A 57,671-nucleotide genomic window follows, 5' to 3' on the forward strand; every position below is an offset into this window, starting at 1 on the left:
GGCCAGTTTATATTTTTCTAATTGATTGTCAATATTTAAACTATCAGTCAGAAAGCTATAGTTTGTCTTTTTTGTCAGCGCCTTATGGCTTGTCTGGCAATTTGCATTTGTTACTATAAGAAGTAGTACTAAGTAGATAATATTTTTCATGGTATCGAATTTTGGTTAAAAATTTATTTCGATACAAAGATGCGGAAGGAGTCAGTCCTGTGCGACCGAATGAAAAGATTCGAACGCATTTGTCTGAAAAAACAAGTACGAATCGTTTCAATCAGAAGTACGAGTAATTACAAAAAACTGAATTAGAACTGTTTACGATAGGAAGTTGGTGTGTTTCCTGTATGTTTTTTAAAAGCGGTGTTAAAAGAAGATTTTGAATTAAACCCAACTTCATATAAGATTTCAAGAATTGTTACTTTACTTTTTGTATCGTCTTTTAAAATATCCATCGCATTTTCTATTCGGTACGTATTAACGAAATCGTAAAAATGCTGTTCTAATTTATGATTGATTAAAAGAGATAAATCACGAACAGGGATTTTAATCCCTTTAGAAACATCCTGAATCGTTAGCGAAGGATTAAGAAATGGTTTTTCTTCACTCATATATTGCTGCAGTTTCAATAACTCTCCATTATAAACCTCTTCATTTACAGCTGTGGATGCATTAACTTTTTCCTCAGAAACAATATCTTTTACCAGTTTTAATTTTGAATCAATATTTCTGAATAAATCAGGATTATTTAATGCCTTAAATAAATACCAGCAAATAATAAAGGGCTGTAATACCTGAATTCCAACTTTTATCCACTCAGAGATATCCGGGTATTCTGAAAACTTAAAAATATTTTTTACTATAGCAACCACATACAAGATGGAGAGAAGAGTCGTAAACTGAAATAACCAATTATAGGAATTAATATGGGTACCGGCATTATTTTCAACATACAGTTTTTTTGCTTTTTTTAATAACATAAAAATGGCCGCAAAATAAACAATGATCTGTAAATGTATTAAAACATGAATAAACTGCAATTCGATCATATTTCTACGATTTACAATAAAATCCATTTTTGCAGCAGCATCCACGGCATAGAAACGCGGTACTAAAGCAGCATTTACAATTAAAAACGGAACTGCATGAAGGAGATATTGGGGCTTAAATCTGAAATCAGAATAAGAAACGGATAATACATACAGGTAAAAAACCGGGATTTGAAAAAATGCAAATGTAGTTCTGAATATTCCCAGATTTGAAGGCCCATCGGATATTAATGCAAAGAAAGGTTCACTTGCATCTATTGCATTTATGAACAGAAAAACAGCAAAAAGAATGTTACTTGTTTTGTCTTTTGTTTTAACTGTAAGCAGAAAAAATATAAGCAATAATGAAATGACCGAAGTAATTATGGTTGCAACAATTAATAAATTAATTTTATCCATTTCTGTTTTTTGGTGGTATTTTTAGGGTTAATAGTTATTAAAGGCGAATATAAGAAATATTATTACTACAATATTAGCGACTTTTTTTGAAATTGAAATAGGAAGAATAAATATAAAAACCTGCTAAAACACAAAAAAAGATTTAAAACAATGTGCCTAAAAGGATGCCAATTAAAATTGGAATGTACAAAAAGTGCCATACAGCGCCGGTAAGTACGATTATGCATAATTATTTGATTTTTTTTCTAAAAAGACTTGCAAATACAAAATCTAGCTGTATATTTGCACTCGCAATCACAAAATGATAGCAGCCTAATAAAATAGGGCGATTAGCTCAGCTGGTTCAGAGCACCTCGTTTACACCGAGGGGGTCGGGGGTTCGAACCCCTCATCGCCCACCAAGAAACTCCTTAAGAAATTAAGGAGTTTTTTTTATGCTATAACTTTCCGATCTTTCGATTTAGATTTAAGATTCAAAGTATTCCGATTTTTCATCAGAATTGATTGGAGGTTCGAACCTTCTAACGGAAAATCGGAACAAACTATCATCGCCCACAAAATTCCAAAAACTCCAAAGCCATATGATTTTGGAGTTTTTTGCTTTATATTCATTTCATCATCTTATTTAGTGAAATCAAGAATAGATCCGCCATTTGTCATAATTTAGAGATTTCAGCTTACTTCAAAGACAGTTTAATGTGCAGGAAAATTGTATTTATTTTAACTTGAACCCTAGATATTATTAACAGTTCCTAAAGCAAATTATTCTATGTTTGATCTTAACAATCAAACTCTATTTTATGAAAAAAAAGTACTTAATTATTCCCATGTTATTTTCGGTTTTTGTTGTAAATGCACAAAATGACAACTCTGAGAATGAGAAAAAAAATGAATTAAAATTAAATGTAATACTCCCTCTAATTGGCAGTTCAGTTGAAGGAACTTATGAAAGAAACTTAAACAGTAAGTCATCCCTGGGTGTTACGGGTTTATATGCATTTAATGATAGCAAAAACGAGGATATGAATTACTCTGTATCGCCCTATTACAGAAGATACTTTGGAAAGAAATTTGCTTCTGGCTTTTTTGCCGAAGGATTTGGAATGTTAAGTTCAATTGATGGAAAAAAAATATACACATCAGAAGATCATTCAATTTACACAGAGAATCCCGATGTTATTGATTTTTCACTTGGAATTGGTTTAGGAAGTAAGTGGGTTACCAAAAGTGGAATTATATTTGAAGTTAACGCTGGTTGGGGAAAACTATTATTTAATGCTGATAAGACTGATCATACCCAAGTTGCAAGATTTGGCTTTCATGTAGGCTATAGATTCTAAAACAATAATTGAATACTTTTTTTTGGAACGTCTAGTATAATGATTACAATTCCTGACACTCCACAAAAAAACTCCTTAAGAAATTAAGGAGTTTTTTTTTATTTTTTATTGCCCTGAATACATGCTATAAATGAATTATTCTATATTCTATACTGCACACATTAGAGCAATTCTTTTAATACTTTTTTACCATTTTCATTATCCGGATTTAATTCAACCGATTTTTGATACATCTTAATTGCATCCTCTTTTTTACCACTTTGGAGTAATGCCTCCCCATAGCTATCATATATATTTGAGCTATTTGGAAAAATTAATGCTGCTGCAGCAAATGTTTGCAAAGAATTGTCTGTTTTTTGAAGTCTAAGAAATTGATACCCCAATCTATTAAAATCTCTTTCTGTGGCTTCGTAGCTGTCTGGCTTTTTTAAATATTCTTCAATTAACTGATTTGCTTTTTCTTTGTTCCCACTTTCAAGCAAACTGCCATAAACTCTCGAAAGGCTTTGCAAAGGCATTTTATAAGGCTTATTATCAATTAATTTCAAAACTTCATTGGCTGTAACAAAAACCGGACTTGCTGTATTAGACAGCAAAACAACAGTCTGGTTTCTAGTAATATTATGCATCAAAATTGACGTAAGTCCGGTATTGAGCCCATCGTGAAAAACTATTTTTTCATTACTATCATTAGTGTATATCTGCCAGCCCAAACCATAGGCAATCTCTTTATCTTCAAAGCGATAAGAAGCAATTTTTCCATCATTAAGTTTTGACGGTGTCAGCGCTTCTTCTAATTCTTTCTTGTTTAAAATCTGATAACTAAATAATGCTTTTTGGTACTTCTGTAAATCTACAGCCGTGCTTACAATACCACCGGGTCCATAGAAATTGCTTTTCTCATCTATTAAAAGAGTTTCTTTTAAGGTTTGAACATTTACTACGTTCGTCGAATAAAAGTTTGGATAAGTGTACAATTCTACTTGATTCTGTTCTTTTAACTTTCTATTCTTAGGGAGAAATGAATCTTTCATTTTAGCAGGGCCGAAAATATTTTGCGCTAAATAATCTCTAAAATCAATTCCTGTTATTCTTTCTACTATTAATGCAGCAAGACAGAAATTAACATTATTATATTCCCATTTGTCTCCCGGAGCAAATGAAAGCGGAACTTTATTTTCAATTAATGCCGGTATAATATCTTCATTAGAGAAAATTTTCTCCGGCTTTTCTTTTATTGCATTATCAAATAAACGGTAGTATTGCGTCAATCCGGAAGTATTGCTTATCAGATGTTTAATACTAACATTTGGATAAGGAAAATTCAGAAGATATTTCTGCACCGGATCATCAATATTCAATTTTCCTTTTTGTTTAAGCTGCAATATGGCTACCGCAGTAAACGTTTTTGAGATGGATGCAATTGGAAATTGAGACTTTTCATTGATTTTTTCTTTCTTCTCGATATTAGAATATCCATAAGAATTAGAAAAGGTGTTTTCTCCTGATTTAGCAATTAATACACTGCCATTAAAAAGATTATTTTTAGCAAGTGCTGAAAAGAAATCATTTATTTCTTGTCCGGAAACTTTACAGCTCAAGATAAATGCTACTAAAATAAGAACAATTTGTTTATTCATTTTTGATTGATTGATTGATTGATTGATTGATTGATTGATTGATTTGCAACTAAGATATGAAATATTATTACTACAACTAATTTTTAGATTTATATCTGCCAGAAGTTAAGCAGTAAGGATGCTGTGGGTTTTGAATCCGGATTTAATTCCAGTAGTACATTTTATAGTTCATTTAAAAAAATCACAGGTACTACACCTTCAAACTACCAAAAAGAGTGATTTCCAGTCCGAAATTATAAATCCGTACTCCTGGATTATTAACTCAGACCGATTTAAAATTTACTCCATATAATTTTGAAAAACATTTTTAAAACCATTAAAATCAACGTTTATGAGAAAAATCTTTTTCACAATTCTATTTGCATTAGTATCAAATTTATCTTTTTCACAATCCGAACAATCTCTTATTGAAAATTGTATTCAAAACTATATTGTGGGTACTTCTTACAATAAGCCTGACAGCATTAGCAAGGCTTTTTATTCTGAAGCCAATCTTTTTCTAAGCCACAAAGAAAAACCTTTATGGATAGTTCCGGCTTCAGAATATGTCACCTGGTTTCAAAAAGGCAATCAAGGAGAATTTAATGGTCGAATAGGAAAAATCATTTCTATAGAATATTTTAATGATATCGCTATTGCAAAGGCAGAAATTCTCATTCCTCAAAGAAAACAAGAGTTTATGGATATGTTTCTTCTCAAGAAAATTCAGGGCGAATGGAAAATAATTAGCAAATCGGCAAGTAGTAAAACAAGCAATAAATCCGGTAAAAAAATATTATTCATCGTTTCCAATGCTCATTATTACGGAAATTCAACAATTCCAACAGGAAATAGTTTTGCCGAAATCGTAAACGCTTATGATACCTTTGCAAATTCAGGTTATACTGTTGATTTTGTAAGTCCAAAGGGCGGCGATATTCCTTTAGCCTATATTAATACTTCTGATAGTTTGCAAAAAAAATATTTATATAATCCAGATTTTATGTACGCCATAGAACATACTGCAAGCCCTAAAGAAATTGATTATAAAGCATACAGCGCTGTTCATTATATTGGAGGCGGAAGCGCCATGTATGACGTTCCTGAAAACCTAGGCATTCAGCGCATTACTATGCAAGTATATGAAGATAATAACGGTATTATTTCTTCGGTATGCCATGGAACAGCAGGTATTGTTAACTTGAAAACCAAAAACGGGAAATTCCTGGTTGAAGGAAAAAAAGTAAGTGGTTATCCGGACTCTTTCGAAAAAAAAGATGGTGAATACTTTAAACACTTTCCGTTTTTAATTCAGAAAACAATTGAAGAAAGAGGAGGGGAGTTTAAATTTTCCAAGAGAAATGAATCTTACGTTGAACAAGATGGCCGAATTGTTACAGGGCAAAATTTTCAATCATCAAATCGTGTTGCCTTAAAAATTATCGAATTAATTGAGAAAAGTAATTAGAATGATTTGTCTGGTTAACAAATATCTTTGAAATCTTGAAGAAAATGGTTCGTAAGGACCAGAAAAAAACTCCTTAATTTCATAAGGAGTTTTTGTATTTTTAATATTTATGAATTTTAGAAGTTTAAATATTACTTGAAAAATTCGTCATAACCTTCTTTCCTGGATTTTTGATACTTTTCAATGTATGCATCTAAAAAGCCACTTTGTTTTAAAAACTGTATTGGATCTTTTATATTCAATATTTCATCAATTGCTTTTTGTTTGTCTTTTTGTTTATTAAAATAAGATTCGGTTATTTTATAACCAATCCAATATCCTAAATCATTTGGTCTGTCATCTTTTTTAGAGGTTCCATACAACCAATCTTGATAATCTGCATTTTTTAATCTGGTTACAAATTCCTGACATAATTTATCCTGGTTTTGTTCTCCGTATTTATATTCAAATTTATTTATGGATTCACCTGAAATAAGTTCGCCAATAAAATCTGCACCTCCTTCAAGTAAACTCCATTTTAGCAGCATATCTTTTCCTGTTATATTTTGCTGATAGTGAATAAGCTCGTGTGCAATTAAGCCAGAAACACCATCCAGGTTTTTAAGCATTTCAGTTCCAATAATAATTCCATCAGGAGAAGAAGTTCCTCCGGAATTAAATCTCCCATAGACAAAATAAATTGGCGGAAATTTTGCTTTCGGATACCAATATTTTAATGCACTATAAATGGCTCTTACTCTCTTTTCTTTGGATGAAATTCCGTCTAAAACATTTCTAGAAGGTTCGTAATCGGCTTTTCTTCTCTTTACAACTGCAAAAAGAGAATCTGCGTTGATTATCCTGTTTTCGGTAAATCCTTTAACTCCCGGAGAACCTTTTTGCATATATTCAATAAAGGGATTCTGTTTTAATTTCTCCATTTTGTCAAATGCTTCCCAAAAATTTTTTGAATCTTTTGTTTCAAAAACGGCATCTAAAGGATTATCAGAGAAATTGCTTTGTCCAAAAAGGAAATTAGAAAAAACAACAAAAAGTGTGGTAAGAATAAGATTTAGTTTCATATACAATGTGTTTACTTCTGTAACGTTAAATTTTTCAAATTAATACTTCCACACTGAATTTCCTTATCTCTAACTTTATAAAAAAGATTTTGCCCTTTTAAACTGAGTTCTGTTCTTAATACATCGTATTGATCTCCTCCAATTAAACGTAGCGCTACGATATAGAAAGCACTGGATTCTTTTGGATTAATAGTCCTTTTTAAAGAAGATGGTTTACCAATATTCTTATCAAAAAAAGGATCTAAATTTGTCAGTCCATAATTAAATAAGGATATTTTTTCTGTTGTCATCGTGTCAGATGGGATCAAAGTTTTATAATATTTACCGGGTAAAGACGGAATCTCATAGGAATCTGGAGGAAAATCAATTTTCAATTCAAGAGGATTAGTTGTTTCATTGGTTATTCGTGTCCAAAATACAGCATAAACATATTCATGACCATTGGGATCCGTATATCTTTTCCCTCCTTTTGGTAAACTGTTTTCTATTATTAAGCTTGTGCCTTTAGAATCCTTATACTCATATTTGGTATAAATGAATTTACTAGCAGCCAATTGTTTTTTGTTTTCGGTATTTTTTACGGAATCTAAAGTTTTTATATCAACTGTAACTTGCGTTGATTTCTTATCTTGCTTACAAGAAAATAATCCCATTGCAACCAAAATCAATACTAGTATTCTTTTTTTCATATTTTTAAGCTTGTGTTAAACACCATTATAGTACTGTTTATGAATGTAAAAGACATTTTTTCTTATTGGACTAAAGTAATGAAATTAACAAAATAAAACTGAATCTATAAATGAAACAGTCAGCCAGTATTTTTCGAAACATTTTTTCATTATTAAAAATTCATTTGAGAATGTATATAGAATTGTTTCTATATTAGCACTCATTAATGTCTGATGCTTACTTGAGTTATTTGCTTTTTAAAAGAAAGAGCAAAAACTTACGTTATAAAAAAGTTCAAACAATTTTTAATACCCAAATCTAAAAATGAAAAAAAAACTAGTTCCTCTTTTATTTCTATTTACTGTTATAAATATTTTTAGTCAAACAGCAACTACTTCAAAACCAACCGAAAACAATACTCTGCCACTTCATGATGTAGTTAGTAACAAAGTTATAAGTCCGCTTAAAAAAGTTCCTTTAGATGAAGCTTCGCTCTTAATTTATGATTACGACGGAAACCTTTTTTCATATGATTTAGAATCTGAAACAATTGTCTGGACTGTAAAAGCTTCAGACGCTCAAACTGAAATGTGTGCAAATGCTGTTACACTACATGATGGCGTTGTTTACGTTCCGTTTGTAAATGGTGAAATTTTTGCTATTGATAATCAAAGCGGTGATATTTTTTGGAAATCAAGAATAGGCAATATTAAAGATCAAATTGTACTAAAAGATCAAACTCCAATTGTTACTAATGGAAAACTGTATATAAATGCTCAAAATGGCAGTCTTTATGCTCTTAATACAAAAGATGGGAGTTTAGCCTGGAGTAACAAGCTGGATTCTCCAAACAACGATATTCCGGTACTCTTTTTTAATAATAAGGTCTTTGCTTCAGGCGGAATGAATTTCTACATTTTTGATGCTAATACAGGAAAAATTATCAGCCAAAAAAGCTTTGAAGGTACAATGCACTCAAAAACAGTAACAGATGGCGAAAATATATTTACAGCAAATGATAAAGATTTACTTTTTGCTTTAACTCCTGATAAGTTAGATATTATATGGCAGTTTAAATTAGAGGAAAATCAATATAATATCAAGGAACGCATATTATGTAAAGACAAAAAAGTATACTTTGCCGCACAAGGCGAAACGGTTTCTTCTATATACGCGGTTGATTCAAAAACAGGAACTCAAATATGGAAAAGAGACTTTAAAGATGATAATGTAGAATACATTACAGAGCTAGATGACAATATTTGGGGATACACACGTAAGGGAAAACTTTTTCAACTTGATATATCAAACGGTGAAATTGCATTTGAACAAAAATTAACTACTCAGCCCATTTCAAATATTGAATTTCCTGTTGACGACAGCTTATTTTACTACTGTGATGCAGGTTTAGTTAAATTTGATTTGAACACTAAAGACGAGGATATGTATTATATGCGAACTTCTATTAAAGAAAATATCTATAGTGCATTTCTAAAAATAATCAGATAACACAATATAGTAGTTACCCAACAAAAAGCTCCTTAAGAAATTAAGGAGCTTTTTTTATGAAAATTAAATTCGGGATTCTGTTTTTGTTGCATGAAAAAGCTATAAATCCCGAGTAAATCAAATTATTTCTCTCCATAAATTACCCAGGTACTTGAATCAATTACAACATTTCCATCTGGAAATTTCTGATTGACTTTGGCATACGTTTCAGTTTTTATTTTTTCTTTCATTTCATCACTTGCAGAATCAAGTGCTGCAACAATTGGAGCAGCAACTTCAGTTAGCATTCCCCAATAAGCATCGACTGTTTTGCAGTTTAGTTTTCCTGTTACTTCGACCTGAGAAACATTTCTCAATCCCGCTTGCAAAAAAATATTTGAGATAAATCCATCTTCAGCACAACGAAATATTCCTGGTGAACCGGCAGGCGGGGGCTGGAGTTCCAGATTTTTATTAATTGTTCCCATTGTAGCTGTGATCCAAAAATTCTTTTCTGGTATATTCCACACAGCGGTTGCAATTTTCCCTCCCGGTTTCAGAACCCGAACCATCTCGTTGGCTGCTAATTGCATATCAGGAAAAAACATAAATCCAAAACGGCAACTTATAGCGTCAAATGTATTATCCTGAAATGGCAATTCACATACATCGCAGGCAACAGTTTCTACATTTTTAAGCCCTTTTAACACCGTATTTTCCTGTGCTATTTTCAACATATCCTCAGCAAGATCTGTAATTACAACCTTACCATCTGGCAATTTTTCTGCAATTGTTAATCCTGGTTCTCCTGTACCAGAGGCAATGTCAAGAATAAAATCATTATTTTTTGGATTTAGTAATCGAATTATTTCATCTCCCATAGGTTTAAAAAAATCCATTACAAGATCATCCCATTTCTTCCAGCCTCCAGAAAATTTGTTCCAGGACTGTTTTTGCTGATTGCGAATTTCTTCTAGGTGTTGTTCCATTTTCTTAAATTTTGATGTTCTATAATTGTTTGAATTTTTCCCAAGTGAGTTTGGGATTTAATCAACGTAACTGCTCCGGAAGTGATTAGGCAAATAGAAATCTAAACGAAATTTATAAATATGACAGAAGTTAATGCTTTGTAATAACAAAGATAACAAATACTCAAGCACAATGTACTGATTATTAATTACTTGATACATTTATTTTTATATAAATTAGTTTGCAGAAAATCATTAACATACCATTTGATTTTGGCTCATTTAAAATATCTGAACTATTTTATTCTTCAACAAAAAGAAAAGCACCTGTATGCACAGATGCTTGCTAATTTTAATCTAATTCTGGTGTTCCTATTTTACAGAATGCTATATTATATACTCGCTTTTATTCGTTCTGTGATCTCGTCAATGGTTCCAAGACCATCAAAAGTCAGCACATTTAGCTTTGACTTCATATATTCTATGGCTGGCCTTGTAGATTCTTCAAAAACTTCGATACGTTTTATATGAATCTGAGGGTCTTTATCGTCTTTGCGGTTTGAAGTTTCGGCTCTTACTTTTGCCCGGATTAATAATTCAGATTTTGGAACATCGATATTTAGAACTTTACCAATTTTCATGTTTTTTGACTGAACAAGTTCAAGTAAATCATCAACCTGTGGTTTTGTTCGAGGGTAACCGTCCAGAATAATTCCGGTTTTTGATTTATTCTCGTCCAGTATTTTGCTAAAAAGGTCTTTCATTATAGCATCAGGAACTAAATTTCCTTTTTCTTCATATTGAGACATTATTTTGCCTATTTCTGTTTCTTTTTGTTTTTCTTCCCTGCATTTATCTCCTGTAGAAATATGCTCAAAACCCAAAATTTCTTTTAATACATTGCATTGCGTTCCTTTTCCTGAATATGGAGGTCCGGTAATTATTAATATTTCCATTTATATAAGTTGTTTTTTAAAACAATTTGTACAGATCTGTAAAGAACTGTTCTATTAATTTTGTGAGTCTACAAACCAATTGTAATTAAATGTATTCTATTCTGAACACTCATTTATTCTTGATTCAAAAATATTTAGTAATCGGTCAATTTTACTTTCCAAATCAATGTAAAAATCTCCATCAGTATCAAAATAGATTTTATTTAGATTTGAAAAATACCAATCCTGATAATCTTCATAAAACATATAAACATTCCACCAGTCTGATTGTTTTGCTTTAGGAAATTCTTCTTTGACCATTTCTAATAATTTAGAATCTTTTACCTGTTTATTACTGGAATTAGCAAAACCTATTATAAGTGCTGAATAATTATTTCGTTCAAAATTCAATCGAAAATTAAGATTCCTTTTCGCAAGATTCTCCGTCTGAAAAGATATTAAAAGCCCTTTGTCTTTTGAAAAATTAATAGTTTCTATATTTATAAAACCTTTTCTTTCAAACAGTTCTTTAATTTTTTTAACTATTTCAAATATTATTACCTTTTTCAAATCCTTATGGAGATCAAATAGTGTTTTATAAGCCAAGAGACTATTTTTATCTTTTAAAATTCTTGTTATAATATCCTGATTCATTTTTTTGTTTAAATTTTGATGCGTCAACTTTTTAAGAAGATATATATACTGAGAGATTGTTTCTCTTAATATGGGAACATTAACTGCTTCTTTCTTGCAATCTTCCAACCATTCTATAACATCAAATTCATAAGATAATCTATCGTAAATTCCAACAGCACTTTTCTGAGAACTTTCGTCTCCAAAAAGAGTTAAATAAAATAATTTCCCGTGAGGAAATGCATTTTTATATCGCAAAAGTTGATTCTTCTGCTCAATGGCATATATCTTATTCTCGATCATAATGACATTATTATCATCATCTTTAATAAGAATGTCAATCCTGCCACCTTTTTCTTTTTCAACTTTCCCAATATAATATTCAATCGTAACTTTACTCTTTTCCGGAATGAAAGAATGATCTTGAACAAAACGGTTAATAAACAAACGTAAAAATTTATCTTTTTGTCTGTGTCGTCCTTTTCGATCTAGCAGTTCACCAATAAATCTTGAGTGTGTAGCAACTTCATCAGATTCTACCTTAAGAATCGAAAAAATATTAAAGTTTTCTCCTGTTGCATCAGCTACTCTTTTAAATGATTCAGATATTGTTTGTATCTCATTTAAAAGTTGGCTAACTCCTAATAAATCTTCCATTTAGTGTTATATAAATCCCCAAAACAATCTTTTAAATCGTCTAAAATTAAACTTAAAAGATCAATTTGATAATAAGCTTTTATCCTTAAGCGAATATAAGAAACAGGATTTTAAAAAGTTTAAATTAAAATTTAATATTATATTCTTCGGCAATATCAGTCCAGTCATTTTTCCAGTTTTTTTCAAAACAAATATCTGCTTTCTCCCAGTCTTCCTCATCCCAATCTTCTCTTTCATCTATTAATTTTAATTCTTCAGATTCGATTTTTTCTATAAGAAATAGCAAAAAATGGTCAAAATTATCTGCTATAACAGAAATTGGCTCAGGATCACCAGCTGGCAAATAAAGTATTTGTCCAGCTAAACCTTGTGTCTCTGGATCAAAATCTATGCATAAAAAATTTCCTGAACCATCATGTCCAAAAGGAATCCTTTTATCTGAATATAACGTTTTTTTAATCTTATCTTTTTGCGTAATTCCTTCCGGAGTACAATAGGGACTATTTTTAAAAAATTCCCACTCTTGCTTAACTTCTTCAATATTCAGATATCCGAAACCAGCCATAAAACAAAGAATGCGTTTTTCACCATTATATGTTTGCAACAAGTCAGTATAAGATTCAGGTAGTTTTTGACCAATAAAGTTTTCTAAATCTTTTATCTCATTACTAGTTGCTCCCACATTCATGAACTCGTCCAGAATATCCAGTTTACTTTTAAATAGCCCGATTAATCTTTTTACTAATTGTGTTTCCATTGTAAATCGTTCTCTTATTTTTTATTCCATTTATTGCTTAAATATTTCCTTACCGGAATATCATACATCACCATAACCAAATAGGCAAATCCAACTAATAATATAACAGCAGGAACAACAATAAAGGTTAGTTGAGTTGCATCTGGTTTATTGTTTGTGAAATAATTTCCAAACATCCACAATACCGCATAATGCGTCATATACAAAGGATAGGAGATATTTCCTGAAAAGACACAAGCCCTTTTGAGAGCAGGTTTTAAAACAGCGCCCGCTCCTAAAGCAATCAGAAACGGAAAGTAAAATAAAATTACCAACGGCTCTGTCAGCCAGTTCCATTCTGAAAATGGCATAATAAAAGCCAATAACAACAATGCTGACAAGCTAATAAAGCCCAGGTTATTTTTTATGATCCAGTTTGAACGATAAATAAGTAATCCGGCCAGAAAAGAATACGAAATTCGGGCGCAGCCATCCCAAAAAGTTGGCCCGCTCCAGCCTCCTAATAAATTTCCGGAATTGTATCCTACATAACAAATAGCAACAGCAGAAAGTATCGTTAAAATCAACAAATAATTTCGTTTAATGCGGAGTAAGATAAATGCATAGGCAATATTAGCAACATATTCCCAAAACAAAGACCAGGCCGGCGCATTGAAACTAAAGAGATTAAAACCACGATCGGCAATTACAGGCAGCGGAATCATGAATAATGAACAGATAAATACCAGAATGATTTTGCCTGCACTGTACAACTCTAAATGACCACCAAACGGATCAAATAAAAAGGCCAGTAATCCTAATATCGATCCTGCAACAACCAGAGGATGAAGTCTGATGATTCGGGCAAGAAAAAATTTACGAAGTCCTATTTTTGCAATACGATCATCATAAGCATATCCAATTACAAAACCCGAAAGACAAAAGAAAAAATCAACAGCCAGAAATCCGTGTCCGATAAAATTCTGACTCGGATCTGTAAAAATCCATTCCATAAAATGAAAAACTACTACCGCGAGAGCAGCAATTCCTCTTAATCCGTCAAGAATTTCAAAATGTTGTTTGGTTTGTTGAATTGTCACAGAGTTTTGGCTTGTAGTCATTAAAGTAATAGTTATAAAATTAGGTTTTATAAGGCATAACCGCCTGATTTGGTGTTGTCGCAAATTATACAAATTAGCAGTAAAATCAAAATATCAGGTTCATTAGATCGTAACTTTACTTAAAGGGCTTAAAATTAATTCAGTAACTTAGCTGTAAATCAATTCAAATAAAACTAAAGCTATGAAAACTAAAATGATATGGGGAAACTTGGTTACGCATGATTTGCAACAAACAATTCAATTTTACACCAATTTGGGATTCAAACAGAATGGTCAGGAAACAGCTGAACTGGTCAGTTTTATTTTTGCCGAAAATAATTTCATTATCAACTTTTTTGTGGCCAAAAGGTTTGAAAACGCCTTAAGAGGTAAATTATCAAATAGTAGAACAGAAAACGAAATTATATTTTCTCTATCTGCCGAAAGCAGGGAAGATGTAGATAGTTGGTATGAAAAAGTGAAACAAATTGGCGGAACTATTTTTTCTGAACCGGAAAATTATGAAGTTGGTTACACCTTTGGTTTTGCCGATCCTGATGGTCATAAATTTAACTTTTTGTACTGGCCCGGAATGTAATTTAAACCATTTGCAAAAAAACGTAATCCACCAAATTTCCTTAGAGTTTGGTGGATTACTCGTTTTATTCCAGCTTAAACCTTTGTTTTCTGCAATCCAGTATAAGTTTCTGATTCAGAAAGAGTTTGTTACCAATCATTCCCTGCATTCCGGAACGTTTCATTAGAAAGTTCTGCAATTTTGAAGTTCCTTCAATATACGTTACTTCAGAAAGTTGTAATTGCTTATTTCCAAATTGTATTTTATGATTTGCCGACGAAGAAACTACTTTTAGTGCATTTCCCCAGGAGTTCCCTTTTTCTGTCTTTATACGTCCTTTTTTGTTTTTATACTTTTGCCATTCCTCTTTGTTTACGATCAATTCATAACCGCTTGTTCCGGAATCGTAGAGCAATTTTAAGTTTTGGTTTTCAATTTTAGCAGGAAAAAGAATCTTACGTTTTTTAAATTCAAATGCTGTAAACCCATTTGTTTGTAAACTTTCGATAAATGAACATCGGCTATTTTTAAAATCAAGAACAATTGTTCTCTTTTCTAATAAATCTGTTCCAATAGTTCCAATAATATTTTCTACAGCTGGGTTCTCCAAATCAGCTGTAGTACCATAATCCAGTAATTCAAAATTTTCAGAAGAAATTTTCAGATCATTTATTGCCAAATGCAATGAAATCATATTATCATTTGCATTAAAATGAATTTGTTTTTGAAATTTTTGCTGAATAGATTCAAGTGATTTTTTGTAAAGAACCGTTACTGGTGAACCAAAATCTAACTGCATGTAAAACTTTTGATCAATCCCTTTGATTTGAACAGGCAACAGGAGCGCTGCATTTGGGTTTTCCTGATCTGAAACCCATTTTAAAGCAATGTTATTTGCTCTTCCGGAAACCTTCAGGTAATTCTCAGGTGGTGTAAATTTTCTGTCAAAATAAAAATATCCGCCAATTAATGACAGAATAAAAACGACTATTATAGCCAACAAGATTTTCTTAATAATTTTCATTGCATTTTTTGATGCAAGATTCGGTATTAAGAGCGAATTTATTGGTAAAACCGATATGACATTTATACGTCAATTACGTGTCAGTTATTATAACAAATTGAATTTTAAATTAATATACAGCGTTGAATTCTGATTTAAGCTTAACCCATTTTTAAAAACCACAAAGATGTTTATACTTTTAAATAGTACTAAAAACACTAAGAAAAGAGGAATCTGAAATGCTTTTTGGATAAAAGGACTAACAATTAACAGGATCGAAAGAATAACAGAGTATATAATCTGAAAACTCAAAATGTTTTTTCCAAGTTCTTTTGCTTCCGGTTCTTTACTTTTATAAGTTAAGATAGAGGGAAAAATAATATTGCCAAAAGGGATAATAAGAGAAGACAGCACCGAAATATTAATCAGTTTAACGCGATTAATTATGGCACTTTTAGAATTAGTTTGTACAAGACTTTCAGGTTCGACTTCAAATGTTTTTGCAAGCGTTTTAAGCGTAAAACCTTTAGGTATGTTTCCTGCTTCGATTCTTTGGATCGTTCTTAAAGAAAGACCTGATTTTTCTGCAAGTTCAGTTTGAGTAAGATGTTTTTCCTCTCTCAATAGTTGAACTTTTGTTTTCATGGTATTACTGTTTTTATTATTAAATGTGCTTTTCAGGAATTTTCTAAACGGGTTCCCAAAGTTCTATTTTATTGCCATCTGCATCTAATATATGTACAAATTTACCATAATCATAAGTCACAATCTCATCTAGTACTGTTACACCATTTTCTTTTAATTTGCTTATCAGACCTTCAATATTCTGAACTCTGTAATTAACCATAAATTCTTTTTTTGAAGGCGAAAAATAGGCGTCATCTTTTTTAAAAGGACTCCATTGCAAAATTTCTTTCGATTCAGGATCATTAATATTTCTGGATTCAAAAGTAGAACCCCAGTCATTAACTTCAAATCCTAAATTTTTAGCGTACCATTCTCTGGTTTCTTTTGGATTATCCGAAAAAAAGAAAATACCGCCAACCCCTGTTACTTTTGGTGTTTTGTCTGATGATTTATTTTGATCTTCCATACTAATTATATTTTTACTTAGTCTCTTAAACTTTTATGTAGCTAATATAAAACTATTTCAAAGTATTTTTTGGATAGAATGATTAAAAAATGAATGCTTTATAAAATTTAAAGCTTTCTTAAATTGATTTGACCGAACGGCTTAGTTGTTGTAAATTAGCTATATACAAATATTAAAATCGATAAAATATGAAACCAAACAAGATATTTACAGGTCTGATATTCATTTTGACATTGTCGGTTACAGCACAAAAGAAAATTGAAATATCAGAATTACCTAAAGAATCGCAGCAATTTCTTAAGCAATATTTTAGTCATACCAGCGTTGATATAGCCAAGAAAGATGCTGAGCACGGTGAAAAAGGTTACGAAGTTATACTAAAAGACGGAACTGAAGTTGAATTCTGGAAGGATGGTTCATACAGAGAAGTTGATGGTGAAGACAAGCCAATTCCAACAGGATTTATTTCAAAAGAAGTTAAAGAGTATGTATCAAAGCATTATCCAAACGAAAAAATCACTCACATCGATTATGGTCATAAAGATCTGGATGTTGATTTAACAAATAATATAGATCTGGAATTTACCAAAGACGGAAAAATTCTAAAGGATAAAAAGAATAAAATCCAGTAAAATTTATCTTCTCAAAATACTTTAAACCTTCAATTTCCTGAGATTTTGAAGGTTCACTTTTTTAAATTCAGGGGTAAACTTTTTACAAAGTGTATAAAGTTTACACATGCAGCTTTTAGCCCAATATCGCTAAACTACTCATAGTCACTTCTAAATCATATTGGCACGGGGCTTGTAAAATGGGATATCGTCCTTTTCTGTTTCGAAATTACTTTTAATCGATTTTACAACGATTAATTAAAATTTCAGACAGAAAAGTCGATCAAAAATAAAAGCCATTTTAAGATAAAAGCGATAGCCCAAATGAAAAGTGAAACAATTATTTCAGAACAATTTTATTCTGCAAACAACAATTTAAGTTCAAAAGAAAATCTAAACAATCCCGTTTTTACGGTTAGCAATACAGCTTCAAGAAAAATTAGTAAAAAAACTTCAAATCCGATTGGTTCTTTAGTACTTGCAGGTACTTTTTTACTAATGCTTGCGGGAGCTTTTTCAGTCTATATTTTTCAATCCGATTTTGATCAATTTCAACTAGACAGAATAAATTCGGCATGGGGATTACCTTTTCTAATTCTTGCAACCGTATTATTCTTTTTCCAGACCGGTTCATTTTTGTACAATTTGTATCTGTATTTCCGCTACAAACCAATTGAGTCTGTATCTGATGAATTATTGCCAACATGTACTGTAATTGTACCGGCATATAATGAAGGAAAATTAGTTTGGGATACTTTACTAAGCCTTGCTGACAGCGATTTTCCGGAACAAAAAATGCAATTATTAGCCATTGATGATGGAAGTAAAGATGATACCTGGTACTGGATGCAACAAGCTAAAATAAAGTTAGGCGATCGTTTAACGATTTTTCAGCAACCGGAAAATAAAGGAAAACGCCATGCTCTATATCGTGGATTTGAACTTGGAACAGGAGAAATTTTTGTAACAGTTGATAGCGATTCGATTGTAAAGAGAGATACGCTTCGAAATTTAGTAAGTCCATTTGTTGTCGATGAAAAATGTGGTGCAGTAGCAGGAAATGTTCATGTTTTAAACAACAAAAAGGCATTGTTGCCAAAAATGCTAAACGTAAGTTTTGTAATGAGTTTTGAGTTCATGCGTTCTGCCGAAAGTATGTTAGGATCTGTACTCTGTACACCCGGAGCGGCAGCGGCTTACAGAAGAGATGCTGTTTTTGCTTGTCTTCCGGAATGGATCAACCAGACTTTTATGGGACAACCTTCTGATATTGGAGAAGACAGAGCGATGACGAATATGATTTTAAAACAAGGACTTCATGTTTTGTTTCAGAGAAATGCTTACGTTTTAACCAATGTACCAGAAGAATACAAAGGTTTATATAAAATGTTTATAAGATGGGGCAGAAGCAATGTCCGTGAGAATATCATGATGGCACAGTATGTTTTTAAAGATTTTAGAAACGAATCAAAATTTGGAGCCAGACTTTTATTCCTGAATCAATCTTTAAAAATCGTTATGGCATATCCATTTTTATTGTTCATGCTGTATTTTATTGCCATTCATCCAATATTATTTTTAAGCTCAACGCTTTTAAGCATTTTTATTGTTTCGAGTTTCTCGGTATTGTTTTATGCCAAAAGATACAGCTTGTCTGAAGCTTTCTGGGCATATTCATATAGTATATTTTATACTTTTAGTTTATTCTGGATTACACCTTACGCCATTGCAACAGCAAACAAAAAAGGCTGGCTAACCAGAGGATTATAATACGATATAATTGCAGTCAAATAGACATAAAAAAAACTCCTAATAATACATTTTAGGAGTTTTTCAATTTTCTTTATTTGGTTATGCAACTGTTTAAGAAACTAAAACTATTGTTTAGATTTTCTTAAAAGTTAATTTAACTTCTTTGGTATCCAAAATTAACTGATCCTTGGTAATTGTACTTTCGCATGGCCATGGGGTTCCGGTTTCATCTTTAATTACTAAACTTTTTCCTTTTTTGGTTAAAGCATAAGTACCATCAGTAATCTCTCTAAGTAAATATCCGGTTACATGACCATCCTCCGTAAACGTTAACGTTCCGTTTGTCATAATCACATTTTTTGCTGAGTCAGAAAGGGGGGTTTTGGCTTCAACTTCTGTAACTTTCCAGGAATCTACTAGTTCATTTCTTTTTGCTTTGTTGCATGAAATAATTAATACTGCTGATAATAAAACTCCGAAGATAAATAATTTAGATTTTTTCATGATTCTGTGATTAAAAATTAGACAGGAAAAGTTACAAAAAAAAACTATATTCAAAACACTTGTAATCAAATATTTATAAATACTTTCCTGATAAATTCAAAAAACCGCCCAAAAATCAGGTTTTATCTAACAAACTGGCAATAAACAGAATAAACATTCAGAGTTTTATTGTTTATAAAAAACAAATTTTACACTTATTTCCGGAGAAAAAATAGAAACCGGTATAGTGATAGATTTTAATTAAGAGTCAATTCTCCTAAAATTTCTTCGTACAAAAATGGTCCTCCCGGGTATTTGGCAGTATAATCCAGATTCATCCAGACCTGGCCACGTTCATCAATATGGTAATGGATTTTTTTGCCACTACTTTCTTTTACAAAAAGCACATTTTTTATAAGGTAATTGACCTTTTCTAAGTCAATAAGAGAACCAATTAATATTTCAGGATAAATATGCCCTTTTGTATGAATAAGCCTTGGTGTTCCGCCAATTGAGCGTATAGCTGCAGCCATTAATATCGAATGATCATCACAATCTCCGGAAAAATATTCAAGCGATTCGCTGGCTGTTGCAATATAATCACCTTCTTTAGGATCATTTACATAATTCCATCGACTATTAATTTCTTTAAATACCGCAAAACACTGAATTGTTGTACGATAATCAGAATATCCACGAATACCTTTAAAATACTTTGTTGTTGCCATTATAGCAAAATTTCGAACCTTTGGATTCTGGTATTCAATCGCATTTACAATTTTTGATTTGTTTGGAAAAGGAAGAAGCTTAGCTACAATTATATCTTGCGGAAAAGGATTGTCTGACATAGTATAAATCATAGAATTATAATCTTCAGAAATCTCACTAAAACCATAATTCCCTATAACAGTTCCATAAAACAATATCAATAAATACACTGCAACACATAATATAATTATGGTTCGCAATAACATCAACAAAAAGAAAATAGTAGCAAATACCAGTATAAATATAATGACGCGATCTAAATTGAAAGACCAATTCAGATCACGCAGATTTTGATGCAGAATGATGAAAATAGGAATTGTAATCAAAAGACTCAACAGCATAATAATAATCCTATCCCAAGGTGATTTCACCTGTAATTTGGATTTTAATTGCGGAAAGTCAATTTTTGGGAATTTCATCATAAGAATTAAAAGCAGTTTTTAAAGCGCTTTTACCGTTTCAACAAAAGTACTCTTTTTCTCAATAATTCCCAGATCAAATAATTGATTTTGAATTTTGACAAATGCTTTTTCTGTTACGTTTTTTTGAGACCATTGTGTTAATTTTAGCCATTCCTGGATATCTTCGACTTTTTGATTAAAAAGATCCGCCAAAGTCTTATCGATTTCCGGAATTTCGGCAAAATCAACTGTTGTTTTGTTTATAATCTCAAGAACTTTCTCTACAATTTTAGGATTCTTTTTCAGAAACTCATCACGAACTGTAATCACAAATGATGGCCATGGAGTAGGACAGTCGCCAACACGTCTAAAAATTCCTTTATCTACAAGTGGTTTGGTCATAAAACGTTCCCACATAAAATAATCTGCGGTCCCGTTTGTTAAAGCTTCTACAGCTCCATTTATTGTATTTATAATTTCAAATTCTAAATTATCAGTTTCCCAGCCTTGCTCGTGTGCATTTACATAAGCCATTAACTGCGATCCCGAACCTAATCTTGAAATGGCAACTTTTTTATTTTCTAAATCTTTTACAGCATGAAAATCTGATTTTGCAGCAACATGAATTCCCCAAATTAAAGGTGACTGTACATAAATCTGAACAATTTTACTTGGATTCCCCGCTACGATATCTTTTATAATTCCTTCGGTTAAAATAACAGCCATATCGGCTTCTCCGTCTCGCAGCATCTGGCACATTTTACCAGTACCTTCAGGAATATCTTTCCATTGTAAATCTATATTTTCGGCTTCAAATTCACCATTTTCAATGCATAGATGCCATGGCAAATTGAAGTGTTCAGGAACACCAACAATTTTTACAGTTTTCATTCTAGTTTAGTTTAAGTTAAGTCTGGTATAGGTAACGTATATTTGGATGCTTAGTTTTTTAATAAATCTGTTCGGTGTTTGTCGGACAAACATGGCTCTGCATACTCTATAATTTCTTCTGATTCGTAATCATTCAAAACGCTTCGCACAATTGAATAATCAAGATCTCTGTGTACTTCAACGGCAATAAAATTATCGTTTAATCCTTCAGACAAACAACTTATTGCTTTTAGCTTTTCTCTGATAATTTCCCTATCATATCCTTTTTCTAAAATTAGAATCTGAATGATCGAATTTCCTGAGTTTTCAATTGTTTCTTTGTAAACAAAGCGTTCTTCCTTTTCATCAAATTCCGCATAGAATAAATCTTCTGTAGCAATTAGTGGCCCAAAAAACGGAATATTATCCAATTTAAAAAGTCCTTTTTCCAAATCTATAATTTCAGCCCACATGGTTTCTGAAACATTATCTTCTAAATAATTACTATAGTACTTAAATAAGATTTTTTTGTGTGTTTCCTGCATTATTAAATTTCGCTTATTACAGCTTTTAGTGGTGATATTACAATACGATAACCATCCGGATCCAGAATCATTTTTCCGTTTTCATTCCAAAAAGGATTGATTGCAGTTATAGTTGAAATATTATGATGTATTAATTTGTTTATAAGATCATTATAATCTGAAATTGTTTTAGGATATAGCACGATTACGTCTTCTTCATCAAAGTTTAGTTTTGCTTTAGAATCTGATTGTGTAAATTCAAAATGCCAGTCTAAACCTGATTTTCCAATAAAAAGGCCATCGTAATTATTATGATTCTGAAAACCGCCTAATTGCTCAAAGCCTAAAACATCGACGTAAAAATTTTCAATCGCTTCCAAATTATTAGTATGACGCGCTACTCTTAAAAACATATTCTACGATTTTATCTGATTAATATGATGCTCTAAATGTTCGACATAATTGGTCATGAAAAACTTTAAATCCATTACAGACTGATCCGCTAAAACAATCTTGTGATCTACAGCCTTGTCCTGAGCGCTTTTTACAATTCTAATAATTTGTCTGTTTAATATAAACCATAATTGCGTCAGCTCATTAATATCCATTGCCTGATATTCTTTTAAGTTTACCTGGGTTAATGAATTGAAAGACTCATTTTTAGAAGGTTTTGCAAAATGGTTAATTTCTGAAAAACGCACCAAATTATGAACTACAGAATCTGTTAAATGCCCTAAAATTTCTTTTTTCGACCATTTTCCGGGAATTCTTTCTTGCAATTTTTCCTGACTAATTGTTGGAAAATAAACAACATTTTCGTTCAGTAATTTTTCAAATTTAAGAATAGCGTTTTGCATGAATTACCTAATTTTTAAATTGGCAAATTATCTTCATTAATTTCCTGCCAGTTTGTTCAGTGTATAACTAATCAGTTCATCAACCGCTTTATAAGGATCTTCACTAAAAGTCCCTGAAGCACGATTTGCTATAATAGCATTTAAAGATAAGGCATTATGTCCTAACAGAGAAGAAAGTCCATAAATTGCTGCTGTTTCCATTTCTAAATTAGTTATTCTGGTACCGTCAAAATCAAAATTATCCATTTTATTGTTTAATTCTGCATCCTGAATATTTAAACGCAAAACGCGTCCTTGTGGCCCATAAAAACCTCCGGCAGTTGCGGTAATTCCTTTAAAAATACGATCAGATTCTATAATTTTTTCTAATTTTTCTGAGCATGCAATAGCATAAGGTTTTCCTTTACGAATGTCCCAATTGGTATGCTGAACAAAAGCATCCTCGATGGCATGATTTGAAACTTCATCAATTAAATAGGAGCGAAGCATATTATCCAATCCAAGTCCAAACTTTGACATTACAAAACTATCTACCGGAATATCAGCCTGTAAAGATCCTGAAGTTCCAATTCTGATGATATTTAAAGAAGTTAGATTTTCCTTTGGCTGACGTGTAGTTAAATCAATATTTACTAAAGCATCAAGTTCATTAACCACAATATCAATATTATCCGGACCAATTCCTGTTGACATTACCGTGATTCTTTTGCCTTTGTAAATTCCCGTTTGGGTTTTAAATTCTCTTTTTTGGGTTGAAAATTCTATTGAATCAAAAAACTGAGTAATTTTTTCTACTCTGTTCTGATCTCCAACAAATATTATATCATGTGCAATATGTTCCGGGCGAAGATTTAAGTGGTAAACACTTCCGTCGGGATTAAGTATTAATTCTGATGCTTGTATCATTTTTTTTCTTTAAGATTCTGAGGTTCTAAGTTACAAAGGTTTTCTGTAGAGGCGCACAGCAGTGCATCTTTTTTATGCTCACAGATTTAACGGATTGAACAGATTGTCACAGATTTTTATTTTAAGGTTATGTTTTTTTTTGAAATTCCAATTTTTGAAATTCCAAATTCCAAAATTTTAATCGCAAAGCTTTGTATTTAAGCGTTAGCAATTGGAATTTGGAATTTTAAAATTTGGAATTTAACCACCTACACGCTTTGTTTTAAATCCTTTTTCTTTTAGGATAGCCATAATTTTATCGCGATAATCACCTTGTATAATAATTGAATCGTCTTTAAAAGTACCACCAACACTAAGTTTTGTTTTTATTTCTTTGGCCAGAATTTTAAAATCTTCATCAGATCCTTCATAACCTTCGATTATTGTAGTTGCTTTTCCTTTGCGTTTTTCAAATTTACAAATCATCGGTTCTTTCTGAACATACAATACATGTTCCTGTTCCTGAACCTCTTCCGGCTCATTTGATTCTACGTGATCTGGAAATAAATTTTTTAATTGATCTTTAAAGTCCATAATTTTTTATTCTAAAAAAAAAAAATCCAATAAATATAGTTTGTAAAAATTAAATTCCAAATCCCAAAAGGTTGAATTGGAATTTGGAATTTAAAAATTTTAAGATTTAAAAAGGTTACTTTTTTATTAACCCTAAATCTACTAAACGTTCGTATAAGTAGTCACCTGCTGTAATATCCTCAAATTTCTTTGGATTTTCAGCATCAATGCAATTTTCTAAACAATCCAGACGCATATCGCTTACAGGATGCATAAAAAACGGAATTGAATAACGTGAAGTTCCCCATAATTCTCTTGGTGGATTTACCACTTGGTGAATTGTTGATTTTAATTTGTTGTTGGTATGTCTGGATAACATATCCCCAACATTAATAACTAATTCATCATCTTCAGCAATAGCATCAATCCAGTCTCCATCATGATTTTGAACCTGAAGTCCTTTTCCTTGTGCCCCCATTAAAAGTGTAATCAAATTGATATCACCATGAGCTGCCGCGCGAATCGCATTTTCCGGTTCAGTAGTAATTGGTGGGTAATGGATTGGTCTTAAAATTGAGTTTCCGTCTTTTGCATAGTTATCAAAATAAAACTCATCTAAACCTAAATGTAAAGCTAAAGCTCTCAACACATAAACTCCCGTTTTTTCAAGCATTTGATAAGCTTCTTTACCAACAACATTAAAACGAGGTAATTCTTTTACATCAACATTTTCAGGATATTCTGATGCATATTTAGAATCTGCATCAACATATTGACCAAAATGCCAAAACTCTTTCAAATCTCCTTCTTTGCGTCCTTTTGCATGCTCTTTTCCAAAAGATACATAACCTCTTTGTCCGCCAATACCAGGAATTTCATAATTATGCTTAGTTTCTATTGGCAAGGCGAAAAATTTTCTAATTTCACCATAAAGCTCGTCTACTAACTGATCATCTAAAAAGTGACCTTTTAGGGCTACGAAGCCAATGTTTTCAAATGCACTGCCGATTTCATTTACAAATTTTTGTTTACGTTTCGGGTCGTCCGAAAGGAAATCACGTAAGTCTACACTAGGAATGTTTTGCATACTTTACATTTTTTATTTTAAGATAAAAGGCCATTTAAGACCTTTCGATAACAAAGGTAGAATTTTTTATATTTGAATTATAAAAGTTGGTATAAAAATGCTTTATAATACTTAATTTAATCTTTTCTTTACATGCCTTTTCCTTACTTAAACAACTAAGACATTATTTATCGGGTTTTGAGATCTGCTATTTTTTTAGGCACAAATCGATTCTATACTATTTAAAAATAAGAAAAACCTTATATATTTGTACGGAATTATCAAAATTTAAAAGCATATACTACCGCTCTGTTTTGCTAATTTATCAAATTAAAAACTTAAAATAATGTTTAAATTTTTATAACATTTAATGTTAAAATTGTTATATTCATTATATTTGAAATAATAAAAACGACCCAGATGATCTTTTACAGACAAAACTTAACCGACTCACAACTATTAGACTTATATAAAAAAATCCTAAAACCTCGTATGATCGAAGAAAAGATGCTAATTCTCATTCGTCAGGGAAAAGTATCAAAATGGTTTTCAGGAATAGGGCAGGAAGCAATTTCAGTTGGAATTACTGCCGCCCTGAATGAATTTGAATATATATTGCCAATGCATCGTAATCTGGGCGTGTTTACAGCCCGAAATATCCCATTGCACAGGCTTTTTTCGCAATGGCAGGGAAAAGAAAGTGGTTTTACAAAAGGAAGAGATCGCAGTTTTCATTTTGGAACTCAGAAATATAATATTATAGGCATGATTTCTCATTTAGGTCCTCAGTTAGGAATTGCCGATGGTATTGCTCTGGCCAATAATCTCAAAAAAAACAATAAAGTTACGGCTGTATTCACTGGCGAAGGAGCTACAAGTGAAGGAGATTTTCATGAAGCATTAAATATTGCCGCTGTCTGGAAACTGCCGGTTATGTTTGTAATCGAAAATAATGGTTACGGATTATCGACTCCAACAAATGAACAATATGCCTGCGAAAATTTAGCCGATAAAGGAATTGGATACGGCATTGAAAGCTGGATTATAGACGGAAATAATATTGTGGAGATTTTCAACAAAACCACTGAACTAAAAGCCGATATGCAAAAAAATCCCAGACCCGTTTTACTTGAATTTAAAACGTTTAGAATGCGGGGTCATGAAGAAGCGAGTGGTACGAAATATGTCCCGGAAGAATTGCAAAAATTATGGGCTGTAAAAGATCCTGTAGATAATTTTAGAATGTTTCTTTTAAATGAAGGAGTGCTTCAGGAAGATTATGATGCTGAATTGAGAGAACAAATTAAACAGGAAATTGAAGATAATTTATTACTCTCAAACGCAGAACCGGAAATAATTCCAACCTATAGCGGAGAGTTAGATGATGTATACAAACCTTTTAATTATGAAGAAATTAAAAGCGAAAGCTCATCTGAGAATATTCGTTTTATTGATGCCATAAGCACTAGTTTAAAACAATCTATGGAACGTCATCAGAATCTTGTTCTTATGGGACAGGATATTGCAGAGTATGGTGGTGCCTTTAAAATCACAGAAGGTTTTGTAGATTTATTTGGAAAAGATCGCATTCGGAATACACCAATTTGCGAAAGCGCCGTTGTTTCGGCAGCAATGGGATTGTCTATTAATGGCTACAAAGCCATTGTAGAAATGCAATTTGCCGATTTTGTTTCTACAGGTTTTAATCCAATCGTAAACTTATTAGCAAAATCACATTATCGCTGGGGCGAAAACGCCGATGTGGTAGTACGTATGCCTTGCGGTGGCGGAACTCAGGCAGGACCGTTTCATTCACAAACAAATGAAGCATGGTTTACCAAAACTCCAGGTCTAAAGGTTGTTTATCCGGCTTTTCCTTATGATGCAAAAGGCTTGCTAAATACCGCAATTAATGATCCGAATCCGGTTTTGTTTTTTGAACATAAACAATTGTACAGAAGCATTTATCAGGATGTTCCAACAGATTATTACACAATTCCGTTTGGGAAAGCAGCTTTAATCAAAGAGGGGAGTGCGGTTACCATTATCGCTTTTGGAGCTCCGGTTCACTGGGCACTGGAAACTCTAGCCAAAAACCCCGAAATAGATGCCGATTTAATCGACTTAAGAACTTTGCAGCCACTTGATACCGAAACTATTTTTGCATCTGTTAAAAAGACCGGAAAAGCAATAATATACCAGGAAGATACTATGTTTGGCGGAATTGCAAGTGATATTTCGGCTTTAATTATGGAAAACTGTTTCGAATATCTGGATGCTCCGGTAAAAAGAGTCGCAAGTTTAGACACACCAATTCCGTTTACAAAAGCACTTGAAGATCAGTTTTTAGCCAAAAACAGATTTGAAGAGGTTCTTTTGGAGCTGATAAGTTACTAAGGTTCTGAGATACTAAGATAATCTAAAAGAAAAACCTTAGAATCTTAGTATCTCAGAACCTCAGTATCTTTAATTCGATGTAACTTCAAATAATTGCACCTGACTTTTCAATCGGTCAATTAATAAATTCATCATTCTTTTATTTAAGCTTGAGGAATTCTGAATATAAATTTCATATTCTTCAAGAGTAAAAAGTGCCATTACAATTCCTTTTAAAGAATTTCTGAACTTAATATCTTTTTGAATGGAATTTTCGATCGTCTGAAGCTTTTTCTCAACGGTATACGAATAAAAATCGGCTTTGTTTTTATTGACGTAGTTTATAAAAACGGCTATAAACAAATCATTCTGCAATTTCAGAATTGGCCTAATCGTCTGATTTTGAAACAACTCATCTGCAGAAGATTGAGCACTTACAGTTCCTAAAGTTTCGCCTCTGAATTCTCTTAAAAAAGTGTCTCTATCTGCCATGTTTTTTCTTTAAATTTAGAAAAAATTATAATACAAAAAATCTATTTTTAATTCTAAAAAGTATATTTATGAGATTTCACACCAGAAAGTGGGTTAAACCCGAAGATTTAAATCCGAATGGAACTTTGTTTGGCGGAAAATTATTAGCCTGGATAGATGAAGAATTGGCTCTATATACTATTATTCAGCTTCAAAACCCCAAAGTTGTAACCAAACATATGTCTGAAATCAATTTTAGAAGTTCTGCCAGACAAGGTGATATTGTCGAAATTGGAATTGATGTGGTAAAATTCGGAAATACTTCTGTGGTTTTAAAATGTGCCGTTCGAAACATGATGACCCGTGACCTTATCATTACAATCGACGAAACTACAATGGTAAATCTTGATGAGAATGGCAAGCCTAAAGCCCATGGCAAAACACAAATCGAATTCGTAAAAGATCGCATCTAAAATTATCGTAAATCAAAATGACTAAAAATTTATTTCTAATCTTTCCGTTACTTGTATTATTATTTTCCTGCAATTCTAAAGAAAATAAAGAGAACTACAAACATGCCATTTATCGTGCCGTACATCAATCTGATACCGCAATACTGGATATCAAAATAAATGACAAACGATTTTATGGTCGCTATGAAATATTATATCATAAAACCGGAAAAGATTCAGGTGATGTAAGAGGAGATATAAAAGGAGACACACTAAGAGGTGATTATCATTTTATTTCCAACGGAGGAAGCTGGAAACGTATCCCATTGGCTTTGCTAAAAAAAGAAGACAAATTAACCTTAGGAAATGGTGTAATGGGTACTTACATGAATCTCCCATGCTTTATTAGTGGAACTTTGAATTATAAAGATCCAAAGTTTGTTTTTGAGAAGATTAAAGAATAAGGGATTTTGTTTCAGGTTGGATTGCACATTTAAACGCAAAGCACGCTAAGAATTTATTTTAGCTTTATCAATAAAAACGCAAAGTTCGCAAAGCTTTATGGGTAAAACTTTGCGAACTTTGCGTTTTCTTTTGCGCTCTTTGCGGTTAAATTATGTTCAAAAAAAAGCAACCTGAAACTTGAAACTTGAAACAAAAACAAACTATTCCAACCTTCCAATCTTAGATGGTAATTCGAATATTTCAAGATCAAAATATTCTACAGAAGCCATTACATGGTCGAAAATATCAGACATAATATATTCGTAGTTTGCCCAGCGTTTGTCGCTCGAAAACGCATAAATTTCTAACGGAACTCCGTGTGCAGTTGATTGTAGCTGACGACACATGATATGCATATCTTTATTCAATCCCGGATGCGTTAGTAAGTATTGCATAATATATTTTCTGAACAACCCTAAATTAGTCATATTTCGACCATTTAATGCCAGGGTTTTATCTACACTTCGCAAATCATTATATTTCTCAATTTCAGCTTGTCTGCTTTCAATATAAGAAGAGATTAGCTGTACTTTTTTCATCTGATCCAAATCTTCCTGATTCAGAAAACGAATTGTACTGCTTTTAATCAAAACGTGCCTTTTAATGCGACGCCCGGCTGATTTCTGCATTCCGCGCCAGTTCTGAAAAGAATCTGAACTTAAAGCATAAGTTGGGATTGTGGTAATCGTGTTATCAAAATTTCGGACTTTTACAGTCGTCAGATTTATTTCGATTACATCTCCGTCTGCACCAAATTTATCCATGGTAATCCAGTCACCAATACGAACCATATCGTTGATTGCAACCTGAACGCTTGACACAAATCCTAAAATAGTATCTCTGAAAATCAAGATTATAATAGCCGAAAGCGTTCCTAAAATAGTAAGTAGTTCGCCTTTTTTTATTCCGAATAAAGTCGAAATAATCATGGCAACTCCAAAAATCCAGAGCACAATCATGATAACCTGAACAAAACTATCGATTGGCTTATCGCTATATTCCGGCTTTTGTTTTAGATAATCACGTAAGGCATTAAAAATCGTTCTGATAATCCATAAACTGATCAAAACAATATAAATACCTACGATTTTTCCAAAAAGAGATTCCCAGTATTCGTACTTATCCAAAATAATTGGAACCGCTTTATAAATAAAGAAAAACGGAATTAAATAGGCTGTGTACTTTGTGGTTTTGTTGTGAATTAAATAATCGTCAAATTTTGTCTTGGTTCTTTGTGCAAAAACGGCTGTCAAAGTAACCAAAACAAACTTGGCAATGTAATAAATGGCATAAGCCAAAGCCACCATAATGACTATATTAAAGACCAGACTGATATAAGACGCAAAGTTGCGGCTCATTCCCCAATCTCTAAAAATCGGATATAAAAAATTGAATATTTTATCCAAAAGCTTATGCATTATTTTCTAAATATTTTTTCTCAATATAGAAAGTTCCAAAAGGAATAAGGGAAGCTACCTGAATAATTAAAAAGGTTTTTAGATCCCAATTTTGAGGTTTTTTTAGTAAAAATGCCAATATTACATACCCAATAAACAATATACCATGTGTCATTCCTAACGGGCGCAATAAAGTATGATAAAGTTCCGGATTATTGGTTTTGATAAAAAGCATATTGGTAAATAATACTAAATAAGAGATTCCCTCTAAAATTGCAGTAACTTTGAAAATCTTGAGCATGTATATATTTTTTGAGTTATTCAGGCAAAATTAAGTATTATCGTTGGTTTTTGCGACATGAATCAGGAAAGTAATTTACTTTTGTAATCTTAAACTTTGATAATGAGCAAACGCGATTTAAAAAAATATTTAGCCGATTTAACCAAAGAACAACTCGAGGAACAGCTTATTGAATTGTATGAAAAATTCAGTCCGGTAAAAGTCTACTACGATTTTGTTTTTAATCCCAAAGAAGATAAACTTTTGCAGGAATCAAAGGTTAAAATTTCGCAGGAGTATTTTCCAATCAAAAAGCCAGGGGCAAAATGGCGTCCTAAAGCAAAAATGCGTCGCTCTGTAGCGCAAAAAATGATCAAACATTTTATTTCTTTAGGAGTTGACTCATTTGTAATTGCAGATCTTATGCTTTACAATATTGAAATTGCACAGACATACTCTTCACAAAACCTTATAAAGCAGGAATTATTCTACAAAAGCATCTTTAATTCTTTTGAGCAGGCAGTAAATTTTTCGATTTCAAATGGAATCTTAAATGAATTTAAATTAAGAATCAGGTCCATTTATGAAGAAACTTTACAGCAAAAATGGAAAAACAGATACGAATTTGAGGCGATTTTAGACAAAATTGACCTCTAAAAGCATTCCCCATAAAAAATCTTAGTTTAAAAAAAACATTTATTTTAGGTTAAAATAAGATGAATAACTGTTTTTTCGGTGTATTTTTGCAAAAATCCAAAAATAAACAATGTCTCAAAACACTTTAGAAATAGAAAGAGAAGAGAAAAAAGAACTTTATGCATACCAAAAAGGCGACATTGATGCCATTTTTGATCGTTTAGACAATGCTCCTCAAAAACATCATTTATTGTATCAATTGCCAACAGGAGGCGGGAAAACAGTAATTTTCTCAGAAATTGTACGTCGTTATTTATCAAATAACGATAAAAAAGTGGTTGTCCTGACACACCGTATAGAGCTTTGTAAGCAAACTTCAAAAATGCTTAAAGGTTTTGGTGTAAGCAATAAAATAATCAATAGTAAAGTAAAAGAACTACCGGATCAGAATGATTTTTCTTGTTTTGTGGCAATGGTTGAAACTTTAAAAAACCGTATTAATGACGAAAAATTACATTTAGACAATATTGGTTTGGTAATTATTGATGAGGCACATTACAATTCATTCAGAAAATTATTAAACTCATTCAAAAATGCTTTTATTCTTGGAGTAACAGCAACACCTTTGAGTTCGAATATAAAATTACCAATGCATCAAAGTTATGATGAGCTTATTGTAGGAGACACAATTAGTTCATTGATAGACAAAGGGTTTCTTGCGAGAGCAACAACTTATAGCTATGATGTTGGTTTAACTTCATTAAAAGTAGGTATCAACGGAGATTATACTGTAAAATCTTCAGATGATTTGTATACCAATACCTTAATGCAGGAAAAACTTTTGCACGCCTATACAGAACGTTCAATTGGAAAAAAGACTTTGATTTTTAATAATGGTATCCATACTTCATTATATGTTTATGAAACATTTAGAGAAGCAGGTTACGATATCAGACACCTTGATAATACAAGCAGTTCAGAAGAACGTAAAGATATTTTGCAGTGGTTTAAGAAAACTCCGGATGCCATTTTGACTTCGGTTGGAATTTTAACAACAGGATTTGATGAGCCAACGGTAGAAACCATCATTCTAAACAGAGCAACAAAATCGTTAACTTTATACTACCAAATGATTGGTCGTGGATCTCGTAAATTACCTGGAAAAGATGAATTTACGGTTATCGATTTAGGTAACAATGCTGCACGTTTTGGTTTATGGAGCGAGCCTGTAAACTGGCAACATATTTTTAAATCTCCTGAATTCTATCTTGAAAACCTGAGAGACGATACAGAGATCGAGATGTTCTTTAAATACACTATGCCACCGGAATTAAGAGCAAAATTCAGTAAAACTGCCGAAGTTACTTTTGATGTGGATGAAGAGCATAAACTGGCAATTAAACAAAATTTACGTTCAAAAATAGTTCTGGATAAATCTTTAGAACAACACGCTGCAATGTGTGTTGATAATACTGAAACACTTCAGGAAGCAAAAGCTTTATCAAGAGAACTGGAAGACGATATTGAATGCAGAATTAAACGTTATGCAAAATGTTTAAGTCAATGTAGTAAAAACTACCGCGAATGGCTTCTTGACGATTACAAACAAAGACTAACTTTATTAGTTGGTAAAAAGTATCGTGAAAAAATCATGAACGAACCGGATTGATAATAAGGGTTAAAAAAGTTTCAGGTTTCATGTTTCAAGTTATTGGAGCCTAAAACATTATTTATAATATAAAAAGGAGAAATAGCATTTCAAAGTAAATGTAATTTCTCCTTTCAACTTATTAAGTTTTTGGTGTAACTTGAAACCTGAAACTTTAAACAAAATTAAAAAACATGTCTAAACAATTCTCAACATTAGGAATTTCAGCGCCAATTTTAAAAGCCTTAGGCGAATTAAATATTGTTGAAGCAACAGAAATTCAAGAAAAAACAATTCCGTTGCTTTTATCCGAAACCCAGGATGTTGTTGGTTTAGCCAAAACAGGAACTGGAAAAACTGCTGCTTTCGGATTGCCTTTGCTACAGTTAATTGACACTCAGTCACCAGTTGTTCAGGCTGTAATACTAGTTCCTACGAGAGAACTTGGTCACCAGATTTTTAGAAATTTAGAAGATTTTTCAAAATATATTCCAAATATATCAATTGCAGCAACTTGTGGCGGAATCCCAATTAAACCGCAAATTGAGCGTTTAAGTACTCCAACACACATTATTGTTGCCACTCCGGGGCGTTTAATCGATTTGATTCAGAGAAAAGCAGTCGACTTAAAACAAACACAATATTTAGTTCTGGACGAAGCCGATGAAATGGTTTCGATTCTAAAAGAAAGTCTGGACGAGATTATAGCAGAACTTCCCAAAAAACACCGTACTTTATTATTCTCTGCAACTTTACCGGGAACAATTAAACAATTGGTACAGAATTATCTAAACAAAAATGTAGTTCAGATAAGTGCTAATATGGAAACCACCGGAAATCAAGGTATTGACCACGAATATATTGTTGTTGACCCGATTGAAAAACTGGATGTTTTAATGCACTTTTTAAATTCAAGAGATGGTGAACGCGGAATAATTTTCTGTAAAACTAAAGCTGCGGTAAATAAACTGGCCAAAAACCTGGCTATAAATCGTTTTTCTTCCGGAGCAATTCACGGAAGTCTAACGCAGGGAATTCGTGACAGAATCATGGAACAATTTCGTGAAGGACATATCAATATTTTGGTGGCAACAGATTTGGCTGCAAGAGGAATTGATGTAAAAGAAATCTCGTATGTTGTAAATTATCATTTACCGGATACTTACGAAAATTATGTTCATAGAAGCGGAAGAACTGCAAGAGCAGGAGCAAAAGGTTTGTCTTTAACTGTTCTGCAAGAGGAAGAAGTGATTGAAATTCCTGATTTTGAAAAAGAATTAGGTATTAAATTCACCAAATTCGAAAAACCGTCTGCTTTGAGTTTAGAAGAAAATAATACGCTTTTATGGGCGAAACAAATTTTTAAAACCAAACCAAATCACGATATCTCGACAGATTTAAAAACCAAAGTCAAAACTGTTTTTCATCATCTGACCAAAGACGAATTAATTGAAAAATTATTAGCCAATTACGTCCTTCAAAACAAAATCGATGTAGTTGAAAAACCTGTTAAAAAATTCAAAAAGTAACAAAACTGACAATTGTCATTGCGTATTAAAGTTGTATATTTATAAGGAATTATTTTTTTAGTCCTACTAATAAACAACATTTATGAAGATAGTCATCATAGGAGGCGGGTTTGCAGGAATCAATTTAGCAAAAGAACTTGTAAACCATCCTCAAATACAAGTAACTCTTGTAGACAAAAACAATTATAACTTTTTCCCTCCACTTATATATCAGGTTGCGACGGCATTTTTAGAGCCTTCAAGTATTAGTTATCCTTTTAGAAAATTTTTTGCAGGCAAGAAAAACCTTCAATTTCGTTTAGGCGAATTACTTTCTGTTGTTTCTGCCGAGAACAAAATAATCCTGAATAATGGTGAGTTAACCTATGATTATCTGGTATTCGCCACTGGTGCAGAAACCAGTTATTTTGGTATGGAAAACGTAATGAAAAACGCCATTCCGATGAAAACCTTAAATGATGCCATCGAAATGCGTAATGCATTGCTTAAAAACCTTGAAAAAGCAGCAATCACCAAAGACATTCGCAAACGACGTAAATTATTAACGATTGTTGTTGCCGGAGGCGGACCAACAGGAGTAGAGGTTTCCGGAATGTTTGCCGAAATGCGAAAAAGTATTTTATTGAAAGAATATCCGGAATTAGAAACATCTGCCAGTAATGTTTATTTGGTCGATGGGGGAGACGCACTACTCTCACCTATGAGCAAAGCCTCACAAGAAGATACTCTGCAAGCACTAACAAAACTGGGAGTTGTAGTTAAACTGCATACCCGTGTTACTGATTATGTTGATGACACTGTGCATTTTGCCAACGGAGAAACCATTAAAACCAAAAACTTAATTTGGGCTGCCGGTGTAAGTGCAAAGATTTTTGATGGAATCCCACCAGAAAGCTATGGTCGTGGTAAACGTATGGCTACCAATGAATTTAACAAAGTCAACGGATTAGAAAATGTATATGCCATTGGTGATACTGCAATTTTAGCCGGAGATAAGAACTTCCCGGACGGACATCCTCAAGTGGCACAAGTCGCTATTCAGCAAGGAATAAATTTAGCCAAAAACTTCATGAAAATGGTTGCCAATAAACCATTGAAACCTTTTGCATACCATGATAAAGGATCTATGGCAATCATCGGAAAAGCCAAAGCTGTAGTAGATTTACCAAGTCCAAAATGGCATTTTAAAGGATTTTTTGCCTGGATAATCTGGCTGTTTATTCACCTGATTTCTTTAATAACATACAGAAACAGACTTAATACGTTCTGGAACTGGATGGTTGCTTATTTTGCAAGAGATCAGTCACTTCGTATGATTATAAGACCTGATAAAAGACAGTCTGCAGAATAAAATATTTTAAATTTCAATTTATTGAAATCCCAAATTCCAAATAAAAAAGGCCAGAATTTAATAATTCTGGCCTTTTTGTCATTTTTTTAGATTAAGCATTGGAATTTGGAATTTAAAAAAAATTGGAATTTCCTTTCTTTTAATGCCCAATAACAACATTATCTTCAACGCCCAACTCAACTTTATGCTTGATAAAGCGTTTTCCTATATTTAAAACAATAAATGCAACTATAGTCGTCGTTGTCATGATAGCAACCATGGGCGCCACAGAATCTTTTACAAAAATTCCGATAGCAAACGAAGCTAAAGCTCCCAAACCTAACTGAATAGCTCCCATTAACGCCGAAGCACTTCCTGTATTTTTTGCAAATGGCGCCAGAGTAAGCCCAGCAGTATTTGGATTTGAAATTCCTAAACAGGCTAAAAACAAAAACAACATTCCAATAGTTTCATATAATCCCAGAAGATCATTTACAGATAAAATCAGGAAAATTATACTGATAACAGACTGAGCAATTAAGGCTCCAAATATCATTTGTTCACTTGAAAATCTTTTCAATAAAATTGAGTTTAATTGACTTGAGCCAATAAAACTAACCGACATGAAAGCAAAAATCCAGCCATACGTTTTACCATCTACGTGATAAATATCCATAAAAATAATAGGAGAGGCCGCCACGTACGAAAATAAGCCCGAAAAAGCAATAGCTCCCGTAAAGGCATACGTATAAAACTGAGGTTCTTTTAAAACTTTTAAAAAATTGCTGATGATCGGTTTTGGTTTCAAGGAAATTGAAGTATCCGGTTTATAAGTGTTTGGCAAACCAATTTGTGAAGCGATCAGAATCAAAATTCCCATACACATCAAAATAAAGAAAACCCAATGCCAGCCAAAATCCTCTGTAACATAACCTCCAATGGTTGGTGCTAACATTGGCGAAAGTCCCACAACAAGCATTAGTAACGAAAATACTTTGGGTATATCTTTTACAGGAAACAAATCACGAACCATTGCTACAGAAGCCACAGTAGCAGCGCAACTTCCTATAGCCTGTACAAAGCGTAAAAAGATAAAAGAATCAATATTAGTTACATAAATACAGCCCAATGAAGCCAAAATATAGACCAAAAGCCCCACAAACAAAGGCTTTTTGCGTCCAAAACGATCTAATAATGGCCCATAAAGCAATTGTCCGGCCGATATTCCGATAAAATAACTCGATAAACTCATCGAAACTTTAGCCACAGTTGTGTTCAAATCCTTTGCTATATCTGAGAAACCAGGTAAATACATATCTATCGAAAAAGGACCAAGCGCTGTTAAAGAACCCAGGATAAGAATAAGTTTTAAATATTTTTTTGTAGTCATTATATTAAAAAAGTGCAATAAATTTTTTACAAAGGTAGAGTTTTCATAACTTGTAGTGTTTTTAAATAGTATTTATGACAAAATTTAAATTTACAGACGCATAAAATTTGTTAAACCAATTTATTAATCTAAAATTTTAAAAAATTATGAAAAAGTACTTCTTATTATTAGCAATTCTATTTTCGTCAATTTCTTTTGCACAAACTATTACTTCAAAGCTTGAAGAGGTAAGTGTAGACCAATATGAACTTTTGAAAAAAGTAAATCAGTATTATCCGGATATCACCTTGACCAAGGCCATCACAAATTTTTATGCCGATGGAAATATTATTGACTCGCAGCAGCAGTTTGATATTAAGGGAACCAAATTTTCAAGTTATAAATTAGGTATTGAACCTGACAATAAAAAATTAGTATTTGAATACGTATCAGATGATACTGGAAAAGTTTACGGTAACGTACAACTTTTTAAAGGAAGCGTTTTAAGAACAACTTTTACTGACAAGACAGATCAGGTTGAAGTTTCACTTAACGGAAAATCTGTTTTTCTGAAAAAAATAAAATAAATTTCCAAATACGAGAAATTTGAAGCATCACAAACTACGTGATGCTTTTTTGTTTATAATTGTAGAAAACACACTTATTTTACTGTTACAATTTCTTATCAATCAATTTCTCCAACTTCTCAATCATTTCTTTTTGCTGCTGAAGCATACGCTCGTAAAGCTCCACCATTTTATCAAGAGGGTTGAATGAACAATTGAAGTTTGCTTGTGCACCATCTGAAAAAGTATTTGCAACAGCGCTATCGTGGAAAGTATTTGCTATGATATTAATTGCAGAATCTTCATCAAAATTCTCGATAGCTTCAACAGGCACTTTAAGAATTTTAGCAACTTGATCTAAAATATCATTTTCAATCAATTCTTTTTGCTCCAAAAGAGAAATTTTCTTTTGATTCCAGTCTTCGCCAAGCTCATATGCAAGGGCTTCTTGTTTAATACCCAGCATTTCACGGAAACGCTTTATATTTCTACCTTGATGTATTATTTTATCTGTCATATTGCTTTATATCGTAAATATCAAATATAGGATTATTTCTAAATATAGTGCCAATAATTTTAATTTCACTTTGTCAATTGTTATAAAAGAATAAATAATTATACCTTTTTTCAAACGAACGGAATAGTTATAACTGTTTTTTTTGTTAATAACTACTTAAATTAGTCAATATTTAGGTGTTGGAAGTAAAAAATAGAATATGTATTTTTACAAACAAGAAAACACCCTGTTTACATGGTGTAATCAGGGTTAAAATTTTCTTTTGAATGTAATGGAAAAGTTACCCACAAATTGGATAAAATTCCAAATCATTATTTCCGCTATTAGTATTGCATGGGAAATAATACATTTCTTTATTTAATTTTAAGATAGAGTACTACCAATACTTTTATCTTATTAAAGAACCTAGCCTTTGTGCTAGGTTTTCTTTTATTATATTTAATGCTTAAATTTAATTATTAAATCTAATACTTAAATTTAAGTACAAATATATGTAATGTGTACAAATTATACACATTATTATGTATAATTTTTTATGTATAGTATCTTTAACACCTCTCTTATATCTCTTAGACCTCTTATATCTCTTAGACCTCTTATATTTCTTATATCTCTTATATCTCTACTTAGTTTTACATCTATTGTATTATTAATATCTCTTACATATTTTATATTACTTATATCTCCCATAAGAATTAATATTATTCACAGAATAAAGCCTTTGTAAATTATATGAGAAATTTAAAGCAGCTGAATTATCGATGATGTTAATTTGAAAAAATAATAAATTATAAGTCTTTGTAAAAATCCATTATTTGAAAATAAAAAAATAAAAATCTCAAATATGCGAAATTTGAAGCTGCAGTATTATCGATCATTCTCATTTGAAAAAAACAACAAATTATAAGTCTTTGCAAAAATCCATTATTTTAAAAAAAATAAAATATTTTCTTAAATATGGAAAATTTGAAGAACTACATATATGCGATGAATTTTTAGCTCATATATAGAAATGCTAAAAATTCGATATTTCAGAAAAATTAAAATATTTTCTCAAATATGGAAAATTTGAAGAACTACATATGGTGCTGTTTTTCACTCAAATTCATTATTGTCAAAAATCCGGTGTTAAAAAAATAAAATAACTTATCAAATACATATAACATATTTTTACTAATTTTACTAAATTAAATATAACAAAAAAGCTTCATATATGTTACAAGAAATTATCGCATACAGAAAAGTTGCTACACAATTAGACGAATTAATAGATAAATCGCCTTACAAAAAAAAGTATATAATAGAGCAATTAGGTTTGTCAAGTCCGACATATTACAGAAAACTTCAAAATCAAACCTTTACGATCAATGAAATGCTTTCGATTGCAAAAATTCTTGATCCAGTAGAGTATAATAAATGGGAATTATTGGAGGAGATCGAACAGGGTAAAGAAGATATCAAAAACGGAAAAGCTATCCCACACAGCGAAATGGTTAAAAGAATAAAAGCAAAAAAGAAAAATAATTTAGACTAAATCTTTAACCTGTTTTTGCCGGTTATCATGAAAAAGCAAAAGAAATATTTTATTACCTGCAACTGTATAAAATAAAGTTATTTGCTTTACAACTAAAATACTACTAAAATCAAAATCTCTGTTGTAACGACCTAAATGAGGATTTTTTGATATAATATCAATTGTTTTCAATACTTCTTCATCGAACTTTTCAGCAATTGCCACAGTCCAATTCTCAACTAAATACTCATAGTTTTTAGTATAAGTCTTCTCTGCTTTCTGAGTCCAAATTACTTCCGTAAACCATTTTGATGTAAATATAAATCAATTCAAAAATAAAAACTAAAATCAGTAAAAACATACGTTTTTACTTACTTTATTATACCAATACATTTTAAGTTTTTGTACTAATAAACTTTATATTTATATTAAAAATTCAATACTTCAGAAAAAATAGAATAATTTTTCAAAAACGAAAAATTTGAAGCGTTAGACAAATGCGATGATTTTTTTAGCTGATGTACATGCATAAATCGTTATTTGGGAAAAAATAAAATAATTATCCAAATATGAGAAATTTGAAGAATCCCATATATGTGATGAATTTTTAGTTCAAATATAGAAATCCTAAAAATTCAGTATTTCAGAAAAAATAAAATAATTTTTCAAATACGAGAAATTTGAAGCATGGTACAAATGCGATGATTTTTTAGCTGATGAAATATGTGTATAAATCTGTTATTTAGAAAAAAACACAAAAGTTTTCCAAATACGAGAAATTTAAAAGATTCCATAAACATAATTTTTTAAAAGTTGAAATACGGATAGGCATGTATAAATTCGTTAATTGAAAAAGAAACAAACATTTTTTTTATACGAGAGTATGATCAACAACAAACTAAAGGTAAAATACTCATACAATGGAAAATACAACAAATAAAGTCTTACCTGCATCCAATTAGCGATATATAGTTTTGACCTATAATTTATATTATGTAAAATAGAATATTTAAGAACTTCTATAATTATTCATTTCATTGCCAAAAAAACTTCTAAATCAATCACGCCCAAATTATCATCTACTCCGTTTTTTAAGATACTACAAATCAAGATTATGTTAATTTTTTGATAGTAAAATCTCAATTCAATGAACAATACAACGATAATTAAGATTTTAAAAGCAAAAAAACCATTTTAAAGCTTTAAAATCGGCAATTTTTAACTTTTACTTAAATTAACTATATTCTGCTAAAGATGCTATCATTGTAAGACTTTATTTTATTATTTTTACATTTGATACTTTAGAAAAATCAACAAACGTATGAATACAATTGCTGAGCATATTGCAGACTTTTTAAAAGAATATCCGCCATTTGATAATTTAACTTTTCAGGAATTATCTGATATTGCAACCAATATTCGCGTACTTAATTTAGAGAAACATACTGTATTATTTCAGAATAATGATGTTCTTCATGATAGCTTTTATGTTGTAGCTTCCGGTACAATCAATTTAACCACAATTGCAGATGCCGAGGAAACCATTATTAATAAATGTCATGAAGGTGATATTTTTGGACTTAGACCATTCTTTGCCAAAAATAACTACATGATGACAGCCAAAGCTCGTGAAGAAAGCATTATATATGCTATTCCTATTGCAGTTTTCAGACCTTTTGTAGCTAATAATTCTGATGTTTTAAACTTTTTACTGGAAAGTTTTGCAACAAATTCAAGACATACAAAGGACAGCGTGAACTCTAATGGAAAAATGATTTCTGATACTTCTTTTTATGTAGATCAGCAATCGGAAATGCAATATATTCAGTCGCTTACGTATAATAATTCTCCTTTAACCACCGAAGCAAATCATATCGTTAAAGATGTTGCCATCTTAATGACTGAGGCAATGGTTGACAATATTATTGTTTGTGGTGAGAAAAGCCGACCTATCGGGATTGTAACTGCTACCGATCTGGCTTCAAAAATTGCAACCGGTCGATACCCTATTTCTGAATCTATTGATAAAATTATGTCGTCGCCTGTTGTTACGGTAATCGAGAATGTATCTTTAGCCGAAGCGCAATTGCTTATGCTAAAACACAATGTAACTCATTTATGTGTAACTAAAGACGGTACAAGCAAATCTGCTGTAAAAGGAATAATCTCAGAACACGATTTAATTGTTGCTCAAGCCAGTAACCCGGGTGTCTTAATCAAAGAGATTAAACGCTCGCAGTTGCCAAAAGATTTAAAACAAATTCGCGATCGATTATCAGATCTGATTCAGAATTCGATTCAAAAGAATATTCCAATTTCGCATATCAGCAATATTGCGAGCGAAATTAACTTAGCGATTATAAAACGTTCTGTAGAGTTGTCTATTTTAGATTTAGGCTCACCTCCTGCTCGTTTTGCATGGTTAAGCATTGGAAGTCAGGGACGTAAAGAACAACTTTTACTTACAGATCAGGATAGCATTTTGATCTTTGAAGATGTTGCGCCAGAAAAATACAGAGAAGTAAAAGATTACTTTTTGAGATTAGCAAAAAGAGCTACTTCTATACTTGAAAAAGTGGGTTACGAGTTTTGCCCAAACGGACATATGGGAAGCAACATGCTGTGGTGTAAATCATTGACTGACTGGACAAAACAATACAACAGCTGGATGAATACTCCAGGTGAAAACAGCAATGATCTAAGCAGTATTTTCTTTGATTATGAAATTGTTTTTGGAGAACCAAAAATTGAAGAAGTAATTGAAAATGTTATTTTTAAGAACGCTGTCAACAATACTTTATTTTTTGACTTTTTAGGAAATGATGCTTTAAAAAAGAATTCTCCTTTAAGTTTCTTCAAGAAATTTATTGTTGAAGAAGAAGGCCCGCACAAAACTAAATTTGACATTAAAACACGTGCTTTAATGCCATTAATTGATGCTGCCCGCTTGTTGATTTTGAATGCTAACATCAAAGGAATCAAAAATACTTATTTAAGATTCAAACAATTAGCCATTACAGATTCTAAAAACGCTGAAATTTACCTAAGTTGCGCAGAAGCATTTTTAACACTCTCAAAATTCAGAACTGTTGAAGGCTTGAAAAATGACGATTCAGGACAATATATTAATGTAAGAGAAATGTCTAAAACAGACAAAGAAAAGTTAAAAAATGCTTTAACCCCAATGAAAGACCTTGAGGAACTTATTAAGAGTAAATTTCAACTTACGCAATTCTCATAAACATGCTAGACTGGCTTAAAAATATTAATAAAGAATATCCTGATTTTTGGAAGGAATATCTAACTAAATTCGAAATTAAACCTAACAGATTTGTTGTTTTATCAACAGAAACTTCAGGATTAAATCCGGATAAAGATGTTATTTTGTCATTAGGTGCATTTTCTGTTATTGATGACAGCATTGTAATTAAAGATAATTTTGAATCTGTTTTGTTGCAATATAAATTTTTGCAGGATAACGGGCTTTCTAATGAATTTATCATAGAAAGTAAAATGATCAAAATGCAGGAATCTGAAGCTTTAGAAGCTTTTATTAACTTTATTGGAAATTCTATTTTGGTTGGTCATCATATTAATTTCGACATTGAAATGATCAATTCGGCATTAGAACGTTTAGATTGCGGCAGATTAAAAAATGAAGCTCTTGATGTTGACATGATGTACCGAAAACTAACTGATATCAATGACAAGCAATTTTCATTGGACGATTTATGCGAAATTTATAAAATTCCAAAAAGTGACAGAAATTCTTCTGCAGAAGATGCTTATAAAATTGCCCTTTTATTTTTAAAACTTAAATCAAGATTAGGTATTAAATAAATCTTTTGAAATTCGAAAATATCAAAATTCCATTTTTTTGGATAGAAAACGCCTCAAATATTGAGGCGTTTTTTTGTTCTAATATTTAAATAAGTCTTATTCTGTTGTAAACAAACCTTATTTGTTCTTTGCTTTTTAATTTGTAAGCATATGTTTACTAGGTAAATATCTTATTTATCTAATCAAAACTCAAATTAAAATTATGGCACATTTTTCAGAACAAGTACATATAATGATAAGCAGTTTTACTCAAAACGTTATTTACTACGATTTAAAATTGTCACAAAAAATGGCTGATCATCATCATTTTTCGTTTGTGTGGCAATATACCGGTAAAGCAGTTATAAAACCGGAAGATCAGGCCAAAGCAATACGAAGTTATCTTGGTGATGAAGTCATTTTTACCTTCAAAAGCCTGACAGGAATAAAACTAATGAGTAAAGGTATTATAACCGGATTAACTTCCGTAGATCAAAATGGGAGCGCTGTTGGCCTGCACGTAAGCGGAATAAGTCACACTATTATATTGGATGACATGCCAAAATCCAGAACTTATCTTGAAAGAGGTCTGGATGATATTGTTCTGAATATTTTATCAGAAGGTCCAACTGAGTTTTACCAGAGAGACGCCATAAGATCAACCTATATGAAAGAGTTTAATTATATGGCCCAGTACAACGAAACCAATTTTAATTTTATAAAAAGACTAGCTCAGCGTTACGGTCAGTGGCTTTATTTTGACGGAATGCGCATGCAGTTTGGGCAGACTAAAACTTCTAATATAAAATTAATAAACGGTGCCTCTTTGCACAGCTTTAAGATTCAGGCCAATATGAGCGCACATAAAATCTCGCTGGCAGGTTATGATTATAATAATGCCTCGGGTATCCGAAATTCTTCGCAGCGAACTTCTGTAGGAAGTAAAGACAGTTTTGCTTCTATTGTTGGTTTTAATCAGGCAACAGTTACCCAGCCAGAACTGAATATTGGCGCTTATACCAATAATGCAAAAAACAAAGACGAAATAGACGAAATGGTTACACTGCAGACTGCCGGAAACGATGCAAACAGTGTGTACTACAGTGGAATATCTTACTTTCCTCTAGGTTTAGGCCAGGTTTTCACCATTATCAACCAAACCGTAGAGCATCAGCTTATTTGTATAGAAGCAATACACCACTCCCAAGTACACGGCAATTATTCCTGCGAATTTAAAGCTATTCCTGCCGATGTTTCGGCACCGCACTATACAGACACAAAAGTTTTTGCCAAGGCAGAAACCCAACCGGCAAAAATAAAAGACAACAACGATCCCGAAGGACTCGGACGTGTACAGGTTGAATTTTATTGGGCATCAGGAAACAAATCAAGTCAATGGATCAGAATGATTCAGCCACATACCGCAGCCGGAAAAGGATTTTATTTTATCCCTGAAATCGATGAGGAAGTTTTAGTTGGTTTTGAAGGCGGTAATACCCAATGTCCTTATGTTATGGGAGCGCATTATAACGGGCAGGCAAAATCAGACTTTTATGACCCTAAAAACAGTATCAAAGGCTGGAAACTTCTTTTCGGACAGTTATTTAAGTTCATTGAAAAAGTCGGCATTTGGCTTTCTGACCCAAGTGGAAATGAACTGCACATGAATGAAGAAACTAAAAGTACAACCTTGACCGTGCCAGAAACTTTGACTCTTAACTGCAAAAATCTAATTATCAATGCATCTGAAAGTATTATGACTACAGCAGGAATGAATATTACAGAAACCGCAACTCTAAACAAGACCCTAAGTGTTGGTGGAATTTTAGATACAAGTGTTGGCTTGGACAAGAAATTATATGTGGCTGGAGATAGTTATAAACAAATTGATGGTGATTCTAATTCAGAGGTTAAGAAAAATAGAAATATAGCTTCTGAAAACAAAATAATTACTCATAGTGAAGTTGGACATGAGTTTCATTCTCAGAATGACATACAAAATAATAGTAGTGAAGTAACCAAGCAAAATTAGTACAATGGCGATCAGAAAAATTAGTGGCATCACTATAATGGGAGACAGTATCGAAAACTATAGTTTTCATAATTCAAAGAACAATGCCAGTTTTTTAATTAGAAAGAATTATGTTAGTTATAGAGATCCATTCGGAAATTATATGACAAACTCATCTTGTCATATAAGAATCAATTTTGAAGTTTTTAGATTAGAAAAAATGGGCGATGAAATCAGAAAATCAGATGGTTCCAGTGTAATCATGATGCCCAAAGAACAAATTCAGGAAATTGCCAATAAAACTTTTTATACCGATGATCAACTTCATGTTATTGACTTTTTAACCTATACTATAACCGAAAAAGAATAAATCATGTCAGAATACATAAGAGTAAAAGGAAACATTATAGAAAAGACAAGAGGAACTTCCAGAGTTTATGCCAAAGGAGGAATTGAACACAACTCTAACGGCAAAATTGAATATTTTGCCAAAAGTTATAGTTATGGTGAACCTGAGGAACCACCATTATCTAGATTTCTACCTAATATTTTATACATAAATGGACATTTTTATAATAAAGATGGAACTTTTGAAGGAAAAATAAATGAACCCGATTTTGAAGGAAGTTTTGACGATGTTTATGTTTGTGATGGAAAATCTACTCAGAAAAATAAAGATGGAAATGATTTTGTCACATACAACAACACCAAATTATTGAAAGAAAATGAGGCAAATATCACCCATAAAAAGTTTATAATTTCTGCATCAACTGTTTATGCAGAGAGCTCAATTGGTTATGGTATAGTAGACAAATATGAATTGTTTGCTATTGCTAGTGTTCATAAAAGAAATAAAATTGCTTACGGTGTTAATGCACCTGCTGCTATTAAATTTAGAAAGAAAAAAGATGACGAAAGAAACGAGACCAATATGATTCATGCAATTGCAGCAGAAATCAATGTTTTACAAAATGGTGAAGATTTTAGTAATGGAGCTGTACAGTGGGATGGTGCCGAACAAGCTCATTTACCAAAAGATGAAGATTCTACTTCGAACGGAACTTTCATGTTCAAAGTTAATGTAATGGGATGGGATATAACGGATGAACTCTATGAAAAATGGAAATTAAATGTTTCGTCTAAATTTGGATCGGAATACTTTAATGTGCCACAAAAAAAATATGCCGTTGAGAATTATGGAGGAATGAAAAATAAAAATAAAATTAGATTACAGTCGACAGCTCAATATTGTTTGACTATATTTTGGAAAGAAGTTAATATTTCAAAACCTAAAGAAGATATCAAATGATAAAGAATATATTATTTTTAATAATACTTCAAATTAGTATTTGTTCGGCTCAGAATAAAAATTGCTTTTGCAATGAAAATAAATTAATGAATGAAAGCAACATAAATTGTGATACAATCAAACTAAAGAAGAATTATAATCTTTATTGGCAATTTAATTGCGATCGCATATGGCTAACCCTAGAGAAACCTAATAAATCTAAAATTGCAATTAATGAAGTAGATGTAAATTTATACCCTTATACATATCGATTGGGCTATCAATTAATTAAAGATTACTCAAATAAATTATTATTTCGAAGTGGTTGTTCAGCAAACGGACCATGCAAATTTATACTAATTAATAAAAAGGATGGAAAAAAAATAAAAGAATACCTTCATTAATAATTAAGATTATCCTTGCATAAAATTTGAAGTTTAAGAATTATTAGGTTTATAAAAATGCCTCTTAAAATTAAGAGGCATTTTTACTTTTATTCCTTTCAGAAATTAAATTCTGTCTTTTTTAATTTCGTCTACAATCTCCGGATTCAACAAAGTTGACGTATCTCCAAAGTTAGAGAAATCACCTTCGGCTATTTTACGCAAAATTCTACGCATGATTTTTCCTGAACGCGTTTTTGGTAAACCAGACACAAACTGAATTTTATCTAATTTTGCAATTGGCCCAATATGATCCGAAATATACTGATTAATCTCTTTACTTAAATTTGATCGATCTCTAACTTCTCCAGTTTCTTTTAGAATTACAAAACCATACAAAGCATTTCCTTTTATGTCATGTGGGAATCCAACAATAGCAGATTCAGCAACTGCAGGATGCTCGTTGATCGCATCTTCAATAGGAGCTGTTCCTAAATTATGTCCGGAAACAATTACTACATCATCTACCCTACCGGTAATTCTGTAATAACCAACTTCATCTCTTAAAGCTCCGTCTCCTGTAAAATATTTCCCAGGGAAAGCAGAAAAATAAGTGTCTTTGTAACGTTGATGATCTCCCCAGATTGTTCTGGCGATTCCAGGCCATGGGAATTTAATACATAAACTACCCACAACTTGATTTCCTTCGATTTCGTTACGTTTCTCATCCATCAAAACAGGCTGAATTCCAGGTAATGGCAAAGTTGCATAGGTTGGTTTTGTTGGTGTTACAAAAGCAATTGGCGAAATCATAATTCCTCCAGTTTCGGTTTGCCACCATGTATCTACCACCGGACATCTCTTATCTCCCACGTGGTCATTGAACCAGTGCCAAGCCTCTTCGTTAATTGGCTCTCCAACAGATCCAATAACTTTAAGCGATTTTAGAGGATATTTTTGAATATAATCTAAACTTTCTTTTGCTAATGAGCGAATCGCTGTTGGCGCTGTATAAAATTGTGTGATTTTATGTTTTTCGATAATATCCCAAAAACGGCTAAAATCCGGGTAAGATGGAACTCCTTCAAAAATAACTGTTGTTCCACCATTCAATAATGGTCCGTATAATATATAAGAGTGACCTGTGATCCATCCGATATCTGCAGTACACCAGAAAATATCATTTTCTTCGTGACTAAAAACATTTTTAAAAGTATAGGCTGTGTAAACCATATATCCGGCTGTGGTATGCACCATCCCTTTTGGTTTACCCGTAGATCCTGAAGTATACAAGATAAATAAAGGATCTTCAGCATCCATAATTTCTGCAACACTATTATCCATAGCTGCATCTAATAAAGGCTGTAACCATTCGTCACGACCTTCTTTCATTTTTACTTCAGTTTTAGTTCTTTTAGCTACTAAAACTTTAGTTACTGAAGGACAAGATTCTAAAGCTTCATCTACAATCCCTTTAAGATCAATTGTTTTATTTCCTCTGTAACCTCCGTCAGAAGTAATAACCATTTTACATTCACAGTCATTAATTCTTGCAGAAACTGCTGAAGCCGAAAACCCGGCAAAAACAACCGAATGTATCGCTCCAATTCTTGCACAAGCTAAAACAGCTACAGCAAGCTCTGGAATCATTGGTAAATAAATACAAACTCTGTCTCCTTTACGAACACCTTGCTCACGCAAAACATTCGCCATTTTTGAAACTCGTTCGTATAGTTCATTATATGTTATATGTAAAGCTTCTTCAGAAGGATCATTCGGTTCAAAAATGATTGCCGTTTTTTCGCCTCTTTTGCTTAAATGTCTATCAATACAGTTTTTTGTGATATTAACCTTAGCTTCCGTAAACCATTTTACTTCAGCATCCCCCATATTAAAATCAACTACTTTCTCCCATTGTTGGTACCATGTAAAATTTTCTTCTGCGATTTTACCCCAAAATTTTCTTGGCTCCCTTATTGACTTATTGTAATGTTTAAAATATTGTTCTAAATTTTCAATTTTATAATAACTCATACGTTTTTGGAATTTTTTTATAAATGTATTAAATCTCAGTGTATTCTTAAAATTATTTAATTCATAAATTTTGGCAAAAAAAAACACATATTTAAAAAAAAATCTCGTTTTTATGTGTTTTATATAAAAATATACTTTTTAACATTAAAATGCATATCACAAAAAAGGCATGGCAAATAAATACCACGCCTTTTTATTTTTAACAATTTCAATAACAATTAATTTCGTAATTAGTACACTGCATGACTATATCTATTTTGAAAATTAGCAGCATCTTTATTAATTAAAAAATAAATTTCAACAAGTATATTTAATTCTAAATATACCCCATTTAGGGAATAGCTTCACTTAACTTACTTGCTCACAGAAGTTAAGTGAATGCAACATGCATCTATATCTTTTTTCTTAATAAGTGCTTACTAATTCAAAATATTACATCAAACAGAGATACAGTGCAAATCCCATCACAGTCGAATGTGTGGTAATTCCCAATTTATTATCCAATTTTTTTCATTGCTGTCATAGATTCTCTCAACCATGCGCCTACTTCTTCGATAGGATGTTGACGAATTTCTTTGTTTACTGCAATTAATACCGCATTATCTACTCCGTTTGAAGTTGAAAATGGTTTCCCGATTATATTTGTTTCAACAGTTTTCATGAACTCAGTCAATAACGGCTTACAAGCATGATCAAATAAATAACAACCATATTCTGCAGTATCAGAAATTACACGGTTCATTTCGAATAATTTCTTTCTTGCAATTGTATTAGCAATCAAAGGCAATTCGTGCAATGACTCATAATAAGCTGATTCTTCGATAATTCCAGCCTCAGTCATCGTTTCAAAAGCCAATTCAACACCCGCTTTCACCATTGCAATCATTAATACTCCGTTATCAAAATATTCCTGCTCAGAGATAGGAGCTTCTTGCGGAGCTGTTTTCTCGAAGTTAGTTTCTCCTGTAGCTGCTCTCCATTTCAACAAGTTAACATCATCATTAGCCCAGTCAGCCATCATAGTACTAGAGAATTCTCCAGAAATAATATCGTCCTGGTGTTTTTGGAATAACGGACGCATAATATCTTTTAATTCTTCTGCAAGCTCATAAGCTTCAATTTTTGCAGGATTAGAAAGACGATCCATCATATTTGTAATACCACCATGTTTCAAAGCCTCAGTGATAGTTTCCCATCCGTATTGGATTAATTTTGAAGCATAAGCAGCATCGATTCCTTTTTCGACCATTTTATCAAAACATAAAATAGATCCAGTTTGCAATAATCCGCAAAGGATTGTTTGCTCTCCCATTAAATCTGATTTTACTTCGGCTACAAAAGATGATTTTAAAACCCCGGCTTTGTGTCCTCCGGTTGCTACTGCGTAAGCTTTTGCCTGATCTAAACCAAATCCGTTTGGGTCATTTTCAGGGTGAACAGCGATTAATGTTGGTACACCAAATCCTCTTTTATATTCTTCACGAACCTCAGAACCAGGACATTTTGGAGCACACATAATAACAGTGATATCTTTACGAATTTGCATTCCTTCTTCAACAATATTGAATCCGTGAGAATATGCTAAAGTCGATCCATTCTTCATTAATGGCATAATTGCAGTAACTACAGCAGTATGTTGTTTATCCGGAGTTAAGTTACATACAAGGTCGGCAGTTGGAATTAATTCTTCATAAGTTCCCACTTTAAAACCATTTTCGGTAGCGTTTTTATAAGAAGCTCTTTTTTCAGCAATTGCATCTGCACGTAATGCATAAGAAATATCCAGACCTGAATCTCTCATGTTTAAACCTTGATTTAAACCTTGTGCACCACAGCCTACAATGACAACTTTTTTCCGGCCAATGCAGCAATACCGTCTGCAAATTCAGACTGCTCCATAAATTCACAAACTCCTAATTGTTCTAATTGTAATCTAAGTGGTAATGTGTTGAAATAATTTGCCATTTTGTTTTAAAATATTTAATGAAATGAAATTTAATAATTGATTAATTTATAACTAGTTGTGTTTAAAAATCTTTTTTTACTTGAATGTTTCGAGCATTGTTGAGATTTCCATTTTTTCTTTAGAAACCGAAATTCTTCCAGAACGTACAAACTGCATAATGCCGTAAGGTTTGAATTTTGCATATAATTCTTCTATTTCTGAACGTCTTCCAGATTTAGAAATCACAAAGAAATCTCTAGAAACCGTAACAATAGTAGACTGGCTGTCTTTAATAATATTCTGAATCTGCTTTTCATCAAACAACAAACTGGATTGAATTTTAAACAAAGCATTCTCTAGATAAATAGTTTCTTCATCTGTATGATAAAAAGCTTTTATAACTTCAATTTGCTTTTCGATTTGTCCAACAATATTCTGAACCCATTTTTCAGTTGTGTTTACCACAATAATAAATCTGGAAACATTCTCTATTTCTGATTCTGAAACGTTTAAACTTAATATATTAATGTGTCGCTTTAAGAATATCCCCGATATTCTATTCAACAATCCTACATTATTTTCTGAATATACCGATATGGTAAATGTTTTATCTTCCATTGTTTTTTAGTTTTATTTGTTTCATGTTTCAAGTTTCATGTTCTGCTGCGAACGTGAAACCTGAAACATGAAACTTGAAACTTTTTTTTCTTTAGCTTAATCTAATTTCTGAAACACAAGCTCCGGTTGGAATCATAGGGAAAACATTATTCTCTTTTTCCACCATAACTTCTAAGAAATAAGAATCTTTTGAAGCCAGCATTTCTGCCACAGCTGCATCTAAATCCTCTCTTTGTGTTACTTTTTTAGATTTAATATGATACCCTTCTGCAATAGCAACAAAGTTTGGATTAATCATTTTTGTTGAAGCATATCTATTGTCAAAAAACAATTCCTGCCATTGACGCACCATTCCTAAAAATTCATTGTTTAAAACCACAATTTTTACCGGAACCTGAGTTTGAAAAATAGTTCCCAATTCCTGAATGGTCATCTGGAATCCGCCATCGCCAATAATAGCAACAACCTCACGTTCAGGTTTTCCCATTTTTGCACCAATAGCTGCCGGAAGAGCAAATCCCATTGTACCTAATCCGCCGGAAGTGATATTACTTTTTGATGAATTAAATTTTGCATAACGACATGCAAACATTTGATGCTGACCAACATCTGAAACAATAATAGCATCTCCTTTTGAGTGTTTATTAATCATTTCAAGAGTTTCACCCATCGAAATTCCTTTACCGTTTGTTGGGTTTAATTCTTCTTTTATAACAGAATCGTACTCGATTTTGTGCAATTCTTTGAATTCATTATGCCATAAATCGTGCGATTTTGCATCAATCAAAGGAAGTAAAGCCGCTAAAGATTCTTTTACATCTCCTAATACAGCGACTTCAGTTTTCACATTTTTATCAATCTCTGCCGGATCTATTTCAAAGTGAATTACTTTTGCCTGTTTCGCATAAGTACTTAATTTACCCGTAACACGATCATCAAAACGCATTCCGAATGCAATTAAAACATCACATTCATTCGTTAATAAATTCGGGCCGTAATTTCCGTGCATTCCAAGCATTCCTACATTTAACGGGTGATCTGTTGGTAAGGCCGAAAGTCCTAAAATTGTCCAGGCAGCCGGAATTCCAGATTTTTCAACCAAAGCTTTAAATTCAGCTTCAGCTTTACCCAAAATAATCCCTTGCCCAAAAACAATAAAAGGTTTTTTAGCACTATTAATCAAAGCAGCAGCTTCAGCCACTTTATCTAATTTTAATTTAGGAACCGGAGTATAACTTCTAATTCCTGCACATTTTTCATAACTATAATCAAACTCGTCAAACTGAGCATTTTTAGTAATATCAATCAATACAGGCCCTGGACGTCCAGAACGTGCAATATAAAATGCTTTTGCAATTATTTCAGGAATCTCAGAAGCTTCTGTAATTTGATAATTCCATTTTGTTACAGGAGTCGAAATACCAATAATATCGGTTTCCTGAAAAGCATCAGAACCTAACAAATGTTTTCCAACTTGTCCTGTGATACAAACCATAGGAGTTGAATCGATCTGCGCATCTGCAATTCCAGTGACTAAATTTGTTGCCCCCGGCCCAGATGTTGCAATTGCCACACCAACTTTTCCTGTAGCTCTTGCATAACCCTGAGCTGCATGAGTTGCACCTTGCTCGTGACGTACTAAAACATGGTGTAACTGATCCTGGAATTTATATAATTCATCGTAAACCGGCATAATAGCCCCACCCGGATAGCCATAAACCAAATCTACTCCTTCTTCTAATAAACATCTTATAACGGCTTCTGCCCCTGATATTCTCATAGTATATTGTTTTTTCAATGTCAAATTTCAATTTCAAAAATCAATAGCAATTTCAAAAATCAATTTCAATCTTAAACTTTAAATTGATTTTTGAAATTTTTAATTTTTATTGCTATTGCTTTTTGTCATTGTCATTGATATTGATTTTTGATATTGTTTTTTAATTAATTATCGGTAACGCAACCTGTAGAAGCGCTTGACACCGATCTAGCGTACTTAAACAAAACTCCTCTGTCAACTTTTAAAGGAGGCTGAACCCAAGCTGCTTTACGAGCAGCGAATTCTTCGTCAGATATCTTCAGGTCGATTGTATTTTTCTTAGCATCGATAGCAATTATATCTCCATCTTTTACTAGTGCAATACCACCACCGTCATATGCTTCTGGTGTAACGTGCCCTACCACGAAACCGTGTGAACCTCCGGAGAATCTACCGTCTGTGATTAGTGCACAGGTGCTTCCTAATCCGGCTCCAATAATTGCAGATGTAGGTTTTAGCATTTCAGGCATCCCCGGACCACCTTTTGGTCCACAACCTCTAATGACGACTACATTGCCTGGTTTAATTTTTCCGGCTTCAAGACCTGGAATTACTTCAAATTCACCTTCAAAAACAACAGCTGGTCCTTCAAAATATTCTCCTTCTTTTCCACTGATTTTTGCTACAGCACCTTCAGAAGCAAGATTTCCGTATAAAACCTGAATGTTTCCTGTTGATTTTAAAGCTTTTTGAATTTCATGAATCACTTCTTGTCCATCCTGTAAATCTGGAGTTGAAGCTAAATTTTCAGCAACTGTTTTTCCAGTTACAGTCAAACAATCCCCGTGAATAAGTCCAACTTTTAACAGATATTTCATTACTGAAGGAATACCTCCAACTTCATGAATATCTTCCATCATGTATTTACCACTTGGCTTCATATCAGCAAGAACCGGGGTTCTGTCATTAATAGCCTGAAAATCATCTAGAGTAATTGTAATACCAACAGAATGTGCCATTGCAATCAAATGCATAACTGCGTTTGTAGAACCTCCCAAAACTGCTACAATTGTAATAGCATTTTCAAAAGCCTTACGAGTCATAATGTCTCTTGGCTTAATATCTTTTTCTAATAAAACTTTAATAGCAGCTCCTGCAGCAAGACATTCGTCTCTTTTTTCCTGACTCAAGGCAGGGTTTGAAGAACTATATGGCAAACTCATTCCCAAAGCTTCAATTGCTGAAGACATAGTGTTTGCAGTATACATCCCTCCGCATGCACCAGCCCCGGACAAGCATTTTTAATTACTCCTTTAAAATCCTCCGGAGTAATTTCGCCTTTTACTTTTTTTCCTAAAGCTTCAAAAGCAGAAACAATATTCAGTGTTTCTCCTTTCCATTTTCCAGAGTGAATTGAACCTCCGTAAACCATCATTGAAGGACGATTTAATCTTCCCATTGCAATTAATGCTCCGGGCATATTTTTATCACAGCCAGGAATTGCAATAATACTATCATACCATTGTGCTCCTGCAACTGTTTCTATAGAATCTGCAATTACATCACGAGAAACCAAAGAATAACGCATTCCTTCTGTACCGTTTGAAATCCCGTCACTAACACCAATGGTATTAAAAATAAGTCCGACAAGATCTGCATCCCAAACACCTTTTTTAACATCTTTTGCTAAATCATTCAAGTGCATGTTGCAAGTGTTACCATCGTAACCCATGCTCACAATACCAACTTGTGCTTTTTTCAAATCTTCTTCAGTTAAACCAATACCGTATAACATGGCTTGCGCCGCAGGCTGTGTCTGATCTTGAGTGATGGTTTTGCTGTACTTATTTAATTCCATTATGTATTATTTTATTTTAATTTTTGTTCAAAAAAAAACCTTCCAGTATTTGGAAGGTTTGTAATATAGTTTTTCAATTATATTTATACCATTCCCAACGCAGATGTGCTAATCACATTGACAACAACGATAGAAGTAATAATAATAATTGAGTTTTGCATTTTTTTTCTTTTCAGTGAGCCAAAAGTATAAAAACTTTAAGAACTAAAAAAATAAAATCTCAACATTTCACACACTTCTTGTTATTTCTTATACTTTTTAACAAAAAATATTAAACAATTGTTGATTGTCCAATATGAACGTTGTCATTATTAAAATAAAGCAGATCATCTTTGCTGAAAATAAAATTAGAAACAAACTCCCCTACTTCATTGGTACCGAATTTTGAATCTGCTTTTAAATCAACTGTAACTACTTTAAATTCTATTGCTTTTTCTACAGCCTGATATATAACATTAGCTTCTTTGAACAAACCAAAATGTTCTAACAACATTGCTGCAGATAAAATTGAAGCAATCGGATTTGCAATATTTTTTCCTTTTGCCTGTGGATAAGAGCCATGAATTGGTTCGAAAAGCGCATTCTTTTCTCCTAAAGATGCCGAAGCCAATAAACCAATTGAACCTGTGATAACACTTGCTTCATCAGATAAAATATCTCCAAATAAATTCTCTGTCAGAATCACATCAAATTGTTTTGGGTTTAAAATAATCTGCATTGCTGCGTTGTCTACAAACAAAAAGTCAAGAGCTACATCTGGATAACTTTCGCCCACTTTCTGAACTACTTTTCTCCATAATCTTGAAGTTTCTAAAACATTTGCTTTATCCACCATTGTTAACTTTTTACGTCGGTTTTGTGCCGATTTGAAAGCTAAATGTGCAATTCTGGTAATTTCTTCTTCTGAATATTCACATAAATCTGAGGCATGTGTGCCATCTTCATTTAATGTTTTAGCTCCAAAATACGCTCCACCTGTTAATTCTCTGAAAATAGTAAAATCAGCACCCTCAATAATTTCTCTTTTTAAAGGAGAAGATTCAAGTAAAGATTTATAAGGTTTAATAGGGCGAATGTTTGCAAACAAGCCTAACTCCTTACGCAATTTTAATAATCCCTGTTCCGGACGCACCTTTGCATTTGGATTATTATCATACTTAGGATCTCCAATTGCGCCAAATAAAACGGCATCTGTATTTAAACAAAGATTTAGCGTTTGCTCCGGAAGTGGGTTTCCTGTTTTCTCAATTGCGATTGCCCCCATAAGAGCCTCCTCAAAAACAAATTCATGATTGTACACTTCGCCAATGGCGTACAAAGCTTTTTTGGCTTGTAAAACTACTTCTGGTCCAATACCATCTCCTGGTAAAACTGCTATTTTCAAATTCATAACGTCTCGTTCTTTATGATTTAAATCTTTATTTTTTTTCTATTTTTTTGCTTCTTTCTTCTATCCTCTTCTCAACTAGTTTCTAATTAATTCTCCATCAATTTTGCAAGCTTCGATGATTTGATGAATATCAGCATCTATAACTTCTTTTTTGATATCAGCGAATTTCAAAAACTCAATGTATACAATATCCAATTGTACTTTAGTCAACTCGTAACCCACTTTTTTAGCACGGTAAGCTAAAGCAGCTCTTCCGCTTCTTGCTGTCAAAATAATAGAGGATTCATTTACACCAACATCAAGTGGATCCATAATCTCGTATGTTGCTCTGTTTTTGATTACCCCATCTTGGTGAATTCCTGAACTGTGCGCAAAAGCATTTGCTCCAACAATCGCTTT

55 protein-coding genes, 1 tRNA gene and 2 pseudogenes (2 of these 58 running past the window's edge) are annotated in these 57,671 nt (G+C 32.3%); 23 read left to right on the forward strand and 35 right to left on the reverse strand.

From position 1 onward, the window contains the following. Both OLM51_RS12600 and OLM51_RS12605 read right to left on the reverse strand, forming a co-directional pair. Positions 1-150, reverse strand: partial view of a serine hydrolase domain-containing protein gene (locus OLM51_RS12600; protein ID WP_264550959.1) — the start only. 1,317 nt of this gene lie to the left of the window's left edge; only the first 150 of its 1,467 coding nucleotides appear in the window; its start codon is at positions 148-150; its stop codon lies beyond the left edge, outside the window. A 152-nt stretch (positions 151-302) separates the two neighbouring features. Continuing rightward, the gene (locus tag OLM51_RS12605) at positions 303-1,442 is read right to left on the reverse strand and encodes a helix-turn-helix domain-containing protein (protein WP_264550960.1); all 1,140 of its coding nucleotides are present in this window, start codon (positions 1,440-1,442) and stop codon (positions 303-305) included. 323 nt (positions 1,443-1,765) lie between these two features. Here OLM51_RS12605 and OLM51_RS12610 point away from each other — a divergent pair. Both OLM51_RS12610 and OLM51_RS12615 read left to right on the forward strand, forming a co-directional pair. Then, positions 1,766-1,843 (forward strand) — tRNA-Val (locus OLM51_RS12610). A gap of 399 nt (positions 1,844-2,242) precedes the next feature. After that, positions 2,243-2,782: a DUF3575 domain-containing protein gene (locus tag OLM51_RS12615; RefSeq protein WP_264550961.1), complete on the forward strand. Its 540-nt coding sequence runs from the start codon at positions 2,243-2,245 to the stop codon at positions 2,780-2,782. A gap of 161 nt (positions 2,783-2,943) precedes the next feature. Here OLM51_RS12615 and OLM51_RS12620 read toward each other — a convergent pair whose 3' ends face one another. Further along, positions 2,944-4,422 (reverse strand): serine hydrolase, encoded by a 1,479-nt coding sequence (locus OLM51_RS12620; RefSeq protein ID WP_264550962.1) that lies wholly within the window; start codon positions 4,420-4,422, stop codon positions 2,944-2,946. A 123-nt stretch (positions 4,423-4,545) separates the two neighbouring features. Here OLM51_RS12620 and OLM51_RS20460 point away from each other — a divergent pair, with 123 nt between their 5' ends. Continuing rightward, positions 4,546-4,641: an AraC family transcriptional regulator gene (locus OLM51_RS20460; RefSeq protein WP_413614522.1), complete on the forward strand. Its 96-nt coding sequence runs from the start codon at positions 4,546-4,548 to the stop codon at positions 4,639-4,641. 112 nt (positions 4,642-4,753) lie between these two features. Next, on the forward strand, positions 4,754-5,869 hold the full coding sequence (locus tag OLM51_RS12625; RefSeq protein WP_264550963.1) for a nuclear transport factor 2 family protein: 1,116 nt from the start codon (positions 4,754-4,756) through the stop codon (positions 5,867-5,869). Positions 5,870-6,000: 131 nt separating this feature from the next. Here the strand turns inward: OLM51_RS12625 and OLM51_RS12630 are convergent, their stop codons facing one another. Together OLM51_RS12630 and OLM51_RS12635 are read right to left on the reverse strand one after the other, a co-directional pair. Further along, positions 6,001-6,930, reverse strand: coding sequence for a DUF2268 domain-containing protein (locus OLM51_RS12630; protein WP_264550964.1), 930 nt, complete (start codon positions 6,928-6,930; stop codon positions 6,001-6,003). 11 nt (positions 6,931-6,941) lie between these two features. Further along, the gene (locus OLM51_RS12635) at positions 6,942-7,619 is read right to left on the reverse strand and encodes a hypothetical protein (RefSeq protein ID WP_264550965.1); all 678 of its coding nucleotides are present in this window, start codon (positions 7,617-7,619) and stop codon (positions 6,942-6,944) included. Between the two features lie 304 nt (positions 7,620-7,923). On the opposite strand from OLM51_RS12635, the gene OLM51_RS12640 reads away from it, so the two are divergent. Then, positions 7,924-9,108, forward strand: a complete 1,185-nt coding sequence (locus tag OLM51_RS12640; RefSeq protein ID WP_264550966.1) for a PQQ-binding-like beta-propeller repeat protein — start codon at positions 7,924-7,926, stop codon at positions 9,106-9,108. A 122-nt stretch (positions 9,109-9,230) separates the two neighbouring features. Here OLM51_RS12640 and OLM51_RS12645 read toward each other — a convergent pair whose 3' ends face one another. The 5 genes from OLM51_RS12645 to OLM51_RS12665 all read right to left on the reverse strand — a co-directional run bounded on the left by OLM51_RS12645 (position 9,231) and on the right by OLM51_RS12665 (position 14,137). Further along, entirely contained in the window at positions 9,231-10,076 is an 846-nt protein-coding gene (locus tag OLM51_RS12645) for a class I SAM-dependent methyltransferase (RefSeq protein ID WP_264550967.1), read from the reverse strand. 371 nt (positions 10,077-10,447) lie between these two features. After that, positions 10,448-11,011, reverse strand: coding sequence for an adenylate kinase family protein (locus OLM51_RS12650; protein WP_264550968.1), 564 nt, complete (start codon positions 11,009-11,011; stop codon positions 10,448-10,450). A 96-nt stretch (positions 11,012-11,107) separates the two neighbouring features. Beyond that, positions 11,108-12,280 (reverse strand): PD-(D/E)XK nuclease family protein, encoded by a 1,173-nt coding sequence (locus tag OLM51_RS12655; RefSeq protein ID WP_264550969.1) that lies wholly within the window; start codon positions 12,278-12,280, stop codon positions 11,108-11,110. Positions 12,281-12,404: 124 nt separating this feature from the next. After that, positions 12,405-13,037, reverse strand: coding sequence for an SMI1/KNR4 family protein (locus OLM51_RS12660; protein ID WP_264550970.1), 633 nt, complete (start codon positions 13,035-13,037; stop codon positions 12,405-12,407). Between the two features lie 14 nt (positions 13,038-13,051). Next, positions 13,052-14,137: an acyltransferase family protein gene (locus OLM51_RS12665; protein ID WP_264550971.1), complete on the reverse strand. Its 1,086-nt coding sequence runs from the start codon at positions 14,135-14,137 to the stop codon at positions 13,052-13,054. Between the two features lie 181 nt (positions 14,138-14,318). Here OLM51_RS12665 and OLM51_RS12670 point away from each other — a divergent pair, with 181 nt between their 5' ends. Continuing rightward, positions 14,319-14,714, forward strand: coding sequence for a VOC family protein (locus OLM51_RS12670; RefSeq protein WP_264550972.1), 396 nt, complete (start codon positions 14,319-14,321; stop codon positions 14,712-14,714). Positions 14,715-14,778: 64 nt separating this feature from the next. On the opposite strand, the gene OLM51_RS12675 is transcribed toward OLM51_RS12670, so the two are convergent. The 3 genes from OLM51_RS12675 to OLM51_RS12685 all read right to left on the reverse strand — a co-directional run bounded on the left by OLM51_RS12675 (position 14,779) and on the right by OLM51_RS12685 (position 16,789). After that, positions 14,779-15,717, reverse strand: a complete 939-nt coding sequence (locus OLM51_RS12675) for a hypothetical protein (protein WP_264550973.1) — start codon at positions 15,715-15,717, stop codon at positions 14,779-14,781. A gap of 87 nt (positions 15,718-15,804) precedes the next feature. Continuing rightward, positions 15,805-16,341 (reverse strand): helix-turn-helix domain-containing protein, encoded by a 537-nt coding sequence (locus tag OLM51_RS12680; protein ID WP_264550974.1) that lies wholly within the window; start codon positions 16,339-16,341, stop codon positions 15,805-15,807. Between the two features lie 43 nt (positions 16,342-16,384). Next, complete coding sequence (locus OLM51_RS12685) at positions 16,385-16,789, reverse strand: VOC family protein (protein ID WP_264550975.1); 405 nt, start codon at positions 16,787-16,789, stop codon at positions 16,385-16,387. Positions 16,790-16,977: 188 nt separating this feature from the next. On the opposite strand from OLM51_RS12685, the gene OLM51_RS12690 reads away from it, so the two are divergent. Further along, entirely contained in the window at positions 16,978-17,421 is a 444-nt protein-coding gene (locus OLM51_RS12690; RefSeq protein WP_264550976.1) for a PepSY-like domain-containing protein, read from the forward strand. A gap of 303 nt (positions 17,422-17,724) precedes the next feature. Continuing rightward, positions 17,725-19,170, forward strand: a complete 1,446-nt coding sequence (locus OLM51_RS12695; RefSeq protein WP_264550977.1) for a glycosyltransferase — start codon at positions 17,725-17,727, stop codon at positions 19,168-19,170. Between the two features lie 114 nt (positions 19,171-19,284). Here OLM51_RS12695 and OLM51_RS12700 read toward each other — a convergent pair whose 3' ends face one another. The 9 genes from OLM51_RS12700 to OLM51_RS12740 form a co-directional block, all read right to left on the reverse strand. Beyond that, complete coding sequence (locus tag OLM51_RS12700; RefSeq protein WP_264550978.1) at positions 19,285-19,656, reverse strand: hypothetical protein; 372 nt, start codon at positions 19,654-19,656, stop codon at positions 19,285-19,287. 236 nt (positions 19,657-19,892) lie between these two features. Then, entirely contained in the window at positions 19,893-20,825 is a 933-nt protein-coding gene (locus OLM51_RS12705; protein WP_264550979.1) for a transglutaminase, read from the reverse strand. An 18-nt stretch (positions 20,826-20,843) separates the two neighbouring features. Beyond that, positions 20,844-21,695 (reverse strand): substrate-binding domain-containing protein, encoded by an 852-nt coding sequence (locus tag OLM51_RS12710; protein ID WP_264550980.1) that lies wholly within the window; start codon positions 21,693-21,695, stop codon positions 20,844-20,846. A gap of 50 nt (positions 21,696-21,745) precedes the next feature. After that, positions 21,746-22,219: a DUF4265 domain-containing protein gene (locus OLM51_RS12715; RefSeq protein ID WP_264550981.1), complete on the reverse strand. Its 474-nt coding sequence runs from the start codon at positions 22,217-22,219 to the stop codon at positions 21,746-21,748. 2 nt (positions 22,220-22,221) lie between these two features. After that, positions 22,222-22,611: a VOC family protein gene (locus OLM51_RS12720; protein WP_264550982.1), complete on the reverse strand. Its 390-nt coding sequence runs from the start codon at positions 22,609-22,611 to the stop codon at positions 22,222-22,224. A 3-nt stretch (positions 22,612-22,614) separates the two neighbouring features. Continuing rightward, positions 22,615-23,055 carry a DinB family protein gene (locus OLM51_RS12725; protein WP_264550983.1) on the reverse strand — a complete coding sequence of 147 codons (441 nt, stop codon included), beginning with the start codon at positions 23,053-23,055 and terminating at the stop codon, positions 22,615-22,617. Between the two features lie 36 nt (positions 23,056-23,091). Continuing rightward, complete coding sequence (locus OLM51_RS12730) at positions 23,092-23,961, reverse strand: nucleoside phosphorylase (RefSeq protein WP_264550984.1); 870 nt, start codon at positions 23,959-23,961, stop codon at positions 23,092-23,094. A 240-nt stretch (positions 23,962-24,201) separates the two neighbouring features. Then, a complete protein-coding gene (locus OLM51_RS12735; RefSeq protein ID WP_193845677.1) occupies positions 24,202-24,534 on the reverse strand; it encodes a translation initiation factor in 333 nt (110 codons plus the stop codon). 115 nt (positions 24,535-24,649) lie between these two features. After that, positions 24,650-25,600: an isopenicillin N synthase family dioxygenase gene (locus OLM51_RS12740; protein WP_264550985.1), complete on the reverse strand. Its 951-nt coding sequence runs from the start codon at positions 25,598-25,600 to the stop codon at positions 24,650-24,652. Between the two features lie 399 nt (positions 25,601-25,999). Here OLM51_RS12740 and OLM51_RS12745 point away from each other — a divergent pair, with 399 nt between their 5' ends. After that, positions 26,000-27,976: a dehydrogenase E1 component subunit alpha/beta gene (locus OLM51_RS12745; protein ID WP_264550986.1), complete on the forward strand. Its 1,977-nt coding sequence runs from the start codon at positions 26,000-26,002 to the stop codon at positions 27,974-27,976. A 69-nt stretch (positions 27,977-28,045) separates the two neighbouring features. Here OLM51_RS12745 and OLM51_RS12750 read toward each other — a convergent pair whose 3' ends face one another. Further along, entirely contained in the window at positions 28,046-28,447 is a 402-nt protein-coding gene (locus tag OLM51_RS12750; protein ID WP_264550987.1) for a glyoxalase, read from the reverse strand. Positions 28,448-28,515: 68 nt separating this feature from the next. On the opposite strand from OLM51_RS12750, the gene OLM51_RS12755 reads away from it, so the two are divergent. Next, positions 28,516-28,899 (forward strand): acyl-CoA thioesterase, encoded by a 384-nt coding sequence (locus OLM51_RS12755; protein ID WP_264550988.1) that lies wholly within the window; start codon positions 28,516-28,518, stop codon positions 28,897-28,899. A 17-nt stretch (positions 28,900-28,916) separates the two neighbouring features. Beyond that, positions 28,917-29,342, forward strand: coding sequence for a hypothetical protein (locus tag OLM51_RS12760; RefSeq protein WP_264550989.1), 426 nt, complete (start codon positions 28,917-28,919; stop codon positions 29,340-29,342). Between the two features lie 201 nt (positions 29,343-29,543). Here the strand turns inward: OLM51_RS12760 and OLM51_RS12765 are convergent, their stop codons facing one another. Then, positions 29,544-30,800: a mechanosensitive ion channel family protein gene (locus OLM51_RS12765; protein ID WP_264550990.1), complete on the reverse strand. Its 1,257-nt coding sequence runs from the start codon at positions 30,798-30,800 to the stop codon at positions 29,544-29,546. Then, on the reverse strand, positions 30,793-31,080 hold the full coding sequence (locus tag OLM51_RS12770) for a DUF3817 domain-containing protein (RefSeq protein WP_264550991.1): 288 nt from the start codon (positions 31,078-31,080) through the stop codon (positions 30,793-30,795). The genes OLM51_RS12765 and OLM51_RS12770 overlap by 8 nt, the downstream gene beginning before the upstream one ends. A gap of 102 nt (positions 31,081-31,182) precedes the next feature. Here OLM51_RS12770 and OLM51_RS12775 point away from each other — a divergent pair, with 102 nt between their 5' ends. From OLM51_RS12775 to OLM51_RS12790, 4 genes are all read left to right on the forward strand, one after another. Next, positions 31,183-31,716, forward strand: a complete 534-nt coding sequence (locus tag OLM51_RS12775; RefSeq protein ID WP_264550992.1) for a DUF6155 family protein — start codon at positions 31,183-31,185, stop codon at positions 31,714-31,716. A gap of 109 nt (positions 31,717-31,825) precedes the next feature. Further along, positions 31,826-33,364, forward strand: coding sequence for a DEAD/DEAH box helicase (locus OLM51_RS12780; protein WP_264550993.1), 1,539 nt, complete (start codon positions 31,826-31,828; stop codon positions 33,362-33,364). 173 nt (positions 33,365-33,537) lie between these two features. Further along, positions 33,538-34,872, forward strand: coding sequence for a DEAD/DEAH box helicase (locus tag OLM51_RS12785; protein WP_264550994.1), 1,335 nt, complete (start codon positions 33,538-33,540; stop codon positions 34,870-34,872). Positions 34,873-34,954: 82 nt separating this feature from the next. Continuing rightward, a complete protein-coding gene (locus OLM51_RS12790; RefSeq protein WP_264550995.1) occupies positions 34,955-36,223 on the forward strand; it encodes an NAD(P)/FAD-dependent oxidoreductase in 1,269 nt (422 codons plus the stop codon). Between the two features lie 139 nt (positions 36,224-36,362). Here the strand turns inward: OLM51_RS12790 and OLM51_RS12795 are convergent, their stop codons facing one another. Then, positions 36,363-37,592 (reverse strand): multidrug effflux MFS transporter, encoded by a 1,230-nt coding sequence (locus OLM51_RS12795; protein ID WP_264550996.1) that lies wholly within the window; start codon positions 37,590-37,592, stop codon positions 36,363-36,365. Positions 37,593-37,738: 146 nt separating this feature from the next. Between OLM51_RS12795 and OLM51_RS12800 the strand changes: the two genes are divergently transcribed. Next, a complete protein-coding gene (locus OLM51_RS12800) occupies positions 37,739-38,158 on the forward strand; it encodes a hypothetical protein (protein WP_264550997.1) in 420 nt (139 codons plus the stop codon). 85 nt (positions 38,159-38,243) lie between these two features. Here the strand turns inward: OLM51_RS12800 and OLM51_RS12805 are convergent, their stop codons facing one another. Then, positions 38,244-38,654 (reverse strand): helix-turn-helix transcriptional regulator, encoded by a 411-nt coding sequence (locus OLM51_RS12805; RefSeq protein ID WP_264550998.1) that lies wholly within the window; start codon positions 38,652-38,654, stop codon positions 38,244-38,246. Between the two features lie 1,213 nt (positions 38,655-39,867). Here OLM51_RS12805 and OLM51_RS12810 point away from each other — a divergent pair. Further along, on the forward strand, positions 39,868-40,188 hold the full coding sequence (locus tag OLM51_RS12810; protein WP_264550999.1) for a hypothetical protein: 321 nt from the start codon (positions 39,868-39,870) through the stop codon (positions 40,186-40,188). Here the strand turns inward: OLM51_RS12810 and OLM51_RS12815 are convergent. Continuing rightward, on the reverse strand, positions 40,180-40,488 hold the full coding sequence (locus OLM51_RS12815; RefSeq protein WP_319799984.1) for a type II toxin-antitoxin system RelE/ParE family toxin: 309 nt from the start codon (positions 40,486-40,488) through the stop codon (positions 40,180-40,182). The genes OLM51_RS12810 and OLM51_RS12815 overlap by 9 nt on opposite strands. 1,000 nt (positions 40,489-41,488) lie before the next feature. Here OLM51_RS12815 and OLM51_RS12820 point away from each other — a divergent pair. From OLM51_RS12820 to OLM51_RS12845, 6 genes are all read left to right on the forward strand, one after another. After that, positions 41,489-43,408 carry a DUF294 nucleotidyltransferase-like domain-containing protein gene (locus tag OLM51_RS12820; protein ID WP_264551000.1) on the forward strand — a complete coding sequence of 640 codons (1,920 nt, stop codon included), beginning with the start codon at positions 41,489-41,491 and terminating at the stop codon, positions 43,406-43,408. A 2-nt stretch (positions 43,409-43,410) separates the two neighbouring features. Beyond that, positions 43,411-44,007: a PolC-type DNA polymerase III gene (locus OLM51_RS12825; RefSeq protein WP_264551001.1), complete on the forward strand. Its 597-nt coding sequence runs from the start codon at positions 43,411-43,413 to the stop codon at positions 44,005-44,007. A gap of 202 nt (positions 44,008-44,209) precedes the next feature. Beyond that, entirely contained in the window at positions 44,210-46,018 is a 1,809-nt protein-coding gene (locus tag OLM51_RS12830) for a type VI secretion system Vgr family protein (RefSeq protein WP_264551002.1), read from the forward strand. Between the two features lie 4 nt (positions 46,019-46,022). After that, positions 46,023-46,367: a hypothetical protein gene (locus tag OLM51_RS12835; RefSeq protein ID WP_264551003.1), complete on the forward strand. Its 345-nt coding sequence runs from the start codon at positions 46,023-46,025 to the stop codon at positions 46,365-46,367. 3 nt (positions 46,368-46,370) lie between these two features. Further along, a complete protein-coding gene (locus tag OLM51_RS12840) occupies positions 46,371-47,306 on the forward strand; it encodes a hypothetical protein (protein ID WP_264551004.1) in 936 nt (311 codons plus the stop codon). Then, positions 47,303-47,689 carry a hypothetical protein gene (locus OLM51_RS12845; RefSeq protein WP_264551005.1) on the forward strand — a complete coding sequence of 129 codons (387 nt, stop codon included), beginning with the start codon at positions 47,303-47,305 and terminating at the stop codon, positions 47,687-47,689. Before OLM51_RS12840 ends, OLM51_RS12845 begins: the two co-directional genes overlap by 4 nt. Before the next feature lie 105 nt (positions 47,690-47,794). Here the strand turns inward: OLM51_RS12845 and acs are convergent, their stop codons facing one another. From acs to OLM51_RS12880, 7 genes and pseudogenes are all read right to left on the reverse strand, one after another. Continuing rightward, positions 47,795-49,702 carry an acetate--CoA ligase gene (gene acs, locus OLM51_RS12850; protein ID WP_264551006.1) on the reverse strand — a complete coding sequence of 636 codons (1,908 nt, stop codon included), beginning with the start codon at positions 49,700-49,702 and terminating at the stop codon, positions 47,795-47,797. A gap of 496 nt (positions 49,703-50,198) precedes the next feature. Next, positions 50,199-51,667 (reverse strand): annotated as a pseudogene (gene ilvC / locus OLM51_RS12855) (ketol-acid reductoisomerase). A 76-nt stretch (positions 51,668-51,743) separates the two neighbouring features. Continuing rightward, on the reverse strand, positions 51,744-52,265 hold the full coding sequence (gene ilvN, locus OLM51_RS12860; protein ID WP_264551007.1) for an acetolactate synthase small subunit: 522 nt from the start codon (positions 52,263-52,265) through the stop codon (positions 51,744-51,746). A 91-nt stretch (positions 52,266-52,356) separates the two neighbouring features. Further along, positions 52,357-54,045 (reverse strand): biosynthetic-type acetolactate synthase large subunit, encoded by a 1,689-nt coding sequence (gene ilvB, locus OLM51_RS12865; protein ID WP_264551008.1) that lies wholly within the window; start codon positions 54,043-54,045, stop codon positions 52,357-52,359. A 164-nt stretch (positions 54,046-54,209) separates the two neighbouring features. Further along, positions 54,210-55,882: pseudogene (gene ilvD / locus OLM51_RS12870) on the reverse strand (dihydroxy-acid dehydratase). A 271-nt stretch (positions 55,883-56,153) separates the two neighbouring features. Next, complete coding sequence (gene leuB, locus OLM51_RS12875) at positions 56,154-57,272, reverse strand: 3-isopropylmalate dehydrogenase (RefSeq protein ID WP_264551009.1); 1,119 nt, start codon at positions 57,270-57,272, stop codon at positions 56,154-56,156. A gap of 75 nt (positions 57,273-57,347) precedes the next feature. Continuing rightward, on the reverse strand, positions 57,348-57,671 hold the end of the coding sequence (locus OLM51_RS12880; RefSeq protein WP_264551010.1) for a 2-isopropylmalate synthase. Its footprint extends 852 nt past the window's final position; only the last 324 of its 1,176 coding nucleotides appear in the window; the start codon falls outside the window, past its right edge; it ends in the stop codon at positions 57,348-57,350.

Origin of the sequence: Flavobacterium sp. N2038 (assembly GCF_025947185.1) — a bacterium.
GTDB lineage: Bacteria > Bacteroidota > Bacteroidia > Flavobacteriales > Flavobacteriaceae > Flavobacterium.

What these genes read in the sequence shown, in the direction of transcription:
- OLM51_RS12605 (WP_264550960.1), bottom strand. Translation starts at nt 1,442, where the DNA reads ATGGATAAAATTAATTTATTAATTGTTGCAACCATAATTACTTCGGTC.
- OLM51_RS12615 (WP_264550961.1), top strand. Translation starts at nt 2,243, where the DNA reads ATGAAAAAAAAGTACTTAATTATTCCCATGTTATTTTCGGTTTTTGTT.
- OLM51_RS12620 (WP_264550962.1), bottom strand. Translation starts at nt 4,422, where the DNA reads ATGAATAAACAAATTGTTCTTATTTTAGTAGCATTTATCTTGAGCTGT.
- OLM51_RS12625 (WP_264550963.1), top strand. Translation starts at nt 4,754, where the DNA reads ATGAGAAAAATCTTTTTCACAATTCTATTTGCATTAGTATCAAATTTA.
- OLM51_RS12630 (WP_264550964.1), bottom strand. Translation starts at nt 6,930, where the DNA reads ATGAAACTAAATCTTATTCTTACCACACTTTTTGTTGTTTTTTCTAAT.
- OLM51_RS12635 (WP_264550965.1), bottom strand. Translation starts at nt 7,619, where the DNA reads ATGAAAAAAAGAATACTAGTATTGATTTTGGTTGCAATGGGATTATTT.
- OLM51_RS12640 (WP_264550966.1), top strand. Translation starts at nt 7,924, where the DNA reads ATGAAAAAAAAACTAGTTCCTCTTTTATTTCTATTTACTGTTATAAAT.
- OLM51_RS12645 (WP_264550967.1), bottom strand. Translation starts at nt 10,076, where the DNA reads ATGGAACAACACCTAGAAGAAATTCGCAATCAGCAAAAACAGTCCTGG.
- OLM51_RS12650 (WP_264550968.1), bottom strand. Translation starts at nt 11,011, where the DNA reads ATGGAAATATTAATAATTACCGGACCTCCATATTCAGGAAAAGGAACG.
- OLM51_RS12655 (WP_264550969.1), bottom strand. Translation starts at nt 12,280, where the DNA reads ATGGAAGATTTATTAGGAGTTAGCCAACTTTTAAATGAGATACAAACA.
- OLM51_RS12660 (WP_264550970.1), bottom strand. Translation starts at nt 13,037, where the DNA reads ATGGAAACACAATTAGTAAAAAGATTAATCGGGCTATTTAAAAGTAAA.
- OLM51_RS12665 (WP_264550971.1), bottom strand. Translation starts at nt 14,137, where the DNA reads ATGACTACAAGCCAAAACTCTGTGACAATTCAACAAACCAAACAACAT.
- OLM51_RS12670 (WP_264550972.1), top strand. Translation starts at nt 14,319, where the DNA reads ATGAAAACTAAAATGATATGGGGAAACTTGGTTACGCATGATTTGCAA.
- OLM51_RS12675 (WP_264550973.1), bottom strand. Translation starts at nt 15,717, where the DNA reads ATGAAAATTATTAAGAAAATCTTGTTGGCTATAATAGTCGTTTTTATT.
- OLM51_RS12680 (WP_264550974.1), bottom strand. Translation starts at nt 16,341, where the DNA reads ATGAAAACAAAAGTTCAACTATTGAGAGAGGAAAAACATCTTACTCAA.
- OLM51_RS12685 (WP_264550975.1), bottom strand. Translation starts at nt 16,789, where the DNA reads ATGGAAGATCAAAATAAATCATCAGACAAAACACCAAAAGTAACAGGG.
- OLM51_RS12690 (WP_264550976.1), top strand. Translation starts at nt 16,978, where the DNA reads ATGAAACCAAACAAGATATTTACAGGTCTGATATTCATTTTGACATTG.
- OLM51_RS12695 (WP_264550977.1), top strand. Translation starts at nt 17,725, where the DNA reads ATGAAAAGTGAAACAATTATTTCAGAACAATTTTATTCTGCAAACAAC.
- OLM51_RS12700 (WP_264550978.1), bottom strand. Translation starts at nt 19,656, where the DNA reads ATGAAAAAATCTAAATTATTTATCTTCGGAGTTTTATTATCAGCAGTA.
- OLM51_RS12705 (WP_264550979.1), bottom strand. Translation starts at nt 20,825, where the DNA reads ATGATGAAATTCCCAAAAATTGACTTTCCGCAATTAAAATCCAAATTA.
- OLM51_RS12710 (WP_264550980.1), bottom strand. Translation starts at nt 21,695, where the DNA reads ATGAAAACTGTAAAAATTGTTGGTGTTCCTGAACACTTCAATTTGCCA.
- OLM51_RS12715 (WP_264550981.1), bottom strand. Translation starts at nt 22,219, where the DNA reads ATGCAGGAAACACACAAAAAAATCTTATTTAAGTACTATAGTAATTAT.
- OLM51_RS12720 (WP_264550982.1), bottom strand. Translation starts at nt 22,611, where the DNA reads ATGTTTTTAAGAGTAGCGCGTCATACTAATAATTTGGAAGCGATTGAA.
- OLM51_RS12725 (WP_264550983.1), bottom strand. Translation starts at nt 23,055, where the DNA reads ATGCAAAACGCTATTCTTAAATTTGAAAAATTACTGAACGAAAATGTT.
- OLM51_RS12730 (WP_264550984.1), bottom strand. Translation starts at nt 23,961, where the DNA reads ATGATACAAGCATCAGAATTAATACTTAATCCCGACGGAAGTGTTTAC.
- OLM51_RS12735 (WP_193845677.1), bottom strand. Translation starts at nt 24,534, where the DNA reads ATGGACTTTAAAGATCAATTAAAAAATTTATTTCCAGATCACGTAGAA.
- OLM51_RS12740 (WP_264550985.1), bottom strand. Translation starts at nt 25,600, where the DNA reads ATGCAAAACATTCCTAGTGTAGACTTACGTGATTTCCTTTCGGACGAC.
- OLM51_RS12745 (WP_264550986.1), top strand. Translation starts at nt 26,000, where the DNA reads ATGATCTTTTACAGACAAAACTTAACCGACTCACAACTATTAGACTTA.
- OLM51_RS12750 (WP_264550987.1), bottom strand. Translation starts at nt 28,447, where the DNA reads ATGGCAGATAGAGACACTTTTTTAAGAGAATTCAGAGGCGAAACTTTA.
- OLM51_RS12755 (WP_264550988.1), top strand. Translation starts at nt 28,516, where the DNA reads ATGAGATTTCACACCAGAAAGTGGGTTAAACCCGAAGATTTAAATCCG.
- OLM51_RS12760 (WP_264550989.1), top strand. Translation starts at nt 28,917, where the DNA reads ATGACTAAAAATTTATTTCTAATCTTTCCGTTACTTGTATTATTATTT.
- OLM51_RS12765 (WP_264550990.1), bottom strand. Translation starts at nt 30,800, where the DNA reads ATGCATAAGCTTTTGGATAAAATATTCAATTTTTTATATCCGATTTTT.
- OLM51_RS12770 (WP_264550991.1), bottom strand. Translation starts at nt 31,080, where the DNA reads ATGCTCAAGATTTTCAAAGTTACTGCAATTTTAGAGGGAATCTCTTAT.
- OLM51_RS12775 (WP_264550992.1), top strand. Translation starts at nt 31,183, where the DNA reads ATGAGCAAACGCGATTTAAAAAAATATTTAGCCGATTTAACCAAAGAA.
- OLM51_RS12780 (WP_264550993.1), top strand. Translation starts at nt 31,826, where the DNA reads ATGTCTCAAAACACTTTAGAAATAGAAAGAGAAGAGAAAAAAGAACTT.
- OLM51_RS12785 (WP_264550994.1), top strand. Translation starts at nt 33,538, where the DNA reads ATGTCTAAACAATTCTCAACATTAGGAATTTCAGCGCCAATTTTAAAA.
- OLM51_RS12790 (WP_264550995.1), top strand. Translation starts at nt 34,955, where the DNA reads ATGAAGATAGTCATCATAGGAGGCGGGTTTGCAGGAATCAATTTAGCA.
- OLM51_RS12795 (WP_264550996.1), bottom strand. Translation starts at nt 37,592, where the DNA reads ATGACTACAAAAAAATATTTAAAACTTATTCTTATCCTGGGTTCTTTA.
- OLM51_RS12800 (WP_264550997.1), top strand. Translation starts at nt 37,739, where the DNA reads ATGAAAAAGTACTTCTTATTATTAGCAATTCTATTTTCGTCAATTTCT.
- OLM51_RS12805 (WP_264550998.1), bottom strand. Translation starts at nt 38,654, where the DNA reads ATGACAGATAAAATAATACATCAAGGTAGAAATATAAAGCGTTTCCGT.
- OLM51_RS12810 (WP_264550999.1), top strand. Translation starts at nt 39,868, where the DNA reads ATGTTACAAGAAATTATCGCATACAGAAAAGTTGCTACACAATTAGAC.
- OLM51_RS12820 (WP_264551000.1), top strand. Translation starts at nt 41,489, where the DNA reads ATGAATACAATTGCTGAGCATATTGCAGACTTTTTAAAAGAATATCCG.
- OLM51_RS12825 (WP_264551001.1), top strand. Translation starts at nt 43,411, where the DNA reads ATGCTAGACTGGCTTAAAAATATTAATAAAGAATATCCTGATTTTTGG.
- OLM51_RS12830 (WP_264551002.1), top strand. Translation starts at nt 44,210, where the DNA reads ATGGCACATTTTTCAGAACAAGTACATATAATGATAAGCAGTTTTACT.
- OLM51_RS12835 (WP_264551003.1), top strand. Translation starts at nt 46,023, where the DNA reads ATGGCGATCAGAAAAATTAGTGGCATCACTATAATGGGAGACAGTATC.
- OLM51_RS12840 (WP_264551004.1), top strand. Translation starts at nt 46,371, where the DNA reads ATGTCAGAATACATAAGAGTAAAAGGAAACATTATAGAAAAGACAAGA.
- OLM51_RS12845 (WP_264551005.1), top strand. Translation starts at nt 47,303, where the DNA reads ATGATAAAGAATATATTATTTTTAATAATACTTCAAATTAGTATTTGT.
- acs (WP_264551006.1), bottom strand. Translation starts at nt 49,702, where the DNA reads ATGAGTTATTATAAAATTGAAAATTTAGAACAATATTTTAAACATTAC.
- ilvN (WP_264551007.1), bottom strand. Translation starts at nt 52,265, where the DNA reads ATGGAAGATAAAACATTTACCATATCGGTATATTCAGAAAATAATGTA.
- ilvB (WP_264551008.1), bottom strand. Translation starts at nt 54,045, where the DNA reads ATGAGAATATCAGGGGCAGAAGCCGTTATAAGATGTTTATTAGAAGAA.
- leuB (WP_264551009.1), bottom strand. Translation starts at nt 57,272, where the DNA reads ATGAATTTGAAAATAGCAGTTTTACCAGGAGATGGTATTGGACCAGAA.